34 protein-coding genes and 6 pseudogenes (1 of these 40 cut by a window edge) are annotated in these 42,017 nt (G+C 61.6%); 17 read left to right on the top strand and 23 right to left on the bottom strand.

The features are described from left to right. The 4 genes from IHE30_RS01840 to IHE30_RS01825 all read left to right on the top strand — a co-directional run. Nucleotides 1–412: helix-turn-helix domain-containing protein (locus tag IHE30_RS01840; protein WP_337688336.1), on the top strand; the 412-nt coding region annotated here is incomplete at its 5' end. A gap of 1,342 nt (nucleotides 413–1,754) precedes the next feature. Next, nucleotides 1,755–2,006, top strand: a complete 252-nt coding sequence (tnpB, locus tag IHE30_RS01835) for an IS66 family insertion sequence element accessory protein TnpB (protein WP_443193571.1) — start codon at nucleotides 1,755–1,757, stop codon at nucleotides 2,004–2,006. A 169-nt stretch (nucleotides 2,007–2,175) separates the two neighbouring features. Further along, nucleotides 2,176–2,703, top strand: a complete 528-nt coding sequence (locus tag IHE30_RS01830; protein ID WP_443193570.1) for an IS66 family transposase — start codon at nucleotides 2,176–2,178, stop codon at nucleotides 2,701–2,703. 56 nt (nucleotides 2,704–2,759) lie between these two features. Next, on the top strand, nucleotides 2,760–3,062 hold the full coding sequence (locus IHE30_RS01825) for a hypothetical protein (RefSeq protein WP_337688335.1): 303 nt from the start codon (nucleotides 2,760–2,762) through the stop codon (nucleotides 3,060–3,062). Nucleotides 3,063–3,214: 152 nt separating this feature from the next. Here IHE30_RS01825 and IHE30_RS01820 read toward each other — a convergent pair whose 3' ends face one another. Then, nucleotides 3,215–3,733, bottom strand: a complete 519-nt coding sequence (locus IHE30_RS01820) for a DUF6496 domain-containing protein (protein WP_337688332.1) — start codon at nucleotides 3,731–3,733, stop codon at nucleotides 3,215–3,217. A gap of 559 nt (nucleotides 3,734–4,292) precedes the next feature. On the opposite strand from IHE30_RS01820, the gene IHE30_RS01815 reads away from it, so the two are divergent. Together IHE30_RS01815 and IHE30_RS01810 are read left to right on the top strand one after the other, a co-directional pair. Further along, on the top strand, nucleotides 4,293–4,805 hold the full coding sequence (locus tag IHE30_RS01815; RefSeq protein ID WP_337688405.1) for a hemerythrin domain-containing protein: 513 nt from the start codon (nucleotides 4,293–4,295) through the stop codon (nucleotides 4,803–4,805). Between the two features lie 131 nt (nucleotides 4,806–4,936). Beyond that, entirely contained in the window at nucleotides 4,937–5,086 is a 150-nt protein-coding gene (locus IHE30_RS01810) for a DUF72 domain-containing protein (RefSeq protein ID WP_337688330.1), read from the top strand. Between the two features lie 278 nt (nucleotides 5,087–5,364). Here IHE30_RS01810 and IHE30_RS01805 read toward each other — a convergent pair whose 3' ends face one another. After that, nucleotides 5,365–6,231: an SDR family oxidoreductase gene (locus IHE30_RS01805; protein WP_337688328.1), complete on the bottom strand. Its 867-nt coding sequence runs from the start codon at nucleotides 6,229–6,231 to the stop codon at nucleotides 5,365–5,367. A gap of 702 nt (nucleotides 6,232–6,933) precedes the next feature. Between IHE30_RS01805 and IHE30_RS01800 the strand changes: the two are divergent. From IHE30_RS01800 to IHE30_RS01790, 3 genes and pseudogenes are all read left to right on the top strand, one after another. Beyond that, a pseudogene (locus tag IHE30_RS01800) lies at nucleotides 6,934–7,488 on the top strand (type 1 glutamine amidotransferase domain-containing protein). A 580-nt stretch (nucleotides 7,489–8,068) separates the two neighbouring features. Continuing rightward, the gene (locus IHE30_RS01795; protein WP_337688403.1) at nucleotides 8,069–8,911 is read left to right on the top strand and encodes an extracellular solute-binding protein; all 843 of its coding nucleotides are present in this window, start codon (nucleotides 8,069–8,071) and stop codon (nucleotides 8,909–8,911) included. Beyond that, nucleotides 8,911–10,815 carry an ATP-binding cassette domain-containing protein gene (locus IHE30_RS01790; RefSeq protein ID WP_337688326.1) on the top strand — a complete coding sequence of 635 codons (1,905 nt, stop codon included), beginning with the start codon at nucleotides 8,911–8,913 and terminating at the stop codon, nucleotides 10,813–10,815. Before IHE30_RS01795 ends, IHE30_RS01790 begins: the two co-directional genes overlap by 1 nt. On the opposite strand, the gene IHE30_RS01785 is transcribed toward IHE30_RS01790, so the two are convergent. Together IHE30_RS01785 and IHE30_RS01780 are read right to left on the bottom strand one after the other, a co-directional pair. Then, a complete protein-coding gene (locus IHE30_RS01785) occupies nucleotides 10,790–11,548 on the bottom strand; it encodes a Mut7-C RNAse domain-containing protein (protein ID WP_337688323.1) in 759 nt (252 codons plus the stop codon). The two genes, IHE30_RS01790 and IHE30_RS01785, sit on opposite strands and share 26 nt — an antisense overlap. A 37-nt stretch (nucleotides 11,549–11,585) precedes the next feature. Further along, nucleotides 11,586–11,819, bottom strand: coding sequence for a hypothetical protein (locus tag IHE30_RS01780; RefSeq protein WP_337688321.1), 234 nt, complete (start codon nucleotides 11,817–11,819; stop codon nucleotides 11,586–11,588). Nucleotides 11,820–12,077: 258 nt separating this feature from the next. Here IHE30_RS01780 and IHE30_RS01775 point away from each other — a divergent pair, with 258 nt between their 5' ends. Beyond that, nucleotides 12,078–12,224, top strand: a complete 147-nt coding sequence (locus tag IHE30_RS01775; RefSeq protein WP_337688319.1) for a hypothetical protein — start codon at nucleotides 12,078–12,080, stop codon at nucleotides 12,222–12,224. Nucleotides 12,225–12,511: 287 nt separating this feature from the next. On the opposite strand, the pseudogene IHE30_RS01770 reads toward IHE30_RS01775, so the two are convergent. Next, nucleotides 12,512–13,163, bottom strand: a pseudogene (locus IHE30_RS01770) (alpha/beta fold hydrolase). Between the two features lie 270 nt (nucleotides 13,164–13,433). Here IHE30_RS01770 and IHE30_RS01765 point away from each other — a divergent pair. Beyond that, nucleotides 13,434–14,393 (top strand): NAD(P)H-dependent flavin oxidoreductase, encoded by a 960-nt coding sequence (locus tag IHE30_RS01765; protein ID WP_337688316.1) that lies wholly within the window; start codon nucleotides 13,434–13,436, stop codon nucleotides 14,391–14,393. Here IHE30_RS01765 and IHE30_RS01760 read toward each other — a convergent pair. Next, nucleotides 14,350–15,384, bottom strand: a complete 1,035-nt coding sequence (locus IHE30_RS01760) for a LysR family transcriptional regulator (protein WP_337688314.1) — start codon at nucleotides 15,382–15,384, stop codon at nucleotides 14,350–14,352. The two genes, IHE30_RS01765 and IHE30_RS01760, sit on opposite strands and share 44 nt — an antisense overlap. A gap of 93 nt (nucleotides 15,385–15,477) precedes the next feature. Next, entirely contained in the window at nucleotides 15,478–16,164 is a 687-nt protein-coding gene (locus tag IHE30_RS01755) for a hypothetical protein (RefSeq protein WP_337688312.1), read from the bottom strand. Between the two features lie 265 nt (nucleotides 16,165–16,429). On the opposite strand from IHE30_RS01755, the gene IHE30_RS01750 reads away from it, so the two are divergent. After that, on the top strand, nucleotides 16,430–17,446 hold the full coding sequence (locus tag IHE30_RS01750) for a bile acid:sodium symporter family protein (protein WP_337688310.1): 1,017 nt from the start codon (nucleotides 16,430–16,432) through the stop codon (nucleotides 17,444–17,446). 557 nt (nucleotides 17,447–18,003) lie between these two features. On the opposite strand, the gene IHE30_RS01745 is transcribed toward IHE30_RS01750, so the two are convergent. After that, complete coding sequence (locus tag IHE30_RS01745; protein WP_337688309.1) at nucleotides 18,004–19,755, bottom strand: peptidoglycan D,D-transpeptidase FtsI family protein; 1,752 nt, start codon at nucleotides 19,753–19,755, stop codon at nucleotides 18,004–18,006. A 314-nt stretch (nucleotides 19,756–20,069) separates the two neighbouring features. Between IHE30_RS01745 and IHE30_RS01740 the strand changes: the two genes are divergently transcribed. The 3 genes from IHE30_RS01740 to IHE30_RS01730 all read left to right on the top strand — a co-directional run bounded on the left by IHE30_RS01740 (nucleotide 20,070) and on the right by IHE30_RS01730 (nucleotide 26,431). Next, nucleotides 20,070–20,303: a hypothetical protein gene (locus IHE30_RS01740; protein WP_337688308.1), complete on the top strand. Its 234-nt coding sequence runs from the start codon at nucleotides 20,070–20,072 to the stop codon at nucleotides 20,301–20,303. A gap of 198 nt (nucleotides 20,304–20,501) precedes the next feature. After that, on the top strand, nucleotides 20,502–24,131 hold the full coding sequence (locus IHE30_RS01735) for an indolepyruvate ferredoxin oxidoreductase family protein (protein ID WP_337688306.1): 3,630 nt from the start codon (nucleotides 20,502–20,504) through the stop codon (nucleotides 24,129–24,131). A gap of 626 nt (nucleotides 24,132–24,757) precedes the next feature. After that, the gene (locus IHE30_RS01730; protein WP_337688304.1) at nucleotides 24,758–26,431 is read left to right on the top strand and encodes a Na+/H+ antiporter; all 1,674 of its coding nucleotides are present in this window, start codon (nucleotides 24,758–24,760) and stop codon (nucleotides 26,429–26,431) included. A gap of 124 nt (nucleotides 26,432–26,555) precedes the next feature. Here the strand turns inward: IHE30_RS01730 and hemN are convergent, their stop codons facing one another. Next, entirely contained in the window at nucleotides 26,556–27,947 is a 1,392-nt protein-coding gene (hemN, locus tag IHE30_RS01725; protein ID WP_337688302.1) for an oxygen-independent coproporphyrinogen III oxidase, read from the bottom strand. Between the two features lie 284 nt (nucleotides 27,948–28,231). Between hemN and IHE30_RS01720 the strand changes: the two genes are divergently transcribed. Continuing rightward, complete coding sequence (locus IHE30_RS01720) at nucleotides 28,232–29,251, top strand: sulfate ABC transporter substrate-binding protein (protein ID WP_443193569.1); 1,020 nt, start codon at nucleotides 28,232–28,234, stop codon at nucleotides 29,249–29,251. Between the two features lie 90 nt (nucleotides 29,252–29,341). On the opposite strand, the gene bioB is transcribed toward IHE30_RS01720, so the two are convergent. From bioB to IHE30_RS01670, 10 genes and pseudogenes are all read right to left on the bottom strand, one after another. After that, entirely contained in the window at nucleotides 29,342–30,322 is a 981-nt protein-coding gene (bioB, locus tag IHE30_RS01715; RefSeq protein ID WP_443193575.1) for a biotin synthase BioB, read from the bottom strand. A 257-nt stretch (nucleotides 30,323–30,579) separates the two neighbouring features. Continuing rightward, the gene (gene bioD, locus IHE30_RS01710; protein WP_337688295.1) at nucleotides 30,580–31,287 is read right to left on the bottom strand and encodes a dethiobiotin synthase; all 708 of its coding nucleotides are present in this window, start codon (nucleotides 31,285–31,287) and stop codon (nucleotides 30,580–30,582) included. An 89-nt stretch (nucleotides 31,288–31,376) separates the two neighbouring features. Continuing rightward, nucleotides 31,377–32,765, bottom strand: coding sequence for an adenosylmethionine--8-amino-7-oxononanoate transaminase (gene bioA / locus IHE30_RS01705; RefSeq protein ID WP_337688293.1), 1,389 nt, complete (start codon nucleotides 32,763–32,765; stop codon nucleotides 31,377–31,379). 32 nt (nucleotides 32,766–32,797) lie between these two features. Continuing rightward, complete coding sequence (locus IHE30_RS01700; protein WP_337688291.1) at nucleotides 32,798–33,097, bottom strand: hypothetical protein; 300 nt, start codon at nucleotides 33,095–33,097, stop codon at nucleotides 32,798–32,800. Nucleotides 33,098–33,632: 535 nt separating this feature from the next. Continuing rightward, entirely contained in the window at nucleotides 33,633–34,058 is a 426-nt protein-coding gene (locus IHE30_RS01695; RefSeq protein ID WP_337688402.1) for a YchJ family metal-binding protein, read from the bottom strand. A 41-nt stretch (nucleotides 34,059–34,099) separates the two neighbouring features. After that, nucleotides 34,100–34,632: pseudogene (locus tag IHE30_RS01690) on the bottom strand (hypothetical protein). Between the two features lie 42 nt (nucleotides 34,633–34,674). Then, the gene (can, locus tag IHE30_RS01685) at nucleotides 34,675–35,472 is read right to left on the bottom strand and encodes a carbonate dehydratase (protein WP_337688289.1); all 798 of its coding nucleotides are present in this window, start codon (nucleotides 35,470–35,472) and stop codon (nucleotides 34,675–34,677) included. A gap of 93 nt (nucleotides 35,473–35,565) precedes the next feature. Beyond that, nucleotides 35,566–35,948, bottom strand: a pseudogene (locus IHE30_RS01680) (isocitrate dehydrogenase kinase/phosphatase-domain containing protein); the annotation flags it as partial. A gap of 90 nt (nucleotides 35,949–36,038) precedes the next feature. Then, nucleotides 36,039–36,146 (bottom strand): annotated as a pseudogene (locus IHE30_RS01675) (hypothetical protein); the annotation flags it as partial. A 1-nt stretch (nucleotide 36,147) separates the two neighbouring features. Continuing rightward, nucleotides 36,148–36,255: pseudogene (locus IHE30_RS01670) on the bottom strand (MerR family DNA-binding transcriptional regulator); the annotation flags it as partial. Nucleotides 36,256–36,382: 127 nt separating this feature from the next. On the opposite strand from IHE30_RS01670, the gene IHE30_RS01665 reads away from it, so the two are divergent. After that, complete coding sequence (locus IHE30_RS01665; RefSeq protein WP_337688288.1) at nucleotides 36,383–37,465, top strand: MBL fold metallo-hydrolase; 1,083 nt, start codon at nucleotides 36,383–36,385, stop codon at nucleotides 37,463–37,465. A gap of 168 nt (nucleotides 37,466–37,633) precedes the next feature. On the opposite strand, the gene IHE30_RS01660 is transcribed toward IHE30_RS01665, so the two are convergent. From IHE30_RS01660 to IHE30_RS01645, 4 genes are all read right to left on the bottom strand, one after another. After that, on the bottom strand, nucleotides 37,634–39,508 hold the full coding sequence (locus IHE30_RS01660) for a hypothetical protein (RefSeq protein ID WP_337688286.1): 1,875 nt from the start codon (nucleotides 39,506–39,508) through the stop codon (nucleotides 37,634–37,636). 2 nt (nucleotides 39,509–39,510) lie between these two features. Beyond that, nucleotides 39,511–39,900 carry a GtrA family protein gene (locus tag IHE30_RS01655; RefSeq protein ID WP_337688285.1) on the bottom strand — a complete coding sequence of 130 codons (390 nt, stop codon included), beginning with the start codon at nucleotides 39,898–39,900 and terminating at the stop codon, nucleotides 39,511–39,513. A 1-nt stretch (nucleotide 39,901) separates the two neighbouring features. Next, nucleotides 39,902–40,876: a glycosyltransferase gene (locus tag IHE30_RS01650; protein ID WP_337688401.1), complete on the bottom strand. Its 975-nt coding sequence runs from the start codon at nucleotides 40,874–40,876 to the stop codon at nucleotides 39,902–39,904. Nucleotides 40,877–40,988: 112 nt separating this feature from the next. Beyond that, nucleotides 40,989–42,017: the 3' portion of an ABC transporter substrate-binding protein gene (locus IHE30_RS01645; protein ID WP_337688399.1), read on the bottom strand. Its footprint extends 531 nt past the window's final position; only the last 1,029 of its 1,560 coding nucleotides appear in the window; its start codon lies beyond the right edge, outside the window; its stop codon occupies nucleotides 40,989–40,991.

Below are 42,017 nucleotides of genomic sequence, written 5' to 3'. Positions count from 1 at the left end.
TACTAAACTCCGGCCGGCCCTGTTTGCCGGGGGCAGGTCAAGACAGCAAGTTGAATTCTACGAAAATTGTAGAATGAAAGGAAAAGAACCGGCTACGGTCTTGGGTCAACGCTTGCGAAAAGCGAGGCACCGAGCTAACCTCCCCCAAGACGAGCTGGGTGTTCAAATCGGACTGGATGAAGGGACGGCCAGCGCACGCATGAGCCGCTATGAAACGGGCATCCATGCGCCACCATTTGGCATTGTGGTGAAGTTGGCTCAAGCGTTACAGATACCAACCGCATACTTTTACTGCGAGGAAGACGATCTTGCGGATCTGATAGCGAGTTGGGCCCTTCTGACGCCCGCTGAACGCGAGCATATACAGTCGATGATCGAGACGATGCTTGCTGCTAAGCGTGACAAGGTATGATTGTTGGCGATTGGTCCAGCATGGCGTGCGGGGCTGAACGAAGCGTCAATCGCTTGCCCACACACAGTTGTGTCTACTGTGCGTAGGCTCGCCCCTCACCTTGATAACTTGATTATGTGGCGAACTCGGCAGCGCAACCAAGTGCAGTAGCGCCAACGTATTAGAGGTATTCAAGCTAACTTGCATAAAAACTTTCGTTTACACAATGAAACTAGAACTTGAGCTATGTGGCACCTTTATGGCTAAGCTAAGGTGGCGCATCGGCCAGCGCCCCAAGTACTAAAAGCCGATGCGATAACGTATTTCCAGCGTCCATCGACGCTGGCGGTTGATTGGTTTACTGCTCTTTGAATACAAGACTGAGCACATCAGGTTAGGCAACCGTGCGTTTGTGTTCTATACTACCTTGGCGCGAAAATCCCCCGGCTAGCATGATTAGCAGCAAAACCATGATTAGACATCCAATTAAAATGGTAAGCATAACGTAATAAAGTTGTGCCGCGTCCCGTTGACGGTTCAATCGGCACAGCAGCCAACCAACGGCGATAAATATGCCGATGGGAAAAAGATAAACAAAAAACATAACATCATAAATATAGGAATGCATAATATTATACTTATAGTAGTTTTGGGATGAACAGGTCACGTGCCGTTACCGTTCGCGCTTGGCACGGACAATCAGCGCCGTCTGGCGTGTTTAGGTCGCTGGTTTTGCACGCACGTCACCCAGCTCAATTCGGTTTGGCCACGATCACAGGCAGGCGCGCTGTGTGTTAAGGAACGCCGACACGTGAGCACCGGCATGCCGGCCTCACTGTCTCATTGAGCGCTCAGCACGTAGCCGAGGCGGTGCACCATATCAATGAATATTTACGCGTTGACATTCGCCTCCCATAGTGCGCGCAGGTATTGGCAGCGCGCCTCTACTGGCACGCAAGGCAACTCAAAATAATCATCAAGTTGGCTGTCGTTTGTAAGCGTTGCGCCATCACCGTCTGTTCACTGTGGCACGAAGTTGGCAAACTAATTCCCACTAGATCAAGTGGGAACCAAAACGATGGAAACGAAGGCAGCAGGCCGGCGACTTGAATCCAAGAACTACTGTAGCGCAGGAGCACGGTTTGAACGCCAATATGGTCGCACGCTGGCATAGCGTTCATGAGCGCGACCAATCGACGACGTCAATTCAGTCCACAGAGACGTTCATTTACGTGCGGTTGCCCGTGCCGGCGCAAATGTCTTCAAGTCTCGTCGCCGAGTGTGGCGCTGTGCGGGTGCGCTTCGACGGACCGATTGAGCGGAGCGCGCTGCGGGCAGTACTGGCAACGTTGCGCTCGCCGTCGTGATCGGGCTGCCATCAGGCACGTGCGTCTGGCTGGCTGCCGGCGTGACCGACATGCGAGCCGGCTTTCACAGTCTCGCCGCGAAGGTGCAGAGCGCCCTCGAACGTGATCCGTTCTGCGGCCACGTGTTCGTGTTTCGCGGCAAGCGCGGCGATTTGCTCAAGCTGTTGTGGTGGAGTGGTGATGGCATGTGCTTGTTGATGAAGCGACTCGAGAAGGGCCGCTTCATCAACAAGCCGACGGCGGCGTAATTTGCTTGAGTCCAGCACAACTGTCGATGCTACCTGAAGGCATTGACTGGCGACAGCCCACGAGAACAGCGCGACCGACCTCGGCGTTGTAAACGTCATGGCGGGCGCGTAAACTGCGCCCATGACGCGCACGCGCCCCTTTCCCGAAGACGTTGAGACGCTCAAGGCCATGCTGCTCGAGCAGGCAGCGGCGCTTCGCGAGCGTGACGCCCAAGTCGCCAAACTACAACAGAGGGTAGATTCGCAAGAAGCGGCGCTGGCTTCGCGCGCTGCCGAAATCGAACACCTGAAGCTACTATACGCTCTCGCGCAAATCCGATACGAGCCGCGCGATTCTCTACGCGCCAACCGTTGGACGGCATTGACGCGCTATTGCGATGACGGGCGACTTGAGATTGATAACTTGCTTGTCGAGCTCGCCCTGCGCGAGGTAGCAATCGGCCGCCGGAATTACCTCTTCGCCGGCGCCGATTCCGGCGGCGAGCGGGCCGCCGCGATTTACAGTGTGATCGGCACGACCAAATTAAATAACATCGATTCCGAAGGGTATCTGCGTGAGGTGCTGGCATGCATCGCCGAGCATCCGATTAATCGTGTTGATGAACTGTTGCCGTTGAACTTCAGCTTTGCAACTACCTCGCTCGATCCCGCTGCTTGCTCGTCACAGAGCCTATTCGTAGCCGATCAACTTAGATGAAATACAAAAATATCTACTCGGCCATACACAACCTCGGTGCCAGCTTTACAAGTCTCATGAACTACATCCGAGACGGATATGTGATCGACGACTTAACGGCAGTGCACGACCAGCAGCTTGACATAGAGATCGACTGGCTGACTGGAACATTCGCTCCTGTGTCAATGCAACCGGAGCGTATCCGTGCGTCGATCCAGTACTATTGCTCAAGCCTCGAAGGGCAACTGGTACAACAGAACGTCGACCTCGCCTCGATTACTCTCCTTCGATTCCGTTGGCCCGCCGGCGCACGCAAGTTCATGATCGCCACTGATGATCACGGAAAGGACTACAGAATCTACGTCAATGAGTCCAAATGAAACCGCCTTGAGCGTTGCCGCAGTCGTCAAAACGGTATGCGATCAACGCTTACGCACAATTCAGGCGAACATCTTGATCAATTGTCAGAGTAGCCACGTGAGTATCACGCGGCTACTCGAGACGGCAGGGCGCGGCTCCCTGTACTCACCTCTCAATGGTGTGTGCGTGCGGCGCGCGTGTGGGCAGCCTTTTTGGCGGCGGCGGAACGGCCGGCCGCGCCCTTTGTTCTGGCTGCACGCTTGGACGCAGCGGAGCGGCTGGCGGCCGGCCGTTTCGCCGCGGCGGATCTGGCCTGCTTTGACATCGACTCGCGTGTGGCACCGTCCGAATGCTCGCGACGCAGTACAGCGGTTGTCGTGCGCGAGCGCTTGGTCCGGGACTCTTTGTTTGCGGAACCCGTCGTCTTGTGCTGGCCCGCCGTGCTGTCCTTGACCGCTTTTTTGCGGGTGGCCTCGCTGGTGGCGCCCTTCTTAGGTGGCTTCAAGTCGATGCCGGCCCGCCGCGCCTTTGACAGCCCGATTGCCACGGCTTGCTTGGTCGAGCGCACGCCATGCTTGCCGGCTCGCACATGCTCGACCTCTTCCTTGACGAATTCGCCGGCCTGCGTGCTGGCCGATTTCCCTGCGCGCTTGGCGGCCTGCGCTCGAGCTATAGTCTTTTTTTCTGGCATGACAATCCTCCTTGAAAGAGACGCTGTATGCCCAGAGTGAGCAAACTCGGTGCCAGCGCGTGACCACGGCACGCGCTGGTCCCGCGCTCGCATCGGTTGGATGGCTTGGGTTATCAATGGACCACGCGACGCACGTCCTCGGCGTCCCGAGTTGGCACCGGTGCCACCCGATTGCCCCATGTCGAGCACGCAAAGGTCAGTACTTGTGCGATTTCGGTCGACGTCAGCTTGTCCCGAAAGTCGAGACGGTATCGGCTCGCCAGTCGTTACCGCATCGGTTTTTGGACACGGACCGACATCGATGTTCAGGCATACGATCGATAAAACATCGTTACCTGCGAGCGCAAGGCGAGCGTGCAGCATGGGCCGCCAGTGCTCGACCCGCTGCCCGCGTGCGGGGCTGGCTTCGGGCGGGAAGCGTAAGCGGATGCTCACGCCGTGCCGTGCGGCAGCCCGGTGACACAAAGGCCGGGCGCGTCGATTGCTAAGTGCAGTAGACCTTTCCATAGGAGCGAACATGACTACTACTGCGGCACACCAAAAATCCACGCGATCTTCGATGATGCCACCTCATGACGGCGACACTGCGCATGCGGCCGAGCAGGATGCAATTGCGCTGCTAGAGGCGGACCATCGCGCAGTGCAGCGGCTATTCGATACGTTCAAAAAGACGCCCGATGACGACCTCGACGCCAAGGCAACGCTGGTCACGCGCGCATGCGACGAGTTGGCCATGCATACGATCATTGAGGAGGAGATCCTGTATCCGGCCGCGCAGCGCGCGCTGTCAGGTCAGCCGCAAAAGGAGGTTGACGAGGCCTATGTCGAGCATTTTCTCGTTAAGACTTTGATGGAGAAACTACGGGGTTCGCGGGCGGGGGACAATGGTTTCGATGCGGCGTTCAAGGTGTTGGCGGAAAACGTCCAGCATCATGTCAGCGAGGAAGAGTCGGTACTGTTCCCCGCGCTGCGCAAGGCAGGCGTTGACCTGGATGAACTCGGCGCGCGTATTGCGCAGCGCAAGGCGCAATTGCAGGCAAAAGTGTCAAAGGACGTCGGCGACCGCACTTGATGCGCGCATGACTCGCGGCGTGCTGTGTCGGCCTGCTTAGTGAGACAGGCTGACGTTGCCGGGGGGCGCACTGCCGTGTCGCGGTAGATCGCGGTTGCGGCAGCGCGTCTGTAATCGGGCTGCGCGCTCAAATGGACTGGCGTTGGACCGGGCATGGGTTCTGTATCGAGGATGTCACGGCCGATTTCGTTTGTCTGCGCCTGCACGGCACCAAGAGCAAGTACGCCAGCGCGTACAGCGATCCGACGCTGCAACGCTGGGCGCGTCGCATAGCGTGCTGAGCGCAAGGCGGACAGCCTGACAACGCCATGCTGGCCGCGCCGAACGACATCCGCCACGCACCGCCGTGTGCTATTTTGACGTTGATACAGATAGACAAGCGCCATTCGATGACCAGCGTTTGATCGAGATGCTGGCGCGGGCGGGTTCTTCCACGGCGACGGGCGAGGCAGCCCGATGAACGGTGGCGGCCATAGCTGGATTGGTATCCTCCCGGCCGTGCGCTAGCTGCCCAACAGCCCTGCGCCAGCACGGGTGAGGTCAGCCTAGATGACGCTGCTTACAGCATCGGTGCACCGCCCGTTACCGCGATCGTCGCGCCTGAAACATAGCTCGATTCGTCGGACGCGAGCATCACATACGCGGGGGCCACTTCGGCCGGCTGCCCGGGCCGTTTCATCGGCACCTGCGTGCCGAATTGCTTGACCTTCTCCGCAGGCATCGTCGCGGGGATCAAAGGGGTCCAGATCGGCCCCGGCGCCACACAGTTCGCTCGAATGCCTTTGGGCGCAAGCAATTGTGCCAATCCCGCCGTGAAATTTTGAATCGCTCCCTTAGTGGCGGCATACGCCAGCAACGTCGGATTCGGACGATCGGCATTGATCGATGTGGTATTGATGATGGAGCCACCCGCCTTCATATGATGCAGCGCGGACCGGGTGATCCTGAACATCGCGCCAATATTCGTATCGAATGTATTGTCCCACTCATCGTCTGAAATCTCGTCCAGCGACTCGTGCGTCATTTGAAACGCCGCATTATTGACCACGACATCGATTTTGCCGAATGCGTCAGCGGCTTGCTGGACAATCCGCGCGCAGTGCTCGCGCTGTGCTACATCGCCACGCACGAGCACGGCGCGTCGTCCCGCCTGCTCGACCCAGCGCGCTGTCTCGCGCGCATCGTCGTCCTCATCAAGATAGGCGATCAACACGTCAGCGCCTTCCCTAGCAAAGGCGATGGCTACCGCGCGTCCGATTCCGCTATCACCGCCGGTAATGATCGACGCTTTGCCGGCAAGACGGCCCGAACCCTGGTATGAATGCTCACCATGGTCGGGTTGTGGTTGCATGTCGCCAGTGTGGCCGGGCACTGTGGCTTGCTGTTGGTGGGGCAATGGGGGCTCTGGACGTTGGTTTTCAGTCATGACACGCTCCTATTGGTTGATTGTCGCGCGACACCGGCGCGCGCGCAGGTTGGTGAAGCAACCAACAGGCCCGCCGCGCGCACGCTCCGCCCAGCGCACGATGGAGCCGTACGACGTTGCGCCATACCGGTCATAGTTTGCCGCGGTAATGGGGTTCCCCGGTGGAAGTGGACCACTCAGCGACGCTGCGACTTTGCTGTACAACAAGCGTGAATTCGCATTCCATCTGATCCTCTTGGTTAACCCGGCTGCCTCGATGAACGCATGCTGGATAGCACGCTTAACGACAGGTGCATCAGGTCCTCGATTGGGAGTCGCCGTTGCTAATCCTTTATAGGTGAAGTGGAGGCGCGAGCATTCCAACGCCGAGCGTCGAGCGCCGAGGGCGCGGCGCGCCTGCTGGCCAGCGTCGGGATCGAACGGAGGAACACGCTGGAGCAATCTGACAAGCCGCTGTCGCCCGGCGATGAAGCGGTACCAGATGCGCCGGGCGTGGGGGAGGCGATTTGCTAGGCATGCCATGGCGCCGGAACGGTGGACGGTGTGTGCTGCACGGTGTGCGGTGGCACGGGCAAGGTGCTGCAGGGGGTGAACGGCGGCTGAGCGTGTGGCCGCGAAAGGGGTATTGCGAGCACGCATGTGTAAAACGTGCCCAGCCCAATGCAGGGTTTTTTGACCGATGTTGAGTAAGGAGGACAATCGATGAGCAAACCGCTCGAAGGATGCAAGATCGCGGTGCTGGCAGTGGACGGTTTCGAGGAGACGGAGCTGGTGGAGCCAAAGCGAGCCTTGTCGTAAGCCGGTGCGTAAGTGCATGTGATTTCAAAGCATGCTGGGTCGATACAGGGATTCAGGCATGTCGACAAAGGTGCCAAGGCCGATGTGGACACGACATTCGACCGCGTGCGCCCGGACGAATACGATGCGGCGGTGCTGCCGGGTGGAGTCATCAATAGCGATGCGATCCGCATGCTTGCCGAGGCGCAGGATTTTGTGCGAGCAATGGATGCCGCCGGCAAGCCTCTCGCAGTAATTTGCCATGGCGCATGGCTACCGGTGCCGGCGGGCATCGTCAAGGGGCATACGCTAACGAGTTGGCCAAGCCTTCGGGACGACATACAAAACGCCGGGGGCACTTGGGTGGACCAGCAGGTCGTGCAGGATGGCAGTTTGATTACGAGCCGCAAGCCGGACGATATACCTTTCTTCAATCAGGCGTTGATCGAGCGCTTGACTAGTCAGCGCCGGGCCGCTTGATCCAGCGCTCGCCCGCTTAACTTGGCGCTGCCTCGCTTAGCTCGGTGCCGATCCGCATAACCTGGCGCCGGATTGCTTAACCCGACGCGTCGAATCGCCGACGCGTCTCGTGCACGGTAATGCGGCGGCGGTCTACTCCGTCATGAGTGGACGGCGTGGTTACAGGTTGACGCCACCTGCGTCAGGGGCGTCCGGATCAAGGTTGTCCGCGCCGATGCCGGACTGGCGCCAATAAGGCTCGGTGTCGAGTAGTGGCGCACATCCGTGGCCCACGAGGTATCCGCCATGGATGGCCAATGATCTTTGCCGGAGCCTGGTGTGCACTCAACTCGTTCGCTAGCCTTAGCAGTTTGGGCGCGGACCCACGTGCACTCTGGCTGACGGGAATGCGTGTGAAATGACAAGGTTGTCGAAGCATGGGACGGCGGCACGCTAAAGTCAACGCGGTCGATAGAGTAATATATTGCCCAATACAACGAAGATGGGGAGCGCAATGTTGCATGAACGTTTCGCAGCAAACGTCCGTGCGCTGTGCCTATCGCTGTCGTGGTGCGTGCATGCGGCGCTCGTGCTGGCGGTAATGGCCGTGGCGGCGGCACCCGGTGTCGCGCGGGCCGGCGACGCCGGCACGGTCCGGGTGTTGTACGCTGGGTCACTGGTGAATGTGATGGAGCGCTCCATCGGGCCGGCGTTCGAAAAGGCGTCGGGGCTGGCGTTCTCCGGCTATGGCGCCGGCTCAAACAAGTTGGCCAACGAGTTGAAGGGTAAGCTGCGGCGCGCAGATGTGTTCATCAGCGCCACGCCGAAGGTCAATGCGAGCCTGGGCGGCGCTGCGAACGGCAACCTGGTTAGCTGGTATGTGAATTTTGGTGAGTCGCCGCTGCTGCTCGGCTACAACGCAAACAGCCGCTTTGCGGCGGCGCTGAGGACGGAACGCTGGGACAAGGTGTTGCTGCAGCCGGGCATCCGGATTGGGCGCACAGATCCAAAGCTTGATCCGAAAGGGGCCTTCACGCTCGAGGTGGTGACGCGCGCCGCGTCGCTGTATCGGCAGCCGGATCTGGTGCAGCGCATGCTTGGGGCACCGGACAATCCGAAACAGGTGTTGCCGGAAGAAACGCTGCTGGGCCGCCTGCAGTCGGGGCAACTCGACGTGGGATTTTTTTATTCGACCGAGACGGCGGTGCTGCATATCCCGACGGTGAAATTGCCGGCCGAACTTGCGGTCAAGGCCAGCTATACGGTCACGATCCTGAACGACGCACCCAATCAGGAAGGTGCGATGCGCTTTGTGACGTTTCTGCTCGGACCGAAGGCGCGCGCACTGCTGCGTGACGCTGGCATCGACGTGATCGTGCCGAGTGCCGGCGGCGAGCGCACACAGGTCCCCGCACGCGTGCAAGCCATGCTCGACGCGGCGTGATGACGCTGCAACGCGGCGGTGGCGGTGGTGACGCTGCGGTGCGGCGGCGTGCCACGCCCCTGGGGTGGCTTGGGGCCTTGCTGGCGCTTTATCTGTGCGCGCCGTTCATCGCCGTGCTGCCGCAGCTCACGCACGCCGACTGGCGCGCGATCGAGCCTGGGGCGCTTGCCGAGGCAACCACCGTGTCGGTGGGCAGCGCGACGCTGGCCACGCTGCTGATCGCGCTCACCGGGATCCCGCTTGGTTATCTGTTGTCGCGTTCACGCTCCAGATGGGTGAGCGTGCTCGGCTTTGTCGTGCAATTGCCCCTGGCGTTGCCGCCGCTGTCCAGCGGTATGCTCCTGCTGTTCCTGCTCGGTCCGTATAGCCCGCTCGGCACGTTGGCTGGCGGTGGGTTGACTGATTCGTTCGTGGGCGTTGTGCTCGCGCAAACTTTCGTGGCCGCACCGTTTCTGATCGTGGCTGCCCGTTCGGCATTCGATTCCGTCGATCCGGTCCTGGACGACGTCGCGGCCACGCTGGGGCATGACGCGCGCACGCGCTTGATGCGCGTCTGGCTGCCGATTGCCTGGCCGTCCATCCGTGCCGGCATGGTGCTCGCGTGGCTGCGCGCATTCGGCGAGTTCGGCGCCACGGTGATGGTGGCCTACCATCCGTACTCGCTGCCGGTGTATACGTATGTGATGTTTGGCTCAGTGGGTCTGCCCGCGATGCTGCCGCTGCTCGCGCCGACGTTGGGCATCGCGCTGGCATTGTCGTTGGCGGCCACCGTTCGTCTGCGGCCATCGCGCCCGGTTGCCATTGCCGCCCCAGGTGATGAGCTTGACCCATTGCGCCCGCTTGCCCGTGAAGTCGTGCCAGCGCCACGTCATTGCTCAAGCGGCACGCTTGCGTTTCACTTCACGTGCACGCTCGGTGATTTCGGGCTTGATGTCCAATGGCGTACGCGCAGCCGGCGGTTGGCGATCATCGGCGCGTCTGGGTCCGGCAAGTCCCTCACGCTGCGCATGATCGCCGGGCTGCAACCAGGCGCGATGCAATCAGTCATTGTCGATGGTGAAGTGCTGACGGTCAGCGCGCCGCAGTCGCGGCACATGGCCTACGTGCCGCAGGACTATGGTCTTTTTCCACATATGAGCGTGGCGCGACAACTTACGTTCGCCGCCGACGCCGACCCGGACGCCGCGCGCTACTGGAGCCTGCATTTGGGGATCGTGCCACTGGCGCAGCGCTTGCCAGCACAGCTTTCGCTGGGCCAGCGGCAGCGCGTGGCGCTGGCGCGCGCATTGGCGCGCAATGCGCGCGTGATCTTGCTGGACGAGCCGTTCTCCGCGCTGGACACCCCGCGCCGGCGTACGTTGCGTGAGACGTTGCGCACGTTGCAGCGGGAGATCGATGCGATCACGGTGCTTGTTACGCATGATCCGGATGATGCGGCGTTGCTGGCCGACGAGATGCTCGTGCTGGACCGCGGACGCGTGTTGCAGCAAGGGCCGACGCGCGCGCTATTCGAGCGGCCGGCCAGCCTGAAGGTGGCGCAGTTGCTAGGTCTCGACAACGTTGGCGAGGGCACGCTGGTGGCCGGTGGCAAGGTGGATATCGGTGGCGTGCTGCTCGACGTGCGCGACGGCGGTCTGCCGGTCGGTACGCGGCTGATGTGGCGCGTCGATGCGCGCGGCGTCTCGATGACCGAGCAGGGCCGGCATGCCGCAGTGGTGGAACGGGTGTATGAATCGCACGGCGAGACGCGCGTGGCGGTGCGACTGGGCACCGCGCTGCTTCATTGCCGTGCGCCATCGGACGCCGACGCGCCCACAGCGTTCGGGTTGCATGATCGCGAGGGCTGCTGTTGTCGTGTCGATATCGCGGCAGGCACGACTACGGTGTGGCCCGTGACGCCGTAGCGGCTCGTGCGCCCAGCACCTCGTCCATCAGCTCACTCATCCGCTTCCAATGCGAGCCTTCCCAGTAGATCCTACCGCATACGTCGCAGGTCGCAAACCGGTCGCACCGCTCGCGCACGCTGGGCGGAACCCGCGCGAGCACGTCAGCCTTATCGACTTGGCGCAATGGCGCATTGCAGTGCAGGCATAGGCGCCATGGCTGCGCCCGTGCGTGCAGCGACAGCCGCGTGGCGACTTCACGCAGCTGTTCGAGCGGGTCGAGCGCGCGTACATAGCACCCATGCTCGATGCCGCGCCGCTTGAGCAGTTCACGGTCGCGCGTGAGCACAATGCGTCGTTCCTGCGCGGCGATGCGCTCGACGTCGCGATCGTCGATGCGGTTGTTGTACAGCGTGTCAAAGCCTGCCATGCGCAGCAGGCGCGCGAGCCGGCCTAGGTGGGCGTCGGCGAGGAATCGCAACGGCTCGGGCAGCGCGCCGCGCAGCGGCACCGGGGCGCGCTCGCTGGGCGGATACACGACCACGCTGTCCCCGTCGGCGAGTGGTCGCTCGAAGCCGGCCGCCTCGCCATTGATGACAATCCGTCCCACTTCGGTATGCGGCACGCCCAGCGCCTCGATCGTATGCTTGACCGACGCATGGCGCGCGTACGATGCGGCGAATGTCCGCTGACGCAGTTTCGCCGGCAGAAATGTGTTCAGTTCGGCGTGGAAACGGAAGGTCGCCATGGTCATCGCAGGCGCTCCGGGCGGCGGCTCGCGGCGCAACGCGCTACAGTGCGCGCTGGGGCTCGGTCACGCCGAATAAAACCCGCGCCAGCCCTACCATCCAGTCGATCAGCCGGCGCCGCCGCGCGTCCAGCCCATGGCGTGTGACACTGGCGACGGCCACGAGCATGCTCCACCATAGCATCGAGCCGCTGAACACGCCGGCCACGGTGGCTAGTGCAACATCGGTGGCAAAGCCGCGAGTCGGCGTCAGCGCGGCGAGCAACGCAGCGAACATCACGCATGCACAGCAGACCCATCGGGCTAACCGGTGCAGCGATGGCCAAGCCGATACCGGCTGCCTTGACAAAAATCGCAAGATTGAGCATGGCGTTCTCCGGCAAACATGGGCATCGGCCAGTCGTGGGCGACGCGTCGTGGCTGCAACGGGCGGCGATCATGGCGTGCCGTGGCTTGACTGTAACATCTGGCATGCCGTAGCACTGCCTTAGAATAACGGACCGATTCGGATTCCGACCCACAGACGTGCCGAACAATGCGTAGTATCCCGACCTGCGTGCCATTGGCCAATGCGTCCGATGACGCGTTGCCCGACACCGCCCGGCGTGTCGCGTCGCCGCCGCAGCTCGTTAAGCTAACCGGTGCGCCGGTGGTTGACGTCGCACTGCGCGGCGCGCCATGACCGGTACGCCGCGCAGTGGTATGCCAAAAAAGAAAAAGCCGTTCGAGAGCGGCGAACGGCGGAATATCGTACGACGTGATCAGCGTCGCAAGGATGTTATCCGATGTATCAACTTCGTAAAATTGGTATTTTCCCTACAGATCATGTCGGCATGAATTTCGGATAACCGTGTTATTTAAGTGCTACGGGTACGCGAATTTCGTTTTTTGGGATACTAATTCGTGAATTGAATGGCGTGTGGTGCAATGGTTTACTCAAAGAGAAAATCAGTCGCTCTATTGTCGATTTCACGCCGGTTGCTGGTAATCGAAAAAAGCATCGATTTCCTCCAATAGTGCTTGCGGTGCCTCCTCCGGAATGTAGTGGCCGCACGGCAGCGCTCGGCCGCTGACGTCGCGGGCGACGCGGCGCCATTCCGCCAGCGGATTGAAGCACTGCGCGAGCACGCCATGCTCGCCCCCCAGCACGCGCAATGGGCAGGCAAGCCTGTTGCCCCGCTCGAGTTCGATGCGCTCGTGCAGCAAGTCGATGCCGGCCGACGCACGATAGTCCTCGCACATCGCGTGCACGGCGCGATGTCTAATAGCATCAGCCGTTCCACTGTGCCAGGGTGGTCCAGCGCCATCCGATGTGCGACGCGCGCGCCCTGATCATGGGCGCAGAGGAAGAAGCGTTCATGGCCGAGTTCGTGCATCACCTGCACGAGGTCGGCCGCCATTGTTCGCTTGGCATAAAGCACGTGTTGCAAATCGTCGGCAGCCGGCTTCGACGACGCACCCTATCCGCGCAAATCAGCGGCAATCACGGTGAACCGCTCCGCCAGTTGCGACGCGATGCGATGCCATATCAGTTGCGATGCGCCTGGGGATGACCATGCAGCAACAGCAGCGGCCCGTCGCCACCCAGTGCAGCGAAAATTTTGATGTCGAAGCGCCCCATCGCCGTGTCGGCGACGTGCACACTTAAGTGGCGAAACCCAGCGATCGATTCGGTCGCACGCGTCATGGTCCCCTCGGGGGCGATCAGTGAAGGGCGTATTGTAGGAGCACGCTATATTCTTTATTGGCTTGAATCACGCAATTGCATCGAAACCGAATACTCTCTCAGTTAAGCAAGAACGAATGGACAACGCTTTAGAGGAAATTTCTATTAATCGCCCCATATAATAGAACGGTCGTTCGGTCACCCCGGCTTCAGGAGACATCCAGCATGGCCTTGCCCCTGTTACTGCAGCGTTTGTCGCTGCCGGTTATATCGTCGCCGATGTTCATCGTTAGCTACCCGGAACTGGTGCTCGCGCAGTGCAAGGCGGGCATCGTCGGATCCTTTCCCGCGCTCAATGCGCGGCCGCCGGAATTGCTTGACGAATGGCTCACGCAAATTCAGCAGGCGCTGATGCAGCACCGTGCCGAGCACCCGAACGCGGTGATCGGCCCGATCGCAGTCAATCAAATCGTGCATCAGTCCAACGCTCGTCTGGCGTGCGACGTGCGCGTGTGCGTCGATCATCAGGTGCCGATCCTCATTACCAGTCTGCGCGCGCCGATTAAGGAGATGATCGACGCGGTCCATTCATACGGCGGCATCGTGCTGCACGACGTGGTCAATCTGCGTCATGCGCAAAAAGCGCTGGAGGCGGGCGTCGACGGCTTGATCCTGGTCGCGGCCGGCGCCGGCGGGCACGCGGGCACGCTGTCGCCGTTCGCGCTGGTCGGTGAAGTGCGCAAGCTGTTCGATGGGCCGCTGGTCTTGTCCGGATCGATTGCCAATGGCGCGTCCATTCTCGCCGCTCAGGCAATGGGCGCGGATCTGGCGTACATCGGCACGCGCTTCATTGCCACGCGCGAAGCGCATGCAGCGGACGCGTATAAGCAGGCCATCGTACAGGCCAGCGCGGCGGATATCATCTACACGAACTTGTTCACCGGCGTGCATGGCAACTACCTGCGGCAGAGCATCGCGGCGGCTGGCCTAGACCCAGACAACTTGCCGGTGTCTGATAAGAGTCAGATGAACTTTGGCGATGGCAGCAGCAAGGCTAAGGCATGGAAGGACATCTGGGGCGCCGGCCAAGGGGTTGGCCTGATGGACGATATTTTAAGCGTGGCCGAACTTGTCGCGCGGCTCAAGGACGAGTACCAAGCCGCCCGCGCGAGGCTTGCGTTGTAGCGCGGCTCGTCGTGTCCCCGCCGGCCTGCTGGCAGGTGGCGGCATCGCGTGCGGCCAGCCTCGTCACATGTTCGCGGGTCGGCCAGTACGCGTCGCCAGCGAAGCGCTCGGCGATGAAGTCAACGAACGAGCGAACTTTTGCTGACAAGTGGCGCCGGCTCGGATAGACCACGAAGATCGGCAACTCGCGCGGCCCTACGTGCTCGAGCAGTAGTGGCACCAGCGTGCCGTTTTCCAGGTCATCGTGCACGCAATCGGTGCCTAAATAGGCGATGCCGGCGCCAGCTATGGCTGCGGCGCGCAGTGCCTCGATGTCGTTGGCCACGATATTGCCGCGGGTGGTCACGCCGCTGCCGTTTTCGGCGTTGCCCAGCGGCCACTCGCGCGTGTGCGCGCCATGGGCGGCTAGACGCAGGCAGTTGTGTGCACGCAGATCCTCTGGCACCTGTGGCACACCGTGCCGACGCAGGTAGTCAGGCGACGCGCAGATGACGAAATACGCGCGGGCAATCTGGCGTGCGATCAACGATGAGCTCCGCAGCTTGGCCGAGCGCGAGCCGCGGATGGCTAGGTCGTAGCCTTCTTCGACTAGGTCGACGACGCGGTCGCTCATGGTGATGTCCACCTGCACGCCAGGGTGCTGGCGCGTGTACTCGGCAATGGCTGGCATCAGGTACCGATTGCCGAACGTCGATAGCGCGTTGATCCGCAGCGTGCCCTTGGGCACCACGCTCGCTTCACTGACGGCTTGCTCGGCCTCCTCTAGCTCGGTGAGTGCCTGCACGCATCGCTCGTAATAGTCGCGCCCGGCTTCAGTGAGGCTGATACGGCGCGTGGTGCGGTTCAGCAACCGTGCGCCCAAGTGTGCTTCAAGGTGCATCACGTGCTTGCTGGCCATCGCGGGTGACAGGTGCATGCGCTCAGCTGCTGTTGCAAAGCTGCCAGCTTCGACGACGTGGCGAAATACCTTCATGCTGACCAGCGTATCCATGATTTCGTGCACTGACACCGTGGCCGGCGCTTTATTCGTTCGTGTCAGGAAATAATGTACGCTATTTTATATTTTACCGACGCGGCAATGGCGTCAATGCACGTAGGGCCAGGCGTCGTGAGGGGGTGGAACATACGGCGGCGCGTGCCGTGCCGGCGGCACATGGCGATGCTCCGCATTGTACCGGGTGATATCCGCCCGAAGCGAGCCGGCGTGCACCGCGCTGCGCGCTATATTGGGCCGGGAAGTCACACGCATCTCAACCGAAACCGGCACGATTGGGCTCAGTGGGTGCAACTGCGGTGTCGGTGCGCTAATCCACACGGTCATTTCGCGCTGCACGGCGCCGGGTGCGACGAACGGCTGCACTGACTTGCCGAACTCGATCCTGCCATCTTGCCCACGCGTCGCTGCAACCGACTGTGCTGTCGAACCGGACATCTCGGCCTGCATGGGCTGCGCACCGGCCAGCGCGCGTGGGCCCCGCGGATCAATAGGCGCCCTGCCGGCGTCGGTAGCGTCCCGCGCCGGCAGGGCCCCGGACGCGGCGTTGTGGGCACGGACCGAAGTCCCGGCGTTATCGCCCGTCGGACGCGTATCCTGCGGCGTGAAGCCGGGTAGCCGCAGCGCCAAAACGAATGACTGCCTTCCTTCGCGGCTCGGCGCGAGCGCCCCGGTCACTAGCCCGAGCGCGATCACCGTCCCGATTGCGACGGCGGACACGCTTAGCAACGAAAACGTACGGTCGCCACGCAGCAGCATGAAAGTCGATGATTGCAACGGTTATCGAGCTAATCTATTCACGTGGCATCCGCGTGTCGAGCCGAAAAATGTTAGGTAAGCTGCCGTGTTGTAACCGCATGTAACGACCGGAAGGCGCGCCGGTATTGATGAAAGCACTGCATGAAAATAAGATAAAAATGAATTTGTTGATTAGATGATCGGGCGCCGACAATAGGTGCTTTCTCCACGTGGGCGTGCTCGTGGCCTGAAAGGGCCGCAGGCGGTGCCCGTAGCGATGACGCCGCATGGCGCCGAGATGACCATGGCCCGATCCAAACTACTACCCGACAACTTCACTCTCGCGCTGGTCACGACGGTGACGATCGCGACTTTCTTGCCGTGTCGCGGCGGCGCAGCGCTGGCGTTTAACTGGCTCACGAATGGTGCCGTCGGGTTGCTGTTCTTCCTGCACGGCGCGAAGCTGTCACGTGAGGCGGTCGTCGCTGGCGCGACTCATTGGCGGTTGCATCTGGTCGTGATGCTATGCACGTTCGCCATATTTCCGTTGCTTGGGCTTGCGCTTAGACCGCTGATCGCACCGCTGTTGACGCCGGAACTGTATGTCGGCATGTTGTTCCTGTGTACATTGCCTTCGACAGTCCAGTCCTCGATCGCCTTCACGTCGATCGCCAAGGGCAACGTGCCGGCCGCGGTGTGCAGCGCGTCGGCTTCCAGCCTGCTCGGTATCTTCGTCACGCCGTTGATTGTTGGGATGATCCTGTCCAAGCAAGCCGCGGGCGGTGAGTCGTGGCACACCGTGTTCAATATCGTGCTGCAATTGCTGGTGCCATTCGTCGCAGGCCAATTGCTGCGGCCCTGGATCGGCCGCTGGATTGCTCGTCATGCCGTGGTGCTGAAGCTGGTCGACCAAGGCTCGATCCTGCTCGTTGTCTATACCGCATTCAGCGAGGCGGTCAATCAGGGGCTATGGCACCAGATTTCGCTATCGGCGTTGCTCGCACTGTTGTGCTCGTGCATGCTGTTGCTCGCGCTCGCGTTGCTGATCACCGGCTTTGCTGCCCGACGGCTCGGCTTTGATGAGGAGGACCGGATTACCATTATTTTCTGCGGCTCGAAAAAAAGCCTCGCGGCCGGTATTCCAATGGCCAAGGTCATTTTCGCCGGTCACGCGCTGGGCGCGATCGTGTTGCCGTTGATGTTATTTCATCAGATCCAACTGATGACTTGCGCGGTGCTCGCGCAACGTTGGGGCGCACGCGCGCCCCGCCGGCACGACCCAACCGTTTGTGCGTCGTTGAAACCGCGCGAAGAGCGTTAGTCAACGGGGCGCCGTCACCTCGCGTCGTCCCCTGCCCGCCTGGTCCGGCACATTGGCGGACATTTTCCTGCCCCCGCGAACGGGTAATCCCCTTTGGCAATTCACGCATATTAGTCCATTAACGCTCGCCGGAGAATCAAGCTGGACGGGGTTTCCCGGCATATCGGTCTACTGCCGGGCAGCAGTGCAGTGGGCTAATCGCGCGTTTGCGTGACCGCCGTGCGGCCGCAATGGAATCATGGCTTTAAACGCTTTTGATTCGCGGTGACCGTCAATCACCGGCCGATTGAACGGGTTGCGGAAGACGTCGATTCAAAAACTTAGCTGACGTTGAAGCGACGATGGGGGCTGGCTCGCAATTGGCCGACCTGTGAGGTGAACGGGTTGATCCGGCGCGCAACGGCACACGCTAGGCTGGCACAGCGTCGAGGGCAAAGGATGTAGCGATCTGGCCGATCGCTTTGTGACCATGGAAAACGGCCGTGACCTCGGATTAGCCACCGACGAGAGCCGTGCGCGCCGTCACGAAAAGTGCGCATACCCGTCACGGCGCGTGGCTAAGCGCTGGCGTCGTTTGACGTGCTCGTCAGCAGCGGCGTGGCGTCCGGTGGCACGCCGAGCATTTGCAGCGATTCGCCAGTCACCGCGGCGAACACCGGTCCGGCGACCGAGCCGCCATAGAACGAACGGCCTGCCGGTTCGTCGATCATCACCGCGACGATGACACGCGGATCGCTCATCGGCGCCATGCCGACGAACAGTGCGCGATACTTGTCCTTCGCATAGCTGGTGCCGGCGAGCTTGCGCACGGTACCCGTCTTGCCGCCGGCGCGGTAGCTCTCGATCATCGCGGCGCGTGCGGTGCCGCCGGGGCCGACCGCCATCTCCAGCATCGCGCGGATCGAGGCCGCCGTGTCGGGCGTCGTCACGGCGCGATGACCAGCGGCCTTGTCCGGCTCGTCCCTGATCACTAGCTTGGCCGGCTTCATCACGCCGTCGCCAGCAAACGCGGTGTAGGCCTGGGCAACCTGCATCAGTGACATCGACAGTCCATATCCGTACGCATGCGTGGCTTGGTCGACCGGGACCCAGTGCTTGTACGGACGCAGCTTGCCCGGAGCGGCGCCGGGGAACGTGATGGCAGGCGGATGGCCGAAGCCGTATTCCTGGTATTTGGACCAGATCGTCTCGGCCGGCAGCGACAGCGCCAGTTTCGCCATGGCGACGTTACTGGACTTCTGAATCGCCTGTGCGACGGTGATCATGCCGTGGTTCGACGTGTCGTGGATGACGTTGCGCCCGATCCGATAGGTACCGGGGGACGTATCGATTAGCGTATCGGGGCGCACCTTGCCCGCGTCCAGTGCCAGCGCAACGATCATCGGCTTGATCGTCGAGCCCGGCTCGAACGTGTCGGTCAGGGCGCGGTTGCGGACCTGGCCCGACACCCGGGCCGCCCGATCATTTGGATCGAAGGTCGGCCAGTTTGCCATCGCCAGGATCTCGCCGCCGCGCGCATCGAGCACCACGACGCTGCCCGCCTTGGCTTGGTGTTGCTTGATCGCGGCTTCAAGCTGCGTATACGCCAGCTGCTGGATACGGCGGTCGATCGTCAACCGGATTGTGTCGCCATGCCGGGCCGGCGTGATGGGGCGCGCGTCGTACAGGAACCGCCCGAGCCGGTCGCGGACCACCTCACGTTGGCCAGCATTGCCCTTGAGCGCGTCGTTCAGTGCAAGCTCGACGCCTTCCAACCCGTTGTTCTCCAGGTCGGTGAAGCCCACGATCTGCGCGACCGATTCACCTTCCGGATAGACGCGCTTTTCGCTGGCCACGCGCGTGATGCCCGCGCCGCCGAGCGTCTCGATGCGGGTTGCGGTTTCCTCGTCGATCTGGCGCTTGAGCAGCACGAAGCCACGATGCGGCGCGAGCCGGCGCTCGAGCTCGGCCACCGGCATGTCCAGCAGCTTGGCCAGTGGTGCTACCGTCTGCGGCTTGACCAGCCCGGGTGTGGCCCAGATCTCGTAGGTCGCCACGCTAACGGCGAGCAATGCACCATGCCGATCGACGATGCGCCCGCGTGTCGCATCCAGCGGCAACGTGAGCTGATAGCGCTTCTGGCCTTGGGCAGTATAGAAATCCCGGTCGATGACCTGTACCCACAGCGCGCGTAAGGCCAATGCACCGAAGCCAACGATCATCAACGCCAAGACCAGCCTGGAGCGCCAGCGTGGCATGCGGACCGCGAGCAGGGGGCTTTTTAACGGTGCATAAGGATCACGCAACAACCTTTTATTCCAAAGCGACATGGCGGGGTACGGCGTTCCGAAGCGGCGGTTGACGTGTATTTTGCTTTCAATCTCCTTTCGCTGGCAAGCGTGCATCGTCCAGAATTTGCGTGTCGTCCGATATGTCTAAACGACGATCGGATGCGTGAATATTTGCCCGCGAACCTACACATGGCTGACGGTTGCCCTTCACGAGCATGGCGACGGCCTATGTTGTACTAATCCGCCACAAACCAGATGTTGTCCGACGCTATCCGGCATCGGGCGCGCGTCGCCGGACGGATTGTCCGCATCGTTCCCGTGACTTGTGCCAAGCACGCCTATTGCAGCGCACTATGGACCGCTTGGGGTCATTCTGCACGGTGATTGAATCGCTCGATGGGTGCGCTCGATGCCGCGGCATTGAAACGGCACGCCAGCGGCTGTGCTCAACGCGGATCCGTGCGCGTTGCCGGCTGCACGACAACAAGTTTCTGCTAAGGGGCGATACGTTCCTGTTCGAGGTATGGGGCGACAGCAATGACGGGCGCATCGTGCTGCTGATCAATCTTTTTGCGCAGAGCAGGTAAATTAGCTCGTACTTGGGTGTTTCGTGGCAAATCCAACGCACAAGCGCTGTGCGGGCACTGATCTTCGCAAAAATCTTCCTGCGTCTCTGCGGAAAAATGGTGTATCGCCAAACGCCTCGCGTCCCCCCTCGGGCGGCGCGCCTGCTGGTATCCGCCGCGAGGCCCTCCTGGGTACCCAAAATGACATAGGAGACAACTATGGGCGTCGATCGCTTTCCGTTCGGAGCACAGGCTCCGCTACTGTCCACCTACCAGTTGTCGGACAATCTGCGTGCCACCAGCGGCCGCGTCTTTCTCACCGGGACGCAGGCGCTGGTGCGGCTTGCGTTGATGCAAAGCACGCTGGACAAGGCACGAGGGCTCAATACGGCAGGGTTCATCAGTGGCTATCGCGGCTCGCCGCTGGGCATGGTGGACCAGCAATTGTGGAAGGCGAAGCCCTATCTCGATGCGGGTGGCATTCGCTTCCTGCCGGCCGTCAACGAAGAACTCGGCGGCACTGCGGTACTGGGCACGCAGCGCGTGGAGGCCGACCCGCAGCGCACCGTCGACGGCGTGTTCGCGATGTGGTACGGCAAGGGCCCAGGCTTGGATCGCGCCGGCGACGCGCTCAAGCACGGCAATGCGTATGGCTCATCGCCGCACGGCGGTGTGCTGGTGGTGGCCGGCGACGATCACGGCTGCGTGTCCTCGTCAATGCCGCACCAGAGTGACTTTACGATGATCGCGTGGCAGATGCCGATCGTCAATCCGGCGAATGTCGCCGACATGCTCGAGTTCGGCTTGTACGGCTGGGCACTGTCGCGGTTTTCGGGAAACTGGGTCGGCTTCAAGGCGATTTCCGAGACGGTCGAATCGGGCTCGACCGTCAACCTGGACGCGTTGCAAACCGAATGGTCCGCACCGGCCGATTATGTCGGTCCACCGCACGGACTACACAACCGCTGGCCGGATCTGCCGAGCCTGGCCATCGAGGTGCGCATGGCGGACAAGCTTGACGCGGTCAGACATTTTGCGCGTGTCAACAGCATCGACAAGTGGGTGGCGCGCAGCACGTATGCGAACGTGGGCATCGTCACGTGTGGCAAAGCACACCTGGACCTGCTGGAAGCCTTGCGGCGGCTCGAGCTTACGGTGCAGGATCTGGACGCCGCTGGTGTTCGCATTTACAAAGTCGGCTTGTCGTTCCCGCTCGAGATGACCCGTATCGACGCCCTCGTCAGCGGGCTGTCCGAAGTACTCGTGATCGAGGAAAAGGGACCGGTCGTCGAGCAGCAGATCAAGGATGACTTGTTCAACCGTCGCGCCGATGCGCGGCCCGTGGTGATCGGCAAGCACGATGCGCAGGGGCGGCCCTTGCTGTCGGCGCTCGGCGAGTTGCGTCCGTCGCGTGTGCTGCCGGTGCTCGCCGATTGGCTGGCACGCCACAAGCCGGCGCTGGACCGCCGCGAGCGGGTGGCCGAACTGGTCGCGCCGCAGACCCTGTCAAACGAGGCCGATGCGGTGCGCCGGCTGCCGTATTTTTGTTCCGGCTGTCCACATAATACGTCGACTCGCGTGCCGGAGGGATCGATCGCGCAGGCGGGCATTGGCTGCCACTTCATGGCATCGTGGATGCAGCGGGATACGATCGGACTGATCCAGATGGGCGGTGAGGGGGTGGATTGGGTCTCGCACTCGATGTTTACAAAGACGCCGCACGTATTCCAGAATTTGGGCGATGGCACGTATTTCCATTCCGGCTTGCTGGCGATTCGCCAGGCGGTGGCGGCGCGCACGAATATCACGTACAAGATTCTGTACAACGATGCGGTCGCGATGACTGGCGGGCAACCCGTGGACGGCAGTATCTCCGTGCCGCAGATCGCGCGGCAGCTTGAGGCCGAGGGCATTGCGGCGCTCGTCGTGGTCAGCGATGAGCCGCAGAAATACCAGGGACAAGAGGGACTGTTTCCGCGTGGCACCACGTTTCATCCCCGCGCGCAGCTCGATGAGGTGCAGCGTCGCCTGCGCGATACGTCCGGTGTCACCGTGTTGATCTACGACCAGACCTGTGCCGCCGAGAAGCGTCGTCGTCGTAAGAAGGGCAAGTTTCCTGATCCGGATCAGCGCCTGTTCATCAACGAGGCGGTGTGCGAGGGATGCGGCGATTGCGGCGTGCAGTCCAACTGCTTGTCCGTTGAGCCGCTGGAGACATCGTTGGGGCGCAAGCGCCGCATTGAGCAATCATCGTGCAACAAGGACTACTCGTGTGTAAACGGCTTCTGCCCGAGCTTTGTGACCGTGCGTGGTGCGAAGCTGAAGCAGTCGGCCGGCGCCGCCTTGGACGTCGATGCACTATCCGCGGTGATAGCGCGGCTGCCGCTGCCGGCGACGCCATTGGGCGATGCACCGTATGACATCCTGGTGACCGGCGTGGGCGGCACGGGCGTGGTCACCGCGGGTGCGCTGATCTCGATGGCTGCGCACCTGGAGTGCAAGAGTGCATCCATGCTCAATTTCATGGGGTTTGCGCAAAAAGGTGGCGCGGTGTTGTCGTTCGTGCGGCTTGCCGCGACCGATGCGTTGCTAAACCAAGTGCGTATCGATACGCAGCAGGCCGACTTGCTGCTGGCTTGCGACATGGTCGTTGGCGCGGGCGCCGACGCACTGCAAACGGTCCGGCACGGCCGTACCCGCATCCTCGTCAACACCCATCCTATCCCAACCGCTTCATTTGTCGGTAATCCCGATGCGGACCTTCACGCGCCAGCGTTGCTCGATAAAATGCGCCACGCAGCAGGTGACGAGCGACTCGAGACCTGCGATGCGCAGGCGTTCGCGCAACGATTTCTTGGCGACACGATCGGCTCCAATATCCTGATGCTTGGCTATGCGTGGCAGCGTGGCCTCGTGCCGGTGTCACTCGATGCGCTGCTGCGCGCGATCGAGTTGAACAACGTCGCGGTCAGCGCGAACAAGTTGGCATTCTCGCTCGGTCGGGTGGCCGCCGAAGATGCGGCGGCGCTCGACGCACTTCATGCGCCGCGTGCCGAGGCTTTGGCGCTACCGTTCTCGGTGACGCCCGATGTGGCCACTGACGTGGACGCGGTGATCGCCGATCGCCGGGCTCGGCTGCTCGCCTATGGTGGGACGCGGTACGTCGCGCGCTTTAGCGCGCTGCTCGACAAGGTGCGCGATGCGGAGCGGCGCTTGGCACCCGGCGGCGCGGCAGCCGGGCGCCGCAGCGAACCGTTGACACGCGCGGTGGCGACGACCTTCTTCAAGCTGCTGGCCGTCAAAGACGAATACGAGGTCGCGCGCCTCTATAGCGATGGCACATTCCGGCAGGCGCTGCAGGCGCAATTCGACGGTGTGGCGGGGCGCGATTTCCGTATCGAGTTCAATATGGCGCCCCCGGTACTCGCGCACGCGGCCCCTGGGCGGCGGCCGAAGAAGGTGCGCCTTGGTCAATGGATGTGGCCTGTGCTCGGTGTACTGGCTCGGCTCAAGGGGGTGCGTGGCACGCCGCTGGATCCGTTCGGCAGGACGCTGGAAAGGCGCATGGAGCGGCAACTCGCGTTGGACTATGCGTGCAGCATCGATGCGCTGCTTGGCGCGCTTTCGCCCGATACGTTGTCCGACGCGGTACGGCTGGCCGAAGTCATGCAGCAAGTGCGCGGCTATGGACCGGTCAAGCTCGCCAGCGTGGTGGCAGCCAAGGCCCGCGAGCGCGCGCTCGCGCGGCGGCTTGGCATTGAGCCGGTGACCGGCGTGGCGGTGCGGGCCGCGCTCGAGCAGGCACCCGCGACCGGCGCGTTGCGTGGCATACCGGTGGTGGCGCGCTGATCGGCCAGCCGCAGGCGTAGCTGCTGTCCTAGTGGCGCGTCGACTTGCGGATCGGTTCGTTCGCGCGTTGGTTCGGGGCCTCCCGCACGATGCGGGGCGCTGGGAATGCGTGCGCGGCGCAGACTGGTGAGTAATGCGGTGTGCGGCGGTCGGTGGTGCGGTGGTGCGCGGATGGCGGTGCACGGATGGCGGTGCACGGATGGCGGTGCACGGATGGCGGTGCACGGATGGCGGTGCACGGATGGCGGTGCACGGATGGCGGTGCACGGATGGCGGTGCACGGATGGCGGTGCACGGATGGCGGTGCACGGATGGCGGTGCACGGATGGCGGTGCACGGATGGCGCGGGGCCAGACCCGAACCGTCAGACAGAGGCCCGCCCGTATCGGGTGCCGATGACTGGGCAGGCGTCGAATGGAATGTCATGATGCAGCGTCGGTAAGCACTCGGCTTTCGGAGCATCGTCGGACGGCTAGGCCAGTTCCATGCTTGTCCGGTGACGCTTACCGGCCGCAATGGACACCGCAACGGCGCGCCGTGCCCGGTTTCGCGCGCACTAGTACGGTGCGCGCGAAACCGGGGGCCGTTACGCAAACTATGTATCTTCGGTTCAGATCATTCTGCGCATGCAAATCGTTTTTAATATTTTCATTCTGCTGTTGGCCGTCGCGGTGTCGGGGCTAATTGACCGGTTGGTACGCGTCCCGCTGCCAATGCCACTGATTCAAATCCTCGTCGGCGCGGCGCTTGCCTTTGCGCCGCTGGGTCTGGCGCCGCAGCTGCGGCTGGATCCCGAGATCTTTATGCTGCTGGTCATTCCGCCGCTGCTTTTTGCCGATGGATGGCGGATCCCGAAGCGCGAATTTTTCATGCAACGCCGCGCGATCCTCATGTTGGCGCTGTTCCTGGTGCTTTTCACCGTCGCTGGTCTGGGCTACTTCATCCATTGGATGATCCCGCAGATGCCGCTGCCGGTGGCCTTCGCGCTGGCCGCCGTACTGTCGCCGACCGATGCAGTCGCGCTCAGTGGCATTGCCGGCCCCGGACGCATCCCACCCCACCTGATGCATATTCTCGAAGGCGAGGCGTTGATGAACGACGCGTCAGGGTTGGTCGCGTTCAAGTTCGCGGTCGCCGCGGCGGTCACGGGCGTGTTTTCGCTGCGTGACGCCACGATCGGTTTTGTGCTGATCGCCGCTGGCGGGCTGCTGGTCGGCGCGGCCATTGCATGGGTGGTCAGCTTTGTGTCTAGCCGCCTGTCGCAGTTGCCCGGCGACGGTGACCCGGCGGCCGGCGCACTGATCACGCTACTGATACCGTTTGCCGCGTATTTGTTCGCCGAACACCTGGGATTGTCCGGCATCCTGTCCGCGGTGGCTGCGGGAATGGCAATGAACTATGCGCCAATCGCGCACATGGGTCCGCTGGACATACGGGTGCGTACGCAAAGCGCATGGTCGCTGATCGAATTTGTTTTTAACGGCGTCGTATTTACGCTGCTCGGCATGCAGTTCCCGCACCTGATCGCGCCGGCGTTGATCGACGCGCATCGAAGCGGCGCGGCAGACTTTTGGACGTTGCTCAGCCAGCTCGCTGCAGTGATCGTCGTGCTGTATGCGTTGCGCTTCGTCTGGGTCTGGTTGCTGCGCTGGCTCGCTAGCCGCCGCGCGTCCCGGCAAGGTGTCAAGGGCGCGGTGCCGGGCCTGCGGGTCGTCGCGCTGACAACCGTGGCCGGCGTGCGCGGTGCGATCACGCTGGCCGGCGTGCTGTCATTGCCAATCGCGTTGCCGGACGGCACGCCGCTGCCTGCCCGGGATCTCGCGGTGTTCATTGCGTCGAGCGTGATACTGGCATCGCTCGCCATTGGCCTGATCGGGCTGCCACTGCTCACGAGCGGTGTACGGCGCGGCGTTGATCCGCACGCGCAAGAGGAGCGCGACGCGCGCATGGCAGCCGCCGACGCGGCGATTCGCGCAATCGACGGCGAGTTGACGTCACTGAGCGCCGGCGAGGACACCGCACGCGCAGCGGTTGCCGGCGACGTGGCGGCGCGCCTGTGCGACGCATACCGGCATCGCAAGGCCAGGTTGGGCGAGGAGCAAGCGCAACGGCAGCAGGCGCGACTCACCGAGAGCGTGGAGGTGCAGATGCGGTTTGCCGCGATGCGTGCGGAGCGCATGGCGCTGGTGCGGTTGCGCGGGGCCAATCGGATCAACGACGTGACGCTGAACAAGTTGGTTCGCGAGATCGATCTGTCCGAGACGGCGCTGTCCACGCGCGCCGGTAAGCGACGGCTATGATGGCGGGCGTGAATCACGACAAGCAACGACAAGTAAGCAACAACTAAACAACGTTGGCAGGTAGCGTACCCAGCTGCCGGCGTTCCAACTGCAGTATCGTGTCCACGCCGACGCCCGGCGGCATTTAAACTGTCTTTGAGTACTGCACCGCGATGCTGGAGGTCCCCACATAACGGTCGAACGTCATGCAGATGTTGCGAATCAGCAGCCGGCCGCGCATTGGCACGATGATGCCCTCGTCGTCCACCGACACCAGCCCGTCGGCTTGTAGGGTACGCAAGCGCTCCAGTTCCTGCTCGAAATACGACGAGAAGCGTATGCCGTACGTCGCCTCGATTTGCGCGAAGCGCACGGAGAATGCGCACATCAATTGCCCTATCACATCCCGTCGCAGTTGATCATCGGCGCTTAGCCGCCAGCCGCGAGAAAGCGGCAGCTCGCCGCGCCGCACCCTAGTCTCGTAGCGCTCAACATCCTTTTCGTTTTGCGCGTAGACATCGTTGATGCGGCCAATCGATGACGCGCCGATACCCAATACGTCGCAGTCAGCGTGGGTGCTGTAGCCTTGAAAATTGCGGTGCAGCGTACCGTTGCGTTGCGCGATCGCCAGTTCGTCGTCCGGCCGGGCAAAATGATCCATCCCGATATAGACGTAGCCAGCGTCGCTAAGCCGTTCGATCACTAATTGCAGGATCGCCAGCCGCTGCGCGGGCGATGGCAGCGCGTTCGATTCGATCTGACGCTGCATCTTGAACAGATGCGGCAGGTGGGAATAGGCGAACACCGACAGTCGGTCCGGCGCGAGGTCAATGATGGTGTCGAGCGTGCGTGCATAGCTCAATACCGTCTGGTGCGGCAACCCATAGATTAGATCGACGCTGATCGATTTGTAGCCACTCTCGCGTGCCTGGCGGATCGCGTCGGCTGTCATTTCGCGTGGCTGGATCCGGTTGACTGCCTGCTGCACGAGCGGATCGACATCCTGGACGCCTAGGCTCAGACGATTGAAGCCTAGTTCACGCAGCACCGCGATCGTCGAATCGTCGATCGCGCGAGGATCAATCTCGATGGAATACTCGACGTCGTCCCCATTCGGCGTGAGCGTGAAATGCTCGCCGATCCAGTTCATCAACTGCATGGTCTGAGGCCGGCACAGGAACGTTGGGGTGCCGCCCCCCCAATGCAATTGGCGTATCCGCCGGCCTTGGCCGAACAGCGTCGATTGCAGCGCAAGTTCCTGGCCCAGTGCTTCGACGTAGCTGTCGGCTCGGCTGCGGTTTTTTGTGATGACCTTATTGCAGCCGCAGTAAAAACAAACGGTGTCGCAAAATGGAATATGTACGTACAGCGATAAGTCCCCGCTGTGCGCATTGGACCGTTGGATGGCGCCCTGGTATGCATCGACGTCCAGCGATGAATTGAACAACGCCGCGCTCGGATAGGACGTGTAGCGGGGGCCGTCGAGCGCGTAGCGGCCGATTAATTCGGCATCGAACAGGTCGCGGGTGGTCGTCATACGGTTGATATCCTTGTGCGGGTGCGCTGTGCCTGGCTCCGGAGCCAGGCAGCGGCAGCAAGCTCCGGTCCACATACGAGTATGCCAGTGCCAGCGGTTTGGCCCATTGACAGAAGTCAAATCAAACTGATCTCGACATGATGTGTCCCCATTCTGTGCTGACGGCATGCCCTACCGGAACGTGCGTTGCTAGACAGCGTGGGCGCAACAAGCGCTATGGTCTTCGGCTGCCCTGCGCCTGAAGGGGGGTGGTTACAATGTGATTTTTAGACCGGGGAAAGGGGATGGAGAGTCACCCTGCAAAATGGCTTGTAATGGCAGCATGCTGGGTGTTAGCGCTGGCGGTTACGGGAGGCGTGCGTGCCAACGAGTCGCTGCTGAATGTGTCATATGACGTTACGCGTGAACTCTATGAGGACATCAACGCAAGCTTCGTCGCCAGCTACGCGAAGAGCCCGGGTAACGCCATATCGATCCGGCAGTTGCACGGTGCCTCGACTTCCCAGGCGCTATCCGTGCTATACGGGCGGCAGGCCGATATCGTAACGATGAACTACCCAACGGATATCGATTTGCTCGCTCAGCGTGGGAAGCTGTTGCCTGAAAACTGGCGTACGCGGCTGCCGGATTTAAGCAGCCCTTATTCGACCACGGTGGTGTTCGTTGTACGCAAAGGTAATCCGAAAAAGATTCGGGACTGGGACGACCTCGCGCGGCCGGGTATTCAGGTCATTATGGTGGATCCCAAGACATCGGGTAACGGCCGCTATACCTATCTGGCTGCGTGGGGCTACAAACTGCAACGGGGAAGCAATGACGCTCAAGCGAAGAAATTTGTGAAAGCGATCGTGGCCGATACGCCCACGTTTGATACTGGAGGTCGAGGCGCAACGATGACGTTCACGCAGCAGGGTATCGGCGACGTGCTCGTGACATTCGAGAATGAAGTGGCTTCTGTCATAGGTGGCGAGGGGGGAGAGAACTATGAAGCGGTCTATCCGTCGATAAGCTTGCTTGTGGAGCCGCCGGTTGCCCTAGTGGACAAAGTCGTCGATGAGCGCAGCACGCGTAAGCAAGCCCAAGCGTACCTCAATTACCTATGGTCGCCTGAGGCGCAGCAAATCATCGCCAATCACAATTTTCGACCACGCGACGCGACAATATTAGCTATGCATTCAGCGAAGTTTCCGGAAATTAAGACGTTTACTGTCGAGCAGGTATTCGGTGGCTGGGCTAAAGCCGAGCAAACACATTTTATCGACGGCGGAACGCTTGACGAAATAGCCCCGAAAAAGCGTCGATAGTGGCCGCACAGACACGGCGCGCAGCGTGAATTGCCAAACGCCGTTCAAGCAGGGTGCGGCCGCCTCATATGGCTGTAACTAGGACGAAAGTTACGCGATGCGCAGCCCCAGCCGGGCAAACAGCGTGCGGTCTCTGACCCGCAGCGGGTGGCCCGATTCCAGCAAGGGGTCTGCGTAGAGTACGGCGTTAGCGCCGGCGAAAAAGCATAGCGCCTGCAGCGCATCGTCCATGTGCTCGCGCCCGGCCGACAGGCGGATCTGGGCCGCGGGCATCGTGATGCGCGCGATGGCAATCGTGCGGACGAACTCGAACGGGTCGAGTGCCGTGGCATCGGTCTGCGGCGCGCCCTCCAAGCGCATCAGACCGTTGATCGGCACTGACTCTGGGTAGGGCGCCATGTTCGCCAGTTGGGCGATCAATCCGGCCCTGTCGCGGCGCGACTCGCCCAGCCCGACGATGCCGCCGCAGCACACCGCGATGCCCGCATTGCGCACTCGCTCAAGCGTGTCCAGACGATCCTGATAGGTGCGATTCGAGATGATCTGCCCGTAGAACTCGGGCGAGGTGTCAAGATTGTGGTTGTAGTAGTCCAGGCCCGCATCGCGCAGTGCCTTGGCCTGCTCGTCGTCGAGCATGCCCAGCGTAGCGCAGGTCTCGAGCCCGAGTGCCTTAACGCCGCGGATCATCTCCAGGATCTTATCCAGATGCCGCGCCTTTGGATTGCGCCATGCGGTGCTCATGTAGAATCGGCTCGCGCCGCTTTCCTTGGCCGCGCGGGCCGCGCTGAGCACCTCGTGCAACGATACGAGCGGCGGCGCCTTCAGTCCCGTGCCAGAGTGAGCGGATGAGGGACAGCAGGCGCAGTCTTCGTCGCACCCGGCGTTTCTGATCGACAGCAGCGTCGACAGCTCGATGGCGTTTGGGTCGAAGTGCTTGCGATGGGTTTGCTGCGCGTGCAACAGCAGGTCGCCCAGCGGCAATTCGTACAAGGCAGCGATGTCGCAGGTGCTCCAGCGCATGGTGTGCTGGTCACGCGTGAGATCGGTGGTATTGCTGCGTTCGACCCCCATTGCACTTATGTCGGTCAGCGCACGTGTATCCGAACCGCTCAGGGCAATGGACGCTGGCAAGCCGGTGTGGGCCGCGCCTTGGGTCATAGTCATCGGTCTATCCCCGTTTTTGTCGAATCCGCTCAAATGTGCGCGGATTGATGCACATCGGCCAGTTTCCCACGGGGTACATTCTAGGCGGCGCCGATTGTCGGATTCCGTAAGCAGATTTACCAACGGGGTATGGTTCGCCGCCAAGGCCCCGACTAGCGTGCGCGTCAGTGCCGAAACCGCTCAAGCAATGCGTCGATATCGATGTACGCTGCCGCTTCGTCGGCGCGCTTGCCGTCTAGGCGCGGGATTGTACCGAGCAGCGGCGCGCTGTACTGTCGATCCAGGCGCTGTCGGATCGCCTCAATGTTCTCGGCGGCGAATGCCATGTCCGGATCGATCGCGTTAGCGATCCATCCCGCCAGCACGAGGCCGCGTGCTGCAATCGCCTCGGCACTGAGCAACGCATGGTTGATGCAGCCGAGTCGCAACCCGACGACCAGTACGACCGGCAACGCGAGCGCGAACGCGAGGTCCGACGTATCCAGCATGTCGTCCAGCGGCACGCGGAATCCCCCCGCGCCTTCGACGACGACCACATCGGCGAGCTGTTCGGCATCGTGATGGCAGGCGACGATATGCGCGATGTCCAGTTGCACGCCTTCGCGTGCGGCCACAATATGCGGGGCGGCCGGCTCGCGCAGCAGATAGGGCGTGGACACGTGCGGCGGCAGCGTGACATTGGATGCATCGCGCAGCAGGTCCGCATCTTCGTTATGCCAGATCCCGTTGTGCAGCTGCGCGCCAGCGGCGATCGGCTTGAGGGCCGCGGCGCGCAGTTCCCGCGCGCAAAAGCCGCGCAATAATGCACACGACACGAACGTCTTGCCAATTTCCGTGTCGGTGCCGGTGACGAATAGTGAAAGCGCTTTCATCGTAGTGGTTCCTGGAATCCCTAATCCCGTACCGTGGCACGGATCTTAGTCAACGTCGGACGAGCCGCGCGTGGGCACGATGGCCGGGCTCACAGTATCACGCCGCCGGTGGCGGCCGGGCTGGCATCGTGCTCGCGCCCGCCCAGTTCGGCAAGCACCCTCTCTAGTGTCGCGCGTAGCCGCGTGGCGAGCAGCATCTGTTCGTCATCGTTCAATATATAAGGCGGCATCAGGTAGACGGTGGTGCCGATTGGGCGCAGCAGCAGCTCGTTGGCGAGCGCGCATTCGAAGAAGCGCCGCGAGAAGCGGCGGGCGGACTCGGCCGGCAACGATACGTCGAACGCGAACAGCGTGCCGCACCGGCGCAGGTGTTGTACGTACGGATGCTCACGCAGTGGCTCGAGCAACGCGCCCAGTGCGTCTGATCTCACGCGGTTGCGTGCCAGTACGTCGTGTGCGTCGAACAATTCGAGCGTGGCCAGACCCGCACGGCAGGCGAGTGGGTTGCCGGTGTACGAGTGCGAGTGCAGGAAGCCGCGCGTGGTGTCGTCATCGTAGAACGCCGCGTATATCGCATCGCGCGTGAGCACGATGGACAGCGGTAGGTAGCCGCCGCTGATGCCCTTGGACAGGCACAGGAAATCCGGCCATACGCACGCCTGCTCGCAGGCGAAGAAGGTCCCGGTGCGCGCGCAGCCTACCGCGATCTCGTCGGCAATCCAATGTACGTGATATTCGTCGCACAGCGCGCGCAGTCCGGCCAGATACGACGGATCGTGCATCGCGAAGCCGGTGGCGCACTGCACCAGCGGCTCGACGATCAACGCCGCGATCTGTTCGCCGCGCTCAACGAACAGCCGTTTGACATCGGCCAACGCGCGCGCTGCCATGTCCGCTGCCTGTTCGCCGGCACGGGCTTGGCGCGCGTCCGGCGACGCGACCACGTGCGCGGTGCGAATCAATGGATCGTACGCGTCCTTAAACAGCGCCACGTCGGTCACGCCCAGTGCGCCGATTGTCTCGCCGTGATAGCTGTTGGCGACGCAGACGAACTCGCGTTTCCGACTGCGGCCACTGTTGCGCCAGAAGTGAAAGCTCATTTTCAGCGCAATCTCCACGGCCGATGCCCCATCGGAAGCGAAGAACGCATGGCCGAGCACGTGGCCGGTCAGGATCGACAGGCGCTCGGCCAACTCGACCGCCGGCTCATGCGTGCAGCCGGCGAGCATCGCATGCTCGAGCGTGTCCAGTTGCGCCTTCAATGCGCCGTTGATATGCGGGTTGGCGTGACCGAACAGGTTGACCCACCACGAACTGATTGCATCGAGGTAGCGTTTACCGTCGTGATCGTAGAGCCATGCCCCGGCGCCGCGCGCCACGGCGATCAATGGCAACTGCTCATGGTGCTTCATTTGCGTGCAGGGATGCCACACTGCGCGCAGGCTGCGGGAAATCAGATCAGATGAATTGTTCTTCAAAGCCTACAGTCATACGAATTACCCGGCGCCAGTCAACGGCCCGACCAGACGACGACGTGGTCTACCGCGTACAGCTGGCACGGATCGCGGCTGTGTTTCTGGCAATTGTCCAGCGCGACTGATACGGGATTGCCGCCCCCTTCGGCCCACGACCACGCACCGCTGTCGGATACCGCAAATGCGCGGCTCGGGTATTGTTTCAGAAATGTCGCATAGCCCTCGCGGCCGCTGCCGTTTAGGGATGGAACTGCCTCGATCGCGTCGATCAAGGCATAGTCGGTTGGCTGCGCAGCAGGCGCGTCCTCGACGCGATAGCGCACGGCGGTGGGCATGCCGATCTGGCCACCAGAGCGCAACCCCCGCCGCGATCCTCGACGCTCCAGTGTGCATTGTCCTTGTAGAAGCTGAAATTCACAAGCTCTGCATGCGTGCCACCGGCCACGTCAGCGCTGTACCTCTGCGCCACCCGCTGCGGTGACCAGAACGCGTCGTTTTCGCCGTAGAACCACAGCGACGGCAGCCGCACCTTGCCGCCATACGTGGCGAACGCGTGCGTCAGATTGTGCTGCCAGCCGCTGCATGCGCGCCATTGCGCGTCTCTCAAGTTCCCGCGACGGATCGGATGCTGACCCGCCTACGATAGGTTAACCTCTGAACATCGCAGGTGCCCCGCACGGATGCCGCAATCAGCTACCCTGAAGCAGGCCAATTCGGCGCTTCGCCCGTTTCTGCCCACATCAGATGCGGCGGCGTCGCACAATCGCGGCAGGTGGCACGCGGGCCAGTGACGCGATAGGAGGGCAGGATCGGCTGCATCGGCAAATCGGCAGATCTTCAAGTTTAAGCAATTAAAAACGCCGGTGGTGATCAATCGAGCATGTCGCCGTCGACGTAGCGCCACCGTCCGTCGTCACCGCGGCAAAACCGGCTCAGCTCGTGCAGCCGCTGTGCGCGCCCGCCGCCTGCGCCGGCGCTCCGATAGCGCGCGATAAACTCGACCCGGCTGTGCGTATCATCGTCGCTGACGTGTTGCTTGACCGTCAAGCCGAGCCAGCGGGTCAGCGTATCGGCGTCGCAGCCGAGATCCGGTGGACAGGTGGACGGATCCCACGTCTGGCGCAAGTAGTCGAACGCGTGCAGCGTATAGGCGGTATAGCGCGAGCGCATCAACTCGAGCGCCGAAGGTGCCGCTTCGCCGCCTTCAATGAAGCGCGCGCAGCAGCGGCCATAACGTGCCGGGCGGCCTTGCTGCACTGCGCCGCAGGGGCACGGCGCCTCGGGCGGCAAGTGCAGACGTGCCGTGTACTGCGCGCGGGGCGTGTGTGGTGCGCCGTTCAAAATAGCTCGATCCCCATCGTGGTGGCTGCGCCGCCGCCGATGCACAGGCTTGCGACACCCCGCTTCAGCCCGCGCTGGCGCAACGCACCGATCAGGGTCACGATGATGCACGCACCCGAGGCACCAAGCGGATGGCTCAGCACGCAGGCGCCGCCATGCACGTTGACCTTTTCGTGGGGTAAGCGGTGTTTCTTCAGCGTGACCATGGTGACGATTGTGAACATCGCGGCGCGCATGCCGGAACCGCACAGCTTGTTGACCGTCGTGCAGCCGGTGGATAGCGGCTGCCCTGCGCCCCAAGCCGCCTGGCGCGTCGGCGTCTGGCCAAGTCCGGCGGGCAGCACGCACCCCATCACAACCTCGTCCACCTGTGCGGGCTCCAGGTGCGCCCGCGTGGCAGCGCGGCGTTGATCGCCGCAGCGCCGCGCTGCGGGCAGGCCAGCGACGCGAAATCGCTTTGGAAGCTGGCAATCGGCGTACGGGCGACGCTGGCAATCACGATCGGATCGCGTTCGATGGAGTCGGTCATCAGGGTGTCTTCTGGCTCAAATCGAGTGTTCCTTGGTTGGATTCAGCGCGTGACGCCGGCAGCGGGTTCGCCTGGGTGGACGTGGCCGACGGCTGCCGCCAGGCGCGCTGCATCGTCGGCGAGCACGTCGTTGGGATGAGACGGCGGCACCGCATCGGCTGGACGGTTGCGCTTCAGCGCATCTACGCACCGCGCATAGGTTGCGTCCAGCGCGTCCGGCTCGCCGATCGTCATGCCGAGGTTGCGCATCTTGCCGTCGTGCACGCCATACACCCAGCCATGCACGGTGAGCTGCTGACCCCGTTTCCACGCATCGCTCACGATCGTCGTGCGGCACACGTTGACCACCTGCTCAATCGTGTTGAGTTCGACGAGCCGGTGGTGCCGCGCCTGACCCAGCGGCCATTCGGCAAGCAGCGCCGCGTGCTTACCGTGCACGTCCTGGATGTGGTGCAGCCAGTTGTCGGCCAATCCGACGCGCGTGCCGAACAACGCGGCGCGCACGCCAGAGCAGCCATAGTGGCCAACCACCATGATGTGTTTAACCTTGAGCAACTCGACGGCGAACTGGATCACCGACAGGCAGTTCAGGTCCGAGTGCACGACCACGTTGGCAATGTTCCGGTGCACGAACACTTCACCGGGCGGCAAGCCGATGATTTGGTTGGCGGGCACGCGCGAGTCGGAGCAGCCGATCCACAGGTACTCCGGATTCTGTTGCTCGGCTAGTCTCGCGAAGTACTGGGGGTCTTCACCGAGCTTGCGCTCGACCCACAGCCGGTTGTTCTCGAATAGGTGCGCAAGCGGTTCGGATGCGGGAGAGGACGGTTTTTGATCCATGGTCATCGTTTCGTTTGTTGGTCGTGCTTCGTGCATTGCTCGTTGGTCAGGTCTCATGCAACGGCGGCGCGTGGTGTGTGTTGACCAATGGCTTCACGACGCATGCGGGGCCGCCGCGAAGCATTCGGGGTAACGCACGCAAAATTGCTCGTTGCGTTCATAGGGAAAGAAATCGTTAACATGCCAGCCAGCAACTGCTCTTTTGTCGACTGCCACAACGCCAGGTTGAAGACATCCGGGTGGTGACGCAGGAGTGCGGCGCGCACGCGCGGGTCACCGAGCAGGAACGTGCCGTAGGTCTTCGGGAAGATATCGTGCGGGCCGATTGCGTACCGGGGCCCGCCTGACATCCCCGACATCCCACCCTCATCATGACGCGGTGGTGGCACGCGGCACATATTGCAGTCCGTCAGGTATTCGATCTCGTCGTAATTGTAAAAGACGACGGGGCCGTGACGCGTCATGTTGAAGTTTTTACCTTCCGAATACTCGAGCGAGTCGGCCCTCTCGCCGACGATGTAGGCTGCCTGATTGCGGAAGAACAGCGACGACAGGACGTGGATCGGGAAATTGAACGTCGTATCGAACTCGCCAAATGCGTCGCGGATCGGGCGCATCACGCAGTCCACGTCGCGTGGCGGATCCTCGAGCGGCACATCGAAGTGGACATTCATGACGATGCGCTGCACTCGCGCCCTCACGGCTCGGCGACAGCAGGCACTGGTCCTCGTAGAAACGGATCGCCCGCGGCGTCACATTGAATTTACGGGCTAATTCAGTCATGGTGTAGTGCGTCGGCGTGTCGGCGGCAACATGGATACAATGCACGTTTACGTTATCGTCAACCTTGCCGGAACGCCACGACTGCAAACACGATTGCCGGAACGTAACGACTACAAACCCGACTCCCATGAACGCGCTCGAACATCAGCTGGACTACGTTTTCGCCGATACCCTGCCGGCTGACGGCAGCGTGCACGAAGTCGCGCCCGGCGTGCTGTGGATCCGCATGCCGCTGCCCTTCAAGCTCGACCACATTAACTTGTGGCTGCTGCGCGACCAATTGGGCGCGCAGCCCGGCTGGACGATCATCGATGCCGGGATCGCGAGCGACACGATCAAGGCCCATTGGGAGCGGATCTTCGACGATGTGCTGGGCGGCTTGCCGGTGCTGCGCGTGCTGGTCACCCACTTTCACCCGGACCATTTGGGCTTGGCGCACTGGCTGTGCGGGGGTGGCGAACGCGGCCGCTGGCGCGCCCCGCTGTGGATGACGCTGGGTGAATACCTGATGGGCCGTCTATTGTCGTCGGCCAAGGAAGGGGATTCAAACGCCGGCGGCGAGGCGGCTGCGCGGTTTTTCGCGAGCCATGGCCTGAATGATCCGCTGTCGATCGAAAAGATCCGGGTACGCAAGGGGTATTACCACGCGCTGGTCCCGCAGGTGCCCGCGTCGTACGTGCGGATGCAGGAGGGGGATACGGTGACGATCGGTTCGCGGCGCTGGCGCGTCATTACCGGGTTTGGTCATTCGACTGAGCATGGCGCGCTGTATTGCGACGCGGATCGCCTGTTGATTTCCGGGGATATGGTGTTGCCGCGGATTTCGACGAATGTATCGGTATTTGAGATCGAGCCGGGCGGCAACCCGCTGGCGCAGTACCTGGGTTCGCTCGGTCGCTATCACGAATTGCCCGATGATACGCTCGTGCTGCCGTCGCACGGCAAGCCGTTTCGCGGCTTGCACACGCGCATTGCGCAGTTGCGTGAGCATCACGCGGCGCGGCTGAACGAGGTGCGCGAAGCGTGCGCGCGGCAGTCGCACAGTGCAGCCGACATCGTGCCGCTGATGTTCAAGCGGCCGCTGGACCTACATCAGATGACGTTCGCGATGGGTGAGGCGCTCGCGCACCTGCACTGGCTGTGGCATGCCGGCGAGATTAACCGCGTCGAGTGCGACGGCGTGATCCGCTTTTCGTCGTACGCTGGTTAGTGTGCCGTCGACAAGCCGGGCCGTGTGCTCAGCAGATCAGTTGGATAGACGACGACGCTAGCGGGGGCCATGCGGATTATGGGCATTGCGTTCAACCGTCGACTATAAGCGATAAAGCTGTCTGAAACGGGAGTACAGCAGCGTGTATTGGCGTACCTTCCTCGTTGCTCAACGTGACCCATGCAGCGATATCTGACACCACTGATACATCATCACGCCTTTACCGATCCCAGCGCGATAAGGCACGCACGTCGCTGGGTGGAGCACGAAACCGTTGCGCTCAAATATCGGCAGTGCCTGCTCAACGTTGGCTCGGTTCTCAGCAAGAATGTCCCTGACGTCATCGGCACGCAGACCCAGTTCGCACTGTCTCCCGTGGTCAGCTGACGGCACCACCGCGGCGTGCAAGCGCAGTCGTTCCACGGCCGAATGCAGTAGCTTACAGCCGCGCTCGCTGCCGGTGAGACCGATACGTTTGACGATGTGGTCTATTCGCGCGACATTGTCGATTCGCCAATTATATTCACCGTCGACAATTGCGTAGAGGGAGCCACCACGCTGCGCCGCGATGGCACGCATGCGCTCGTTAAACACGGGTGTGCCCGGAAAGCTGCTATCAATCTGCGTGAACGCAACCTGGTCCGAGAACAGCGTCGCGAGCCATGCCCATGCACGAGCATGCGTTGTCGCGAGCACCACGGTAGTACGCTCAGGTTGTTCGATAGTTGGCACCTCGGCATGATAGAGCGGGTCTGCCCATCGCTCGTGCCCCCACGTACGGGCGCCGCCAGCTACCACGACTAAGGTTGCGACACTGAGCAGCACGGTCGCCGCACGTACAGCATGACGATACGGCAATAATCGGTGCAGCAGGATCCATATGACCAGTGGCGTCAACACCTCTACCACAACCAAGTATCGATAGATGCTAAACAGCTGCATCCATACTACGTATCCCATTGCAACAAACAGCACGATAAACCGTGCGCGTGGCACCAGTGCCGCAGTCGTCCCCCGTATGGGCCGCCGTATCGCTGCCGTCACGATCCAACACCAAAACAGCAGGTAGGTCATCGGCCAAATGATCTGCCTAATCGGCGTCTCACCGACCCGCCGTGAATTTTCGGTAAAAATGAACGGCCACAACACCGTTTCCAGCCAGTCACGTGGCCGCCATCTTGTGTCGCCCATCACATCGGGTGTAGCGAGTGGATTTGGAAATAAAACGCCGAATTGCGGGTACAGCGGATTGCCGAACGTCTGCCACATCTGCAGCATCCAATAACCGCCGGTCGTCGCCAAGCCAAACAGCACACCGATGCCAAACAGCACCGCAATGCGCAGCTTCACACTGACACGGCCCGGATAGCTAAGCAATGCCGCACACATTGCGACCGCGTAGACAGCGTTGGTCAGTTTCAGCCCGACACCGAGCCCGACCACCATGCCGCTGCCGAGCACCATGGCGACTGTGCGTATTGACCATTGCCCAAGTTGTTCCCACGCCGTCAACAGCGCCAACAGGCCTGCGAGGGCGAACATCGCGGTCGTATCGTCGCCCATTGAATTGCCAAGTCCGGACAGGAAATTTGCGGTCAGGCAACCCGCTAGCGCAAGTAGCAGCGGTACACGGTAGCGATCAGTGTCCGGCAGTAATGGCAGCGCCCGTTGCACGATTGCCAGAATGAGAACAAAATTCAAGCCATGCAACACGCCCATGGCAAAGCCGACTAACCGCGACGGCAAATGCGTATTGGCCAAATAGAATGGCACGTCGAGCAGCGGATTAAAGTAGGATTGGAGGCCAGCCGGTGCGAGATCAGTCTGTAGCTTGCCGTGCAGCCAAGCGAACGCGTTGTATAAGTGATAGTTGTACAGATCCCAATTCGCGTCCGCGCCCAGCCACAGTGAATACAAGCCGAACAGGCACGGTACCCATACCCTTGCGAGCGTAAGTGCACGCGGTGTATTCAAATCGATTGTCCCCAGTCGTGCACGCAGTGCTCCACAACAAAAACCTGTTCCGCTTTTGCTTTTTTTCATTATTAACTCTTACGACAGAAAACCCACCAGCGGGCGGAAGCAAAATTTACCGCAAGGCCAGCGAGCGAGCCAGCCGCTACTCCGACATAAGGTACAAAGACGCGCGGCGGCAAATTCAGGATCACCGCGCTGTACGCGGCGTAGTTCACGCACCCGCCGGCGAGCATCGCGGTGAGGTACCGCCACCATTCGCGCCACACGGATCCGCACCGCTTATCTGAGAACGTGAATTGCCGGTTCAACTGCCAGGTAACCCAGACGGCCATGAGAAACGACGCCGCCCGTCCAGTGAAGTAGCCGAGCCCGATCCACAGCATGAGCCATAGCATGCTGGCGTCGACAATGAATCCCGCTATGCCGGCGATCGCGAAACGAAGGAATGGCGAACGCACGTTAGCTTTGTTTTGCCGCGGGCCGTGGTGCATCCACCGACAAGTAGGCAAACCGCTTTGCCTCGATGCGCCCGCGCGTCACGGTGTCCAGTATGATGCCGCAGGCTAGCAGGATCGCGCCAAGCAGCATCAGTGCCGCGCACAGCACAGCGGTTGGCAATCGAGGCACAAATCCGGTATGCAAATAGTCGTCAAAGACGGGAAGTGCAAGCAGTAACGACGACAGTGCACACACGAAGAAGCCCGTCGAAAAAAACAGCAGTGGTTTCTCCGCTTTAAACAGCCGAACGATCATCATTAGGATTCGCCAACCGTCGGTCCAGGTGTTAAGCTTACTTGCAGATCCTTGCGGTCGCACGCCATAGGCAGTCGGAATCTCGGCGACGGGCATGCGCAGTTCCAGTGCATGCACTGTGAACTCGGTTTCAATCTCAAAACCGCTCGCATGGGCCGGAAAAGATTTCACAAAACGGCGTGAGAATGCGCGGTACCCGGACAGCATATCGGTAAACGTACGGCCAAACAGCGTCGCCACGCATTGCGTCAAGATCTGGTTGCCAAAGCGATGGCCTCGCCGATATGCGTTGCGCTCTCCCGTAACACGGGTGCCGACGACCATGTCCAGCCCGTCAGTCACGAGCTTTTGCACAAGTCGTGACGCCTCATTTGCATCATAGGTACCGTCCCCATCGACAAGCACGTAGATGTCCGCGTCGATGTCGGCGAACATGCGCCGGATCACATTCCCCTTGCCCCGGTAAAGCACCGTGCGTACCTGTGCACCGGCTGCTCGTGCGTGCCGCATGGTATCGTCATTCGAATCGTTGTCGAATACATAGATCTCCGCATGCGGCAACGCGCGTCTAAAATCTCGCACGACCGTGTCGATTGTGGCTGCTTCGTTATAGCATGGCACCAGCACCGCGACGCGCTGGTTCGCGAACTGCGTGTCAGCTGGCAAGGTGGCGTTTTGCATGTCTGCCGACTGTGCGCTGGAAAAATGATGCATATCCTGCCAGTTCATTCAATGAAAGGCGATTATAAGACTCACCCATGCGGCCGTGTTTATCCGAGGCCGCCAAAGGTGCCTAGTCGACCGTCACATCTGAGTATTCTTGCCGGCCAAATGGGCTGACGTGGTAGCCCCAGACATTGCTGCGCGTGATTGCGGCCGCGCTCGGATAGACAAGCGGAATCCACAAGGCTTTGTCATGGATGATCTTTTGCGCGGCCGTGTACGCTTTTGCTCGGGTAGTTTGGTCAGCCGTGGTCCTACCGTCGGCGAGCAACTTATCGAGCTGGGGGTCGCAGTAGCGCGCGAAGTTGATGCCTGATTTCACCGATGCGCATGAGAACTGCGGCGTCAGAAAGTTGTCTGGATCACCGTTATCGCCGGACCAGCCCATGAAAAGCAGGTCATGCTGCCCTTGCTTCGCATCCTTGATTAGTTGCCCCCATTCGATGACCTTGACCTGCGCCTTTACGCCGATCCGAGCGAGGTCCGCTTGCAACAGTTCGGCGCCGGCCTTCGGATTAGGATTCAACACGCTGCCGCTTGGCCGCACCCAAATCGATGTCTCGAAGCCGTTCGGATAACCGGCGTCGGCCAGCAGCTTTTTCGCCTGTTCGATGCTGTACGGGTACGGTTTGACCGCCTTGCTATAGCTCCATGTATTCGGCGGGTACGGATTGACAGCTGCCACTGCAGTGTTGCCGAATACCGTCTTAATGTATGTCTGCCGGTCGAACGCGATGTTCAATGCTTGCCGGACCTTGTCATTGTCCAGCGGCTTATGCTGCGTGTTCAATGCGACAAACGCGGTCATGAACGCCGGCGTTTGCACGACCTTCAGCGACTTGTCGCTCCTGGCTGCCAGGACATCCTGCGGCTTGGGCGACAGCGCAATCTGGCATTCGCCTGACTTGATCTTTTGCGCGCGTACTGCTGCATCGGGCGTGATGGCATAGATCAGCCGGTCGATCTTCGGTTTACGGCCCCAATAAGTTGGGTTGACATCGTAGCGGATCACCGCATCCTTCGTGTAGCTTTTCAGCACGAACGGACCGGTGCCAACCGGCTTCGCATTGATGTCGGCTTGTCTGCCCGCCTTTTCCAA

It is taken from the genome of Mycetohabitans sp. B46 (assembly GCF_037389205.1).
Lineage (GTDB): Bacteria > Pseudomonadota > Gammaproteobacteria > Burkholderiales > Burkholderiaceae > Mycetohabitans.
This window is presented reverse-complemented; position numbering and strand designations above follow the sequence as displayed.

Excerpts from the sequence above, each read along its gene's own strand:
- IHE30_RS01830 (WP_443193570.1), top strand. The coding sequence starts at position 2,176 with ATGCTGCTCGAGCAGGCAGCGGCGCTTCGCGAGCGTGACGCCCAAGTC.
- IHE30_RS01825 (WP_337688335.1), top strand. The coding sequence starts at position 2,760 with ATGAACTACATCCGAGACGGATATGTGATCGACGACTTAACGGCAGTG.
- IHE30_RS01820 (WP_337688332.1), bottom strand. The coding sequence starts at position 3,733 with ATGCCAGAAAAAAAGACTATAGCTCGAGCGCAGGCCGCCAAGCGCGCA.
- IHE30_RS01815 (WP_337688405.1), top strand. The coding sequence starts at position 4,293 with ATGATGCCACCTCATGACGGCGACACTGCGCATGCGGCCGAGCAGGAT.
- IHE30_RS01810 (WP_337688330.1), top strand. The coding sequence starts at position 4,937 with ATGGACTGGCGTTGGACCGGGCATGGGTTCTGTATCGAGGATGTCACG.
- IHE30_RS01805 (WP_337688328.1), bottom strand. The coding sequence starts at position 6,231 with ATGACTGAAAACCAACGTCCAGAGCCCCCATTGCCCCACCAACAGCAA.
- IHE30_RS01795 (WP_337688403.1), top strand. The coding sequence starts at position 8,069 with ATGGCCGTGGCGGCGGCACCCGGTGTCGCGCGGGCCGGCGACGCCGGC.
- IHE30_RS01790 (WP_337688326.1), top strand. The coding sequence starts at position 8,911 with ATGACGCTGCAACGCGGCGGTGGCGGTGGTGACGCTGCGGTGCGGCGG.
- IHE30_RS01785 (WP_337688323.1), bottom strand. The coding sequence starts at position 11,548 with ATGACCATGGCGACCTTCCGTTTCCACGCCGAACTGAACACATTTCTG.
- IHE30_RS01780 (WP_337688321.1), bottom strand. The coding sequence starts at position 11,819 with ATGTTCGCTGCGTTGCTCGCCGCGCTGACGCCGACTCGCGGCTTTGCC.
- IHE30_RS01775 (WP_337688319.1), top strand. The coding sequence starts at position 12,078 with ATGCGTAGTATCCCGACCTGCGTGCCATTGGCCAATGCGTCCGATGAC.
- IHE30_RS01765 (WP_337688316.1), top strand. The coding sequence starts at position 13,434 with ATGGCCTTGCCCCTGTTACTGCAGCGTTTGTCGCTGCCGGTTATATCG.
- IHE30_RS01760 (WP_337688314.1), bottom strand. The coding sequence starts at position 15,384 with ATGGATACGCTGGTCAGCATGAAGGTATTTCGCCACGTCGTCGAAGCT.
- IHE30_RS01750 (WP_337688310.1), top strand. The coding sequence starts at position 16,430 with ATGGCCCGATCCAAACTACTACCCGACAACTTCACTCTCGCGCTGGTC.
- IHE30_RS01745 (WP_337688309.1), bottom strand. The coding sequence starts at position 19,755 with ATGTCGCTTTGGAATAAAAGGTTGTTGCGTGATCCTTATGCACCGTTA.
- IHE30_RS01740 (WP_337688308.1), top strand. The coding sequence starts at position 20,070 with ATGGACCGCTTGGGGTCATTCTGCACGGTGATTGAATCGCTCGATGGG.
- IHE30_RS01735 (WP_337688306.1), top strand. The coding sequence starts at position 20,502 with ATGGGCGTCGATCGCTTTCCGTTCGGAGCACAGGCTCCGCTACTGTCC.
- IHE30_RS01730 (WP_337688304.1), top strand. The coding sequence starts at position 24,758 with ATGCAAATCGTTTTTAATATTTTCATTCTGCTGTTGGCCGTCGCGGTG.
- hemN (WP_337688302.1), bottom strand. The coding sequence starts at position 27,947 with ATGACGACCACCCGCGACCTGTTCGATGCCGAATTAATCGGCCGCTAC.
- IHE30_RS01720 (WP_443193569.1), top strand. The coding sequence starts at position 28,232 with ATGGAGAGTCACCCTGCAAAATGGCTTGTAATGGCAGCATGCTGGGTG.
- bioB (WP_443193575.1), bottom strand. The coding sequence starts at position 30,322 with ATGGGGGTCGAACGCAGCAATACCACCGATCTCACGCGTGACCAGCAC.
- bioD (WP_337688295.1), bottom strand. The coding sequence starts at position 31,287 with ATGAAAGCGCTTTCACTATTCGTCACCGGCACCGACACGGAAATTGGC.
- IHE30_RS01700 (WP_337688291.1), bottom strand. The coding sequence starts at position 33,097 with ATGCCCACCGCCGTGCGCTATCGCGTCGAGGACGCGCCTGCTGCGCAG.
- can (WP_337688289.1), bottom strand. The coding sequence starts at position 35,472 with ATGGATCAAAAACCGTCCTCTCCCGCATCCGAACCGCTTGCGCACCTA.
- IHE30_RS01665 (WP_337688288.1), top strand. The coding sequence starts at position 36,383 with ATGAACGCGCTCGAACATCAGCTGGACTACGTTTTCGCCGATACCCTG.
- IHE30_RS01660 (WP_337688286.1), bottom strand. The coding sequence starts at position 39,508 with ATGAAAAAAAGCAAAAGCGGAACAGGTTTTTGTTGTGGAGCACTGCGT.
- IHE30_RS01650 (WP_337688401.1), bottom strand. The coding sequence starts at position 40,876 with ATGCAAAACGCCACCTTGCCAGCTGACACGCAGTTCGCGAACCAGCGC.